Origin of the sequence: Marinobacter lipolyticus SM19 (assembly GCF_000397065.2) — a bacterium.
Classification (GTDB): domain Bacteria; phylum Pseudomonadota; class Gammaproteobacteria; order Pseudomonadales; family Oleiphilaceae; genus Marinobacter; species Marinobacter lipolyticus.
The window spans coordinates 1-54,667 of the sequence record NZ_KE007331.1; the positions used below are offsets into that span (position 1 = coordinate 1).

The 54,667-nt window shown below is 54.8% G+C and carries 63 protein-coding genes (1 of these 63 cut by a window edge); 48 read left to right on the plus strand and 15 right to left on the minus strand.

What is annotated here, in order from left to right:
• Positions 1–232 precede the first annotated feature (232 nt).
• From rpsJ to rplQ, 28 genes are all read left to right on the plus strand, one after another.
• Complete coding sequence (rpsJ, locus tag MARLIPOL_RS17875; RefSeq protein WP_004580743.1) at positions 233–544, plus strand: 30S ribosomal protein S10; 312 nt, start codon at positions 233–235, stop codon at positions 542–544.
• 74 nt (positions 545–618) lie between these two features.
• Positions 619–1,257, plus strand: a complete 639-nt coding sequence (gene rplC / locus MARLIPOL_RS17880; protein ID WP_012139765.1) for a 50S ribosomal protein L3 — start codon at positions 619–621, stop codon at positions 1,255–1,257.
• A gap of 11 nt (positions 1,258–1,268) precedes the next feature.
• The gene (rplD, locus tag MARLIPOL_RS17885; RefSeq protein WP_012139766.1) at positions 1,269–1,874 is read left to right on the plus strand and encodes a 50S ribosomal protein L4; all 606 of its coding nucleotides are present in this window, start codon (positions 1,269–1,271) and stop codon (positions 1,872–1,874) included.
• The gene (gene rplW, locus MARLIPOL_RS17890; RefSeq protein ID WP_012139767.1) at positions 1,871–2,164 is read left to right on the plus strand and encodes a 50S ribosomal protein L23; all 294 of its coding nucleotides are present in this window, start codon (positions 1,871–1,873) and stop codon (positions 2,162–2,164) included. The genes rplD and rplW overlap by 4 nt, the downstream gene beginning before the upstream one ends.
• A gap of 17 nt (positions 2,165–2,181) precedes the next feature.
• A complete protein-coding gene (rplB, locus tag MARLIPOL_RS17895; RefSeq protein WP_012139769.1) occupies positions 2,182–3,009 on the plus strand; it encodes a 50S ribosomal protein L2 in 828 nt (275 codons plus the stop codon).
• Between the two features lie 23 nt (positions 3,010–3,032).
• Positions 3,033–3,308, plus strand: coding sequence for a 30S ribosomal protein S19 (gene rpsS, locus MARLIPOL_RS17900; RefSeq protein ID WP_012139770.1), 276 nt, complete (start codon positions 3,033–3,035; stop codon positions 3,306–3,308).
• Between the two features lie 16 nt (positions 3,309–3,324).
• Positions 3,325–3,657 carry a 50S ribosomal protein L22 gene (gene rplV, locus MARLIPOL_RS17905; protein ID WP_012139771.1) on the plus strand — a complete coding sequence of 111 codons (333 nt, stop codon included), beginning with the start codon at positions 3,325–3,327 and terminating at the stop codon, positions 3,655–3,657.
• Positions 3,658–3,668: 11 nt separating this feature from the next.
• A complete protein-coding gene (gene rpsC / locus MARLIPOL_RS17910; protein ID WP_012139772.1) occupies positions 3,669–4,352 on the plus strand; it encodes a 30S ribosomal protein S3 in 684 nt (227 codons plus the stop codon).
• Positions 4,353–4,364: 12 nt separating this feature from the next.
• Positions 4,365–4,778, plus strand: a complete 414-nt coding sequence (gene rplP / locus MARLIPOL_RS17915) for a 50S ribosomal protein L16 (protein WP_008174875.1) — start codon at positions 4,365–4,367, stop codon at positions 4,776–4,778.
• A complete protein-coding gene (gene rpmC / locus MARLIPOL_RS17920; protein WP_012139773.1) occupies positions 4,778–4,969 on the plus strand; it encodes a 50S ribosomal protein L29 in 192 nt (63 codons plus the stop codon). Before rplP ends, rpmC begins: the two co-directional genes overlap by 1 nt.
• A gap of 1 nt (position 4,970) precedes the next feature.
• Positions 4,971–5,237, plus strand: a complete 267-nt coding sequence (rpsQ, locus tag MARLIPOL_RS17925; RefSeq protein WP_012139774.1) for a 30S ribosomal protein S17 — start codon at positions 4,971–4,973, stop codon at positions 5,235–5,237.
• Between the two features lie 18 nt (positions 5,238–5,255).
• Complete coding sequence (gene rplN / locus MARLIPOL_RS17930) at positions 5,256–5,624, plus strand: 50S ribosomal protein L14 (RefSeq protein ID WP_012139776.1); 369 nt, start codon at positions 5,256–5,258, stop codon at positions 5,622–5,624.
• Between the two features lie 16 nt (positions 5,625–5,640).
• A complete protein-coding gene (gene rplX / locus MARLIPOL_RS17935; protein WP_012139777.1) occupies positions 5,641–5,961 on the plus strand; it encodes a 50S ribosomal protein L24 in 321 nt (106 codons plus the stop codon).
• 15 nt (positions 5,962–5,976) lie between these two features.
• The gene (gene rplE / locus MARLIPOL_RS17940; RefSeq protein WP_012139778.1) at positions 5,977–6,516 is read left to right on the plus strand and encodes a 50S ribosomal protein L5; all 540 of its coding nucleotides are present in this window, start codon (positions 5,977–5,979) and stop codon (positions 6,514–6,516) included.
• Between the two features lie 12 nt (positions 6,517–6,528).
• Positions 6,529–6,834 carry a 30S ribosomal protein S14 gene (rpsN, locus tag MARLIPOL_RS17945; protein ID WP_012139779.1) on the plus strand — a complete coding sequence of 102 codons (306 nt, stop codon included), beginning with the start codon at positions 6,529–6,531 and terminating at the stop codon, positions 6,832–6,834.
• A 90-nt stretch (positions 6,835–6,924) separates the two neighbouring features.
• On the plus strand, positions 6,925–7,317 hold the full coding sequence (gene rpsH / locus MARLIPOL_RS17950; RefSeq protein WP_012139780.1) for a 30S ribosomal protein S8: 393 nt from the start codon (positions 6,925–6,927) through the stop codon (positions 7,315–7,317).
• Positions 7,318–7,326: 9 nt separating this feature from the next.
• Positions 7,327–7,860 carry a 50S ribosomal protein L6 gene (gene rplF, locus MARLIPOL_RS17955; RefSeq protein ID WP_012139781.1) on the plus strand — a complete coding sequence of 178 codons (534 nt, stop codon included), beginning with the start codon at positions 7,327–7,329 and terminating at the stop codon, positions 7,858–7,860.
• A gap of 9 nt (positions 7,861–7,869) precedes the next feature.
• Entirely contained in the window at positions 7,870–8,217 is a 348-nt protein-coding gene (rplR, locus tag MARLIPOL_RS17960) for a 50S ribosomal protein L18 (RefSeq protein ID WP_012139782.1), read from the plus strand.
• A 12-nt stretch (positions 8,218–8,229) separates the two neighbouring features.
• Positions 8,230–8,730 carry a 30S ribosomal protein S5 gene (gene rpsE / locus MARLIPOL_RS17965; RefSeq protein WP_012139784.1) on the plus strand — a complete coding sequence of 167 codons (501 nt, stop codon included), beginning with the start codon at positions 8,230–8,232 and terminating at the stop codon, positions 8,728–8,730.
• A gap of 4 nt (positions 8,731–8,734) precedes the next feature.
• Positions 8,735–8,923, plus strand: a complete 189-nt coding sequence (rpmD, locus tag MARLIPOL_RS17970; protein WP_012139786.1) for a 50S ribosomal protein L30 — start codon at positions 8,735–8,737, stop codon at positions 8,921–8,923.
• A 1-nt stretch (position 8,924) separates the two neighbouring features.
• Positions 8,925–9,359, plus strand: coding sequence for a 50S ribosomal protein L15 (gene rplO, locus MARLIPOL_RS17975; RefSeq protein ID WP_012139787.1), 435 nt, complete (start codon positions 8,925–8,927; stop codon positions 9,357–9,359).
• A 17-nt stretch (positions 9,360–9,376) separates the two neighbouring features.
• A complete protein-coding gene (gene secY / locus MARLIPOL_RS17980; protein ID WP_012139788.1) occupies positions 9,377–10,699 on the plus strand; it encodes a preprotein translocase subunit SecY in 1,323 nt (440 codons plus the stop codon).
• A 30-nt stretch (positions 10,700–10,729) separates the two neighbouring features.
• The gene (gene rpmJ, locus MARLIPOL_RS18485; RefSeq protein WP_008174902.1) at positions 10,730–10,843 is read left to right on the plus strand and encodes a 50S ribosomal protein L36; all 114 of its coding nucleotides are present in this window, start codon (positions 10,730–10,732) and stop codon (positions 10,841–10,843) included.
• Positions 10,844–10,983: 140 nt separating this feature from the next.
• Positions 10,984–11,340: a 30S ribosomal protein S13 gene (gene rpsM, locus MARLIPOL_RS17985; protein WP_012139789.1), complete on the plus strand. Its 357-nt coding sequence runs from the start codon at positions 10,984–10,986 to the stop codon at positions 11,338–11,340.
• Between the two features lie 13 nt (positions 11,341–11,353).
• The gene (gene rpsK / locus MARLIPOL_RS17990; RefSeq protein WP_007153992.1) at positions 11,354–11,743 is read left to right on the plus strand and encodes a 30S ribosomal protein S11; all 390 of its coding nucleotides are present in this window, start codon (positions 11,354–11,356) and stop codon (positions 11,741–11,743) included.
• Positions 11,744–11,761: 18 nt separating this feature from the next.
• Positions 11,762–12,382 (plus strand): 30S ribosomal protein S4, encoded by a 621-nt coding sequence (rpsD, locus tag MARLIPOL_RS17995; RefSeq protein WP_012139791.1) that lies wholly within the window; start codon positions 11,762–11,764, stop codon positions 12,380–12,382.
• Positions 12,383–12,417: 35 nt separating this feature from the next.
• Positions 12,418–13,422, plus strand: a complete 1,005-nt coding sequence (locus MARLIPOL_RS18000) for a DNA-directed RNA polymerase subunit alpha (RefSeq protein ID WP_012139792.1) — start codon at positions 12,418–12,420, stop codon at positions 13,420–13,422.
• A 33-nt stretch (positions 13,423–13,455) separates the two neighbouring features.
• Positions 13,456–13,854, plus strand: coding sequence for a 50S ribosomal protein L17 (gene rplQ, locus MARLIPOL_RS18005; protein ID WP_012139793.1), 399 nt, complete (start codon positions 13,456–13,458; stop codon positions 13,852–13,854).
• A gap of 231 nt (positions 13,855–14,085) precedes the next feature.
• Here the strand turns inward: rplQ and uvrA are convergent, their stop codons facing one another.
• A complete protein-coding gene (uvrA, locus tag MARLIPOL_RS18010) occupies positions 14,086–16,908 on the minus strand; it encodes an excinuclease ABC subunit UvrA (RefSeq protein ID WP_012139794.1) in 2,823 nt (940 codons plus the stop codon).
• Between the two features lie 179 nt (positions 16,909–17,087).
• Here uvrA and MARLIPOL_RS18015 point away from each other — a divergent pair, with 179 nt between their 5' ends.
• Complete coding sequence (locus MARLIPOL_RS18015) at positions 17,088–18,458, plus strand: MFS transporter (RefSeq protein ID WP_036192485.1); 1,371 nt, start codon at positions 17,088–17,090, stop codon at positions 18,456–18,458.
• 58 nt (positions 18,459–18,516) lie between these two features.
• The gene (ssb, locus tag MARLIPOL_RS18020) at positions 18,517–19,047 is read left to right on the plus strand and encodes a single-stranded DNA-binding protein (RefSeq protein ID WP_012139796.1); all 531 of its coding nucleotides are present in this window, start codon (positions 18,517–18,519) and stop codon (positions 19,045–19,047) included.
• A 78-nt stretch (positions 19,048–19,125) separates the two neighbouring features.
• Here ssb and ntrC read toward each other — a convergent pair whose 3' ends face one another.
• The 4 genes from ntrC to glnA all read right to left on the minus strand — a co-directional run bounded on the left by ntrC (position 19,126) and on the right by glnA (position 24,019).
• Positions 19,126–20,553, minus strand: a complete 1,428-nt coding sequence (ntrC, locus tag MARLIPOL_RS18025) for a nitrogen regulation protein NR(I) (RefSeq protein WP_012139798.1) — start codon at positions 20,551–20,553, stop codon at positions 19,126–19,128.
• Positions 20,550–21,644, minus strand: a complete 1,095-nt coding sequence (gene glnL / locus MARLIPOL_RS18030; RefSeq protein WP_036192486.1) for a nitrogen regulation protein NR(II) — start codon at positions 21,642–21,644, stop codon at positions 20,550–20,552. The genes ntrC and glnL overlap by 4 nt, the downstream gene beginning before the upstream one ends.
• Positions 21,645–21,905: 261 nt before the next feature.
• Positions 21,906–22,430, minus strand: a complete 525-nt coding sequence (locus MARLIPOL_RS18035) for a DUF4124 domain-containing protein (RefSeq protein WP_012139801.1) — start codon at positions 22,428–22,430, stop codon at positions 21,906–21,908.
• Between the two features lie 185 nt (positions 22,431–22,615).
• A complete protein-coding gene (gene glnA / locus MARLIPOL_RS18040) occupies positions 22,616–24,019 on the minus strand; it encodes a glutamate--ammonia ligase (protein WP_012139802.1) in 1,404 nt (467 codons plus the stop codon).
• Positions 24,020–24,574: 555 nt separating this feature from the next.
• Between glnA and typA the strand changes: the two genes are divergently transcribed.
• The 5 genes from typA to MARLIPOL_RS18065 all read left to right on the plus strand — a co-directional run bounded on the left by typA (position 24,575) and on the right by MARLIPOL_RS18065 (position 30,431).
• Complete coding sequence (gene typA / locus MARLIPOL_RS18045; RefSeq protein WP_012139803.1) at positions 24,575–26,386, plus strand: translational GTPase TypA; 1,812 nt, start codon at positions 24,575–24,577, stop codon at positions 26,384–26,386.
• A gap of 101 nt (positions 26,387–26,487) precedes the next feature.
• On the plus strand, positions 26,488–27,450 hold the full coding sequence (gene pip, locus MARLIPOL_RS18050; RefSeq protein ID WP_012139804.1) for a prolyl aminopeptidase: 963 nt from the start codon (positions 26,488–26,490) through the stop codon (positions 27,448–27,450).
• A 79-nt stretch (positions 27,451–27,529) separates the two neighbouring features.
• Positions 27,530–27,985 (plus strand): D-aminoacyl-tRNA deacylase, encoded by a 456-nt coding sequence (gene dtd / locus MARLIPOL_RS18055; protein ID WP_012139805.1) that lies wholly within the window; start codon positions 27,530–27,532, stop codon positions 27,983–27,985.
• Positions 27,986–28,491: 506 nt separating this feature from the next.
• Complete coding sequence (locus MARLIPOL_RS18060) at positions 28,492–29,475, plus strand: porin (RefSeq protein ID WP_012139806.1); 984 nt, start codon at positions 28,492–28,494, stop codon at positions 29,473–29,475.
• A gap of 95 nt (positions 29,476–29,570) precedes the next feature.
• Entirely contained in the window at positions 29,571–30,431 is an 861-nt protein-coding gene (locus MARLIPOL_RS18065; protein WP_012139807.1) for a CYTH domain-containing protein, read from the plus strand.
• Here MARLIPOL_RS18065 and MARLIPOL_RS18070 read toward each other — a convergent pair.
• On the minus strand, positions 30,428–31,579 hold the full coding sequence (locus MARLIPOL_RS18070; protein ID WP_012139808.1) for a potassium channel family protein: 1,152 nt from the start codon (positions 31,577–31,579) through the stop codon (positions 30,428–30,430). The genes MARLIPOL_RS18065 and MARLIPOL_RS18070 overlap by 4 nt on opposite strands.
• 79 nt (positions 31,580–31,658) lie before the next feature.
• On the opposite strand from MARLIPOL_RS18070, the gene glnE reads away from it, so the two are divergent.
• The 3 genes from glnE (at position 31,659) to MARLIPOL_RS18085 (ending at position 36,059) form a co-directional block, all read left to right on the plus strand.
• Positions 31,659–34,559: a bifunctional [glutamate--ammonia ligase]-adenylyl-L-tyrosine phosphorylase/[glutamate--ammonia-ligase] adenylyltransferase gene (gene glnE / locus MARLIPOL_RS18075; protein WP_036192476.1), complete on the plus strand. Its 2,901-nt coding sequence runs from the start codon at positions 31,659–31,661 to the stop codon at positions 34,557–34,559.
• A 79-nt stretch (positions 34,560–34,638) separates the two neighbouring features.
• Positions 34,639–35,565 (plus strand): branched-chain amino acid transaminase, encoded by a 927-nt coding sequence (locus tag MARLIPOL_RS18080; RefSeq protein WP_012139810.1) that lies wholly within the window; start codon positions 34,639–34,641, stop codon positions 35,563–35,565.
• An 86-nt stretch (positions 35,566–35,651) separates the two neighbouring features.
• The gene (locus tag MARLIPOL_RS18085) at positions 35,652–36,059 is read left to right on the plus strand and encodes a DUF6165 family protein (protein WP_012139811.1); all 408 of its coding nucleotides are present in this window, start codon (positions 35,652–35,654) and stop codon (positions 36,057–36,059) included.
• Positions 36,060–36,177: 118 nt separating this feature from the next.
• Here the strand turns inward: MARLIPOL_RS18085 and MARLIPOL_RS18090 are convergent, their stop codons facing one another.
• Positions 36,178–37,242, minus strand: coding sequence for a glycosyltransferase family 9 protein (locus MARLIPOL_RS18090; RefSeq protein ID WP_036192488.1), 1,065 nt, complete (start codon positions 37,240–37,242; stop codon positions 36,178–36,180).
• Between the two features lie 173 nt (positions 37,243–37,415).
• Here MARLIPOL_RS18090 and MARLIPOL_RS18095 point away from each other — a divergent pair, with 173 nt between their 5' ends.
• The 9 genes from MARLIPOL_RS18095 (at position 37,416) to MARLIPOL_RS18135 (ending at position 46,429) form a co-directional block, all read left to right on the plus strand.
• Positions 37,416–38,132 carry a 3-deoxy-D-manno-octulosonic acid kinase gene (locus MARLIPOL_RS18095; RefSeq protein ID WP_228677642.1) on the plus strand — a complete coding sequence of 239 codons (717 nt, stop codon included), beginning with the start codon at positions 37,416–37,418 and terminating at the stop codon, positions 38,130–38,132.
• Complete coding sequence (locus MARLIPOL_RS18100) at positions 38,114–39,457, plus strand: O-antigen ligase family protein (RefSeq protein ID WP_012139814.1); 1,344 nt, start codon at positions 38,114–38,116, stop codon at positions 39,455–39,457. Before MARLIPOL_RS18095 ends, MARLIPOL_RS18100 begins: the two co-directional genes overlap by 19 nt.
• 46 nt (positions 39,458–39,503) lie before the next feature.
• Complete coding sequence (locus MARLIPOL_RS18105; protein WP_186008507.1) at positions 39,504–40,190, plus strand: acylneuraminate cytidylyltransferase family protein; 687 nt, start codon at positions 39,504–39,506, stop codon at positions 40,188–40,190.
• A complete protein-coding gene (locus MARLIPOL_RS18110) occupies positions 40,187–41,833 on the plus strand; it encodes an aldolase catalytic domain-containing protein (protein WP_012139816.1) in 1,647 nt (548 codons plus the stop codon). Before MARLIPOL_RS18105 ends, MARLIPOL_RS18110 begins: the two co-directional genes overlap by 4 nt.
• A gap of 15 nt (positions 41,834–41,848) precedes the next feature.
• The gene (locus MARLIPOL_RS18115) at positions 41,849–43,126 is read left to right on the plus strand and encodes a hypothetical protein (protein WP_012139817.1); all 1,278 of its coding nucleotides are present in this window, start codon (positions 41,849–41,851) and stop codon (positions 43,124–43,126) included.
• Between the two features lie 9 nt (positions 43,127–43,135).
• Positions 43,136–43,858: a BUD32 family EKC/KEOPS complex subunit gene (locus tag MARLIPOL_RS18120; protein ID WP_036192478.1), complete on the plus strand. Its 723-nt coding sequence runs from the start codon at positions 43,136–43,138 to the stop codon at positions 43,856–43,858.
• Positions 43,859–43,909: 51 nt separating this feature from the next.
• Positions 43,910–44,992 carry a glycosyltransferase gene (locus tag MARLIPOL_RS18125; protein ID WP_012139819.1) on the plus strand — a complete coding sequence of 361 codons (1,083 nt, stop codon included), beginning with the start codon at positions 43,910–43,912 and terminating at the stop codon, positions 44,990–44,992.
• 359 nt (positions 44,993–45,351) lie between these two features.
• On the plus strand, positions 45,352–45,687 hold the full coding sequence (locus tag MARLIPOL_RS19060) for a hypothetical protein (protein ID WP_012139820.1): 336 nt from the start codon (positions 45,352–45,354) through the stop codon (positions 45,685–45,687).
• Between the two features lie 88 nt (positions 45,688–45,775).
• The gene (locus tag MARLIPOL_RS18135) at positions 45,776–46,429 is read left to right on the plus strand and encodes an HAD family hydrolase (RefSeq protein WP_012139821.1); all 654 of its coding nucleotides are present in this window, start codon (positions 45,776–45,778) and stop codon (positions 46,427–46,429) included.
• Here the strand turns inward: MARLIPOL_RS18135 and MARLIPOL_RS18140 are convergent.
• The 4 genes from MARLIPOL_RS18140 to MARLIPOL_RS18155 form a co-directional block, all read right to left on the minus strand.
• Positions 46,426–47,604, minus strand: a complete 1,179-nt coding sequence (locus tag MARLIPOL_RS18140) for a glycosyltransferase (protein WP_012139823.1) — start codon at positions 47,602–47,604, stop codon at positions 46,426–46,428. The genes MARLIPOL_RS18135 and MARLIPOL_RS18140 overlap by 4 nt on opposite strands.
• Positions 47,601–48,431: a glycosyltransferase family 2 protein gene (locus tag MARLIPOL_RS18145; RefSeq protein WP_012139825.1), complete on the minus strand. Its 831-nt coding sequence runs from the start codon at positions 48,429–48,431 to the stop codon at positions 47,601–47,603. Before MARLIPOL_RS18145 ends, MARLIPOL_RS18140 begins: the two co-directional genes overlap by 4 nt.
• Before the next feature lie 100 nt (positions 48,432–48,531).
• Positions 48,532–49,455 carry a lysophospholipid acyltransferase family protein gene (locus MARLIPOL_RS18150; RefSeq protein WP_012139826.1) on the minus strand — a complete coding sequence of 308 codons (924 nt, stop codon included), beginning with the start codon at positions 49,453–49,455 and terminating at the stop codon, positions 48,532–48,534.
• Between the two features lie 66 nt (positions 49,456–49,521).
• Positions 49,522–50,199 carry a YrbL family protein gene (locus tag MARLIPOL_RS18155; RefSeq protein WP_012139827.1) on the minus strand — a complete coding sequence of 226 codons (678 nt, stop codon included), beginning with the start codon at positions 50,197–50,199 and terminating at the stop codon, positions 49,522–49,524.
• 31 nt (positions 50,200–50,230) lie between these two features.
• Here MARLIPOL_RS18155 and MARLIPOL_RS18160 point away from each other — a divergent pair, with 31 nt between their 5' ends.
• On the plus strand, positions 50,231–50,935 hold the full coding sequence (locus tag MARLIPOL_RS18160) for an SGNH/GDSL hydrolase family protein (protein WP_036192482.1): 705 nt from the start codon (positions 50,231–50,233) through the stop codon (positions 50,933–50,935).
• Here the strand turns inward: MARLIPOL_RS18160 and MARLIPOL_RS18165 are convergent.
• The 4 genes in view from MARLIPOL_RS18165 to lpxL are tightly spaced (at most 3 nt apart) and all read right to left on the minus strand, a layout consistent with a single transcriptional unit that may run on beyond the window.
• A complete protein-coding gene (locus MARLIPOL_RS18165) occupies positions 50,862–51,917 on the minus strand; it encodes a glycosyltransferase (protein ID WP_012139829.1) in 1,056 nt (351 codons plus the stop codon). The genes MARLIPOL_RS18160 and MARLIPOL_RS18165 overlap by 74 nt on opposite strands.
• A 3-nt stretch (positions 51,918–51,920) precedes the next feature.
• Entirely contained in the window at positions 51,921–53,030 is a 1,110-nt protein-coding gene (locus MARLIPOL_RS18170) for a glycosyltransferase family 4 protein (RefSeq protein ID WP_012139830.1), read from the minus strand.
• Positions 53,027–53,962 carry a mitochondrial fission ELM1 family protein gene (locus tag MARLIPOL_RS18175; protein ID WP_012139831.1) on the minus strand — a complete coding sequence of 312 codons (936 nt, stop codon included), beginning with the start codon at positions 53,960–53,962 and terminating at the stop codon, positions 53,027–53,029. The genes MARLIPOL_RS18170 and MARLIPOL_RS18175 overlap by 4 nt, the downstream gene beginning before the upstream one ends.
• On the minus strand, positions 53,963–54,667 hold the 3' portion of the coding sequence (gene lpxL / locus MARLIPOL_RS18180) for an LpxL/LpxP family Kdo(2)-lipid IV(A) lauroyl/palmitoleoyl acyltransferase (protein WP_082446227.1). Its footprint extends 246 nt past the window's final position; only the last 705 of its 951 coding nucleotides appear in the window; its start codon lies beyond the right edge, outside the window; it ends in the stop codon at positions 53,963–53,965. It lies immediately after the preceding gene.

The following is a 54,667-nucleotide window of genomic DNA, read 5'->3' on the forward strand; positions in this document are numbered from 1 at the left end:
GCCGTACCGTTGGTGCCGGCGTAGTCGCCAAGATCATCGAGTAATTCGCTCGATTGATCCAGGAAAAAGGGGCTGAAACTTCAGCCCCTTTTTCTGTTTCAGCCGCTAATTGATGCCTGATCGTGTCAGTCTGCATTGCAGTTGACACGGTTGGGTATTATGCATACAATGCGGCTCCTTTTTTTGAAGGTCGGCTAAACAAGTAGCTGCTACGAGTGGAGTTTGGTGCATCATGCAAAGCCAAAAAATTCGAATCCGGTTGAAGGCGTTTGATTATCGCCTGATCGACCAGTCCACGCAGGAGATTGTCGATACCGCTAAGCGGACCGGCGCTCAGGTGCGTGGGCCAATCCCTCTGCCGACGCGGAAGGAAAAGTACACAGTGCTGATTTCTCCGCACGTCAACAAAGACGCGCGCGATCAGTATGAAATTCGTACTCATAAGCGTTTGCTCGACATTGTTGAGCCGACGGAAAAGACAGTAGATGCTTTGATGAAGTTGGACCTGGCAGCAGGTGTAGACGTTCAGATCAGCCTCGGCTAAACCCTACGGGTTAGTCTGTGTAACTGTCATAAGGCCATAGAGGGTGAGAGCCCCGTACACTTAAGAGGTGAAACATGGCAATTGGTATTGTCGGTCGTAAGGCCGGTATGACCCGTATTTTTACGGAAGATGGGCAGGCTCTGCCCGTGACGGTAATTGAGGTTGAACCCAACCGCATTACCCAGCTCAAAACTCTTGAAAGCGATGGTTATCGCGCGGTTCAGGTTACCGTCGGTACTCGTCGTTCCTCTCGTGTGACCAAGAGCGAAGCAGGCCATTATGCCAAAGCCGGTGTTGAAGCTGGTCGCGGTATGTGGGAGTTCCGTCTGGCCGATGGCGAAGGTGAAGACCTTGTGGCCGGCGGCGAGATCACTGCTTCTGTCTTCGAAGACGGTCAGGTTGTTGATGCCACTGGTCAGTCCAAGGGTAAAGGTTTTCAGGGCGGTGTTAAGCGCTGGAACTTCTCCATGCAGGACGCGACTCACGGTAACTCACTGTCTCATCGTGCTCCGGGTTCCATTGGTCAGAACCAGACTCCGGGCAAGGTATTCAAGGGCAAAAAGATGGCGGGCCAGATGGGGAATGCGCAGGTCACTGTGCAGAACCTGAAGATCGTCCGTGTCGACGCCGAGCGCAACCTGCTGCTGGTAAGTGGTGCCGTTCCCGGTGCGACCGGCGGCAACGTTGTCATCAAGCCTGCAGTTAAAGCCTGAGGAGCGGTTCGATGGAATTGACTATTACAGGTAGCGGCAAGGGAATCTCTGTTTCCGACGTCGCATTCGCCAAAGATTTTAACGAGTCGCTGGTTCACCAGGTGGTTACTGCTTATATGGCAGCCGGCCGTCAGGGCACCAAGGCTCAGAAGACGCGTTCAGAAGTCAGTGGTGGTGGTAAGAAGCCCTGGCGTCAGAAGGGCACTGGTCGTGCCCGCGCAGGTACAATCCGCAGCCCGATCTGGCGCTCCGGTGGTGTGACCTTTGCTGCCAAGCCTCGTGACTTTGAGCAGAAGGTTAACCGTAAAATGTACCGCGCAGCGATGCGCTCCATTTTTTCCGAGCTGGTTCGCCAGGAACGCCTGGTTGTGGTTGACGACATGAATGTCGACACCCCGAAGACCAAGGCTTTCAATGCCAAGCTGAAGGATCTCGGTGTGAATAACGCCCTGATTTTGTCCGACAATGTTGAGCAGAATCTGCACCTGGCCGCCCGTAACATTCCGCACGTTGATGTGCGTGACGTTGCCGGCCTGGACCCGGTTAGCCTGGTTGCCTTCGAGAAAGTCGTTGTGACTGTTCCCGCTCTTAAGAAGATCGAGGAGATGCTGGGATGAATCAGGAACGTATTTACAAGGTTCTTCTGGGACCGCACGTATCAGAGAAAGCGTCTCTGGCAGCAGAGCGTGGTCAGGTTGTGTTCCGTGTAGCACCTGATGCCACCAAGCCCGAGATCAAAAAAGCCGTTGAGCAACTGTTCAACGTCACCGTCGAAGGTGTTCAGGTTCTGAACCGTAAGGGTAAGCTCAAGCGTACCATCCGCGGTTTCGGCAAGCGTAATGATCTGCGTAAGGCTTATGTAAAGCTTGCGGAAGGTCAGGACATCGATTTTCTGGATGTGGAATAAGGTAAAGGGGTCGTAATATGCCGATCGTCAAAACCAAGCCAACATCTGCCGGCCGCCGTCACGTTGTAAAGCTCTACAACCCTGATCTGCACAAAGGGCGCCCTTACGAGCCGTTGGTAGAAACTAAGAGTAAATCGGGTGGTCGTAACCATTTTGGTCGCATCACTACCCGTCACGTTGGTGGTGGCCACAAGCAGCACTACCGCGTCATTGACTTCAAGCGGACCAAAGATGGTATTCCGGCGACTATTGAGCGCCTCGAGTATGATCCGAACCGCTCAGCGCACATCGCGCTCCTGAAGTACGCCGATGGCGAGCGTCGTTACATCATCGCTCCCAAAGGCATGCAGATTGGAGACCCTGTGCGTTCCGGTATCGACGCGCCGATCAAGGTGGGCAGTACGCTTCCGCTCCGGAACATTCCGGTCGGTTCCGTAATCCACTGCGTCGAACTCAAGCCTGGCAAAGGTGCTCAGCTGGCTCGCTCCGCGGGCGCATCCGTACAGCTGGTAGCGCGTGAAGGTGCATATGCCACCATCCGCCTGCGCTCAGGTGAAATGCGAAAGGTGCTTGTTGACTGTCGCGCAACGTTGGGTGAAGTGTCCAACAGCGAGCACAGCCTCAAGCAGCTTGGTAAAGCGGGTGCATCACGTTGGCGCGGCAAACGGCCAACAGTACGTGGTGTTGCTATGAACCCAGTTGACCACCCACATGGTGGTGGTGAAGGGCGTACCTCTGGCGGGCGTCACCCGGTTACTCCGTGGGGTGTTCCGACCAAAGGGCATAAGACTCGTAAGAACAAGCGTACTGACAAGATGATAGTACGTCGTCGTTCGGCCAAGTAAACGACTACATAGAGGTAATTGCTGTGCCACGTTCTTTAAAGAAAGGTCCTTTTATAGACCTGCATCTGTTGAAGAAGGTCGAGGCAGCTCTGGAAGCGAACGACAAGCGACCGATCAAGACCTGGTCCCGTCGTTCTACGATCTTCCCAGAGTTCGTAGGCTTGACCATTGCAGTCCACAACGGCAAGCAACACGTGCCGGTTTATGTCACCGAAGATATGGTCGGTCATAAGCTGGGTGAGTTCGCGGCAACGCGTACTTATCGTGGTCATGCGGCCGACAAGAAAGCTAAACGCTGATTGTGAGGGAATAGAAATGGAAGTAGCAGCCAAGTACAAGGGCGCTAACCTCTCAGCTCAGAAAGCACGTCTTGTCGCTGACCAGGTACGCGGCAAAGCTGTTGAGGATGCCCTGAACATTCTGACTTTCAGCCCGAAAAAGGCAGCGGTTGTGATCAAGAAAGCTCTTGAATCCGCCATTGCCAATGCTGAGCACAACGAAGGTCTGGACGTAGATGATCTGCGGGTTTCCACCGTTATGGTGGATGAGGGTCCGACGCTCAAGCGAATCAAAGCTCGAGCCAAGGGGCGCGCTGACCGGATTTTCAAGCGCACCTGCCATATCACCGTCAAGGTCGCCGACAAGTAGGAGATGCTCAGATGGGTCATAAAGTAAATCCAACCGGCATTCGCCTGGGTGTGATCAAAGAGCACAACTCAGTGTGGTATGCCGAAAAGCAGGAATATGCGAACAACCTGTTGAACGATATCCAGGTTCGTGAATTCCTTGACAAGCGTCTGGTTAAGGCGTCTGTCAGCAAGATTGTGATCGAGCGCCCTGCTCAGAACGCCCGTATCACGATCCATACTGCCCGTCCCGGTATTGTTATCGGTAAGAAGGGTGAAGATGTTGATCGTCTGCGTCGCGAAGTCAGCGGCATGATGGGTGTGCCTGTGCACATCAACATCGAAGAAGTCCGCAAGCCGGACCTGGATGCCCGCCTGGTAGCGCAAAACGTTGCCGGCCAGCTGGAGCGTCGTGTGATGTTCCGTCGCGCTATGAAGCGTGCGGTACAGAACGCCATGCGTCAGGGAGCCAAGGGTATCAAGATTCAGGTAGGCGGTCGTCTCGGGGGTGCTGAAATTGCGCGTTCCGAGTGGTATCGCGAAGGTCGTGTACCTCTGCACACTCTGCGTGCAGATATTGATTACGCAACCTACGAAGCGCATACCACTTACGGCGTAATCGGCGTCAAGGTATGGATCTTCAAAGGTGAGATTCTTGGTGGTATGGAGCAGGTCCGTGCTGACAAGAAAGCCTCTGGGAAGAAAGGTTCTAAGTAAAGGGGCACTCTAATGCTGCAACCAAAACGCACCAAATTTCGCAAGGTAATGAAAGGCCGTAACACCGGTCTCGCGCACCGCGCTAACAAGGTGAGCTTCGGTGAATACGGATTGAAGGCGACCAGCCGTGGGCGTATAACTGCGCGCCAGATTGAGGCGGCGCGTCGTACCATGACTCGTCGTATCAAGCGGGGCGGTAAGATCTGGATCCGGGTATTCCCGGACAAGCCGATCACTGGTAAGCCGCTTGAAGTTCGAATGGGTAAAGGTAAGGGTTCTGTCGAGTATTGGGTGGCTGAGATTCAGCCGGGCCGGATGCTGTATGAGATGGAAGGTGTTTCCGAGGAAATCGCTCGTGACGCATTCACTCTTGCTGCGGCCAAATTGCCGGTACAGACCACCTTTGTAACGAGGACGGTGATGTGATGAAAGCAACAGAGCTGCGTGATAAGTCAGTCGAGGAGCTGAACAACGAGCTGATCGACCTCCTGAAGGAGCAGTTCAACCTGCGCATGCGTAAGGCGACAGGTCAGCTGAATCAGTCTCACCTTCTCGGCAATGTGAAGCGCGACATTGCTCGCGTGAAAACAGTATTGAATGAAAAGGCAGGACAGTGACATGACCGAAGCTACCCAAACTGCCAGAACTCTGAGCGGCAAGGTCGTGAGCAACAAGATGGAAAAGTCCATCGTGGTCTTGGTGGAGCGCCAGGTGAAACACCCGCTGTACGGTAAGTACATGAAGCGCTCAACCAAGATTCACGCTCATGATGAGAGCAATCAGTGCAATGTCGGTGACACTGTGACCATTCAGGAAACCCGTCCGGTCTCCAAGACCAAGAGCTGGGCCCTGGTGGAAGTCACCGAACGTGCATCCAAGGTGTAACTCGCCCGGAGAACAACCATGATTCAGACTCAAACAATGCTTGAAGTCGCGGATAACAGCGGTGCGCGTCAGGTGATGTGCATCAAGGTCCTGGGCGGTTCACACAGGCGTTATGCCAGCGTAGGGGATGTCATCAAGGTGACCGTCAAGGAAGCCATCCCCCGCGGTAAAGTGAAGAAAGGCCAGGTCCTGAAAGCTGTCGTTGTACGTACCCGCAAGGGTGTACGTCGTCCCGACGGGTCGCTTATCCGTTTCGACGGAAACGCGGCAGTACTTCTGAACAATCAGGACGCACCGATTGGTACCCGTATCTTCGGACCGGTTACCCGTGAACTGCGTAATGAAAAGTTCATGAAAATTATCTCACTGGCACCCGAAGTACTTTAAGGACCAGAGGCCGGTTATGAAAAAGATCAAACGAGATGACGAAGTAATCGTCACCACGGGGAAAGATAAAGGCAAACGTGGTAAAGTCCTGAAGGTTCAGGACGATGGCCGAGTAATTGTTTCTGGCATCAACATGATGAAGAAGCACACTAAGCCGAACCCGATGCTGGGCACCCCAGGTGGCATCGTCGAAAAAGAAGCACCTATCCAGGCTTCCAACGTGGCTATTTTTAATCCGCAGACCGGCAAAGCCGATCGCGTAGGCTTCCAGATCAAGGAAGACGGCGCTAAAGTGCGGATCTTCAAGTCCACGAACGAAGCTGTCGATAACCAGTAAGCGGTGGTGGTTACGATGCTTAACATGAAAGAGCAGTACAGTAAGGAAGTGGTACCCGCCCTGCAGAAAGAGTTCGGCTACAAGAACATTATGCAGGTGCCGCGTATCGAGAAGATCACCCTGAACATGGGTGTCGGCGAAGCGGTTGGTGACAAGAAGCTGATTGAGAATGCCGTGGCGGATCTTGAGCGCCTGGCAGGTCAGAAAGTGGTTGTCACCAAGGCACGTAAATCCGTCGCGGGCTTCAAAATCCGTGAAGGTTGGCCTATCGGTTGTAAGGTTACCCTGCGTGGCGAGCGTATGTGGGACTTCTTTGATCGCCTGGTTCACATCGCGGTTCCCCGCGTTCGTGACTTCCGTGGTCTGAATCCCAAGTCGTTCGACGGTCGCGGTAACTACAGCATGGGTGTGCGTGAGCAGATCATTTTCCCTGAGATCGAGTACGACAAAGTCGACAAGATCCGTGGTCTGGACATCACCATTACCACCACTGCCGGTACCGACGACGAAGGTCGCGAACTGTTGAAAGCCTTTGGCTTTCCGTTCAAGAAATAAGGAACGAGTGTAATGGCTAAGGTTTCCATGAAGAACCGTGAGCTCAAGCGCGAAAAAACCGTTGCGAAGTTTGCAGCGAAGCGTGCCGAGCTCAAGGCGATTATCAAGAACCCGAATACCAGCGATGAAGAGCGTTGGGACGCACAGATGAAGCTGCAACAGCTTCCTCGTGATGCCAGCCCGTCACGTCTTCGTAATCGTTGCCAGGTGACTGGTCGCCCCCACGGCGTTCTGCGCAAGTTCGAGCTTTCACGGATCAAACTCCGTGAATACGGCATGCGCGGTGACGTTCCGGGTCTGACCAAGGCAAGCTGGTAAGACAGGCACCCTGGCCGTTTGGTCAGGTGCCCGTTGGTAAGCGGTGCGGCAAGCCGCTGCACAACTAAAAAGATCAGGAGCCTCATACCAATGAGTATGCAAGATACGCTTGCGGATATGTTTACACGTATTCGTAATGCACAGATGGCACAGAAGGCCGATGTGGCCATGCCGTCTTCAAAGATGAAGATCTCCGTGGCCCAGGTCCTGAAGGACGAGGGTTACGTTGACGATTTTTCCGTTTCAGCCGACGCGAAGCCCGAGCTGACGATTACTCTGAAGTATTTCGGCGGCAAGCCGGTTATTGAAGAGATCAAACGGGTCAGCCGTCCGAGTCTGCGCCAGTACAAAGGCGCTGGGGAACTGCCGAAAGTATCCGGTGGTCTGGGAGTCGCGATTGTCTCAACGTCCAAGGGCGTTATGACAGACCGCGCCGCACGTGCTGCTGGCGTGGGTGGCGAAGTCATCTGCACCGTATTCTAGGAGAACCACATGTCCAGGGTTGCCAATAATCCTGTCGTGCTGCCTTCCGGTGTTGAGGTTAAGCTGAACGGACAGGAAATCAATGTGAAGGGTTCCAAGGGAGCGCTTCAGTTCACCATTCACCAGGCGGTAGAAGTAAAGCAGGAAGAAGGTGTTCTTCGCTTTGCGGCCCGCGATGGTGCAAAACAGTCCCGCGCTCTTGCTGGTACTACCCGTGCACTGGTCAACAATATGGTGACCGGTGTATCCACAGGCTGGGAGCGTAAGCTCGCGCTGACGGGTGTAGGTTACCGTGCCCAGGCGCAAGGTAAGAAGCTCAACCTGACGCTGGGGTTTTCTCACCCGGTTGAGTATGAGCTGCCCGAGGGGATTACCGCTGAAACTCCGTCTAATACGGAAGTTGTGATTCGCGGAATCGACAAGCAACAGGTTGGCCAGGTCGCTGCAGAAGTCCGCGCATTCCGTCCGCCAGAGCCTTACAAAGGCAAGGGTGTGCGTTATGCGGATGAGCAGGTCAGACGCAAAGAAGCCAAGAAGAAATAAGGCGGGACTATGAGCGCGAATAACGAAAGATTGCGTCGCGCACGCAAAGTGCGCATGAAGATCCGTAAGCTGGGTACTGACCGCCTGTGTGTTCACCGCACGCCGCGTCACATGTATGCCCAGGTTACAACTGCAGATGGCAGCAAAGTTATTGCCACTGCCTCCACGTTGGATAAGGAACTGCGCCAGGGTGCAACCGGTAACGTGGAAGCTGCCAAAAAGGTCGGTCAGTTGATTGCTGAGCGCGCCAAGGCAGCAGGTGTAGAGAGCGTCGCTTTTGACCGCTCCGGTTACCGTTATCACGGCCGCGTTCAGGCTCTGGCCGACGCAGCCCGTGAAGCTGGCTTGCAATTCTAAGAGGTGGAGAAGATGAGCGTTAACGAACAGAAGGCGCCTGAGCTCCAGGAGAAGCTGGTCCAGGTTAATCGTGTCGCCAAGGTTGTTAAAGGTGGCCGTATATTCGCCTTCACCGCACTGACTGTAGTGGGTGATGGTAAAGGTCGCGTTGGTTTTGGTCGTGGCAAGGCGCGTGAAGTGCCGGTCGCTATTCAAAAGGCCATGGAAGCTGCACGTAAAAACATGGTAGAGGTTCCGCTGGACGGCACCACTCTGCAATATGCGGTCAAGGCTCAGCATGGGGGCTCCAAGGTCTACATGCAGCCTGCGTCTGAAGGTACTGGAATCATCGCCGGTGGTGCGATGCGTGCGGTACTGGAAGTTGCCGGTGTTCAGAACGTACTGTCCAAGTGTTACGGGTCTACCAACCCGGTGAACGTGGTACGTTCCACCATCAAGGGTCTCCAGGCGACACAGGCGCCTGAGGATATTGCAGCCAAGCGCGGTAAAACCGTGGAAGAGATTCTGGGTTGAAGTCATGGCGAACGCAAAAACGATCAAAGTTACACTGACCCGCAGCCCAATCGGCTGCCAGCCCAAGCACAAGCTGTGCGTCAAGGGCCTGGGTCTTCGTAAAATCGGTCACACCGTGGAAGTGGAAGATACACCTTCCATTCGCGGCATGATCAACCGGGTTGATTACCTGGTTCGGGTTGAGGAGAACTAAGATGCGTCTGAACGAGCTTAGTCCGGATCCCGGTTCACGTCCTGCAGCCAAGCGCGTAGGTCGCGGTATCGGTAGCGGTCTCGGTAAAACCGGTGGCCGTGGTCACAAGGGTTTGAAATCCCGTTCCGGTGGTAGCGTTGCTCCTGGTTTCGAGGGTGGTCAGCAGCCGTTGGCCCGCCGTCTGCCGAAGTTTGGTTTTACTTCTCGTCAGCAGCGTTATGTGGCTGAGATTCGCCTGAACGAACTGGCGAAGGTAGAGGGTGACGTAGTTGACCTCGAAGCACTCAAGAAAGCAGACATTGTTCGTGAAGAAATTCGCGAAGCCAAGGTTATCCTCTCCGGCGAACTGAGCCGGGCGGTAACTGTCAAAGGTCTGCGAGTGACCAAGGGCGCGCGCGAGGCGATTACTGCCGCGGGTGGAAAAGTCGAAGACTAAGGCGAGTCGAGGACTAAATGGCCAAGACAGCATCATTGCCTGCGGGCGCGGGAAAAGGACTGGCGGAGCTGCGATCGCGGCTCTGGTTTGTCTTCCTGGCATTGTTGGTGTACCGGATCGGTGCCCATATCCCGGTGCCGGGTATTAACCCTGATCGCCTGGCAGCATTGTTCGATCAGAATCAGGGCACAATCCTGAGCCTGTTCAACATGTTTTCCGGTGGTGCGCTTGAGCGCATGAGTATCTTCGCACTCGGTATCATGCCGTACATCTCTGCCTCGATCATCATGCAGCTCATGACTGCGGTCAGTCCGCAGCTTGAGCAGCTGAAGAAAGAGGGTGAGGCTGGTCGTCGTAAGATCAGTCAGTACACGCGGTATGGTACGGTTATCCTGGCCCTGGTTCAGGGCTTTGGTATTTCTGTCGGTCTGGCATCTCAGGGCGTCACCTTTAACGACAGTTTCAGCTTCCACTTTGTGGCGGTTGTTTCCTTCGTCAGTGGTGCTGTCTTCATGATGTGGCTGGGTGAGCAGATCACCGAGCGTGGTGTCGGTAACGGTATATCCCTGCTTATTTTCGCGGGTATCGTTGCTGGCTTGCCCGGTGCTATCGGTCAGACTCTGTCGCAGGCCCGGAATGGTGAGATGAGTCTTCTCGTTGTTCTGGGTATTGGTGTGTTGGCTATTGCCGTGGTTGGCTTCGTGGTGTTCATGGAGCGTGGTCAGCGTCGTCTGACCATTAACTACGCCAAGCGCCAGCAGGGCCGCCGGGTTTTCGCCCAGCAGTCCAGCCATCTGCCGCTGAAGGTCAATATGGCCGGTGTTATTCCGCCCATCTTTGCCTCCTCCATCCTGTTGTTCCCGGCGTCCCTGGGGCAGTGGTTTGGTCAAGGCGAGGGCATGGAGTGGTTGAGTGATGTCTCCCAGGCGCTGGCGCCAAGCCAGCCGCTGTACATCATCCTGTTTGCGGCAGCAGTGGTTTTCTTCTGCTTCTTCTACACAGCGTTGATGTATAACCCGAAAGAAGTTGCGGATAACCTCAAGCGCTCTGGAGCGTTTATTCCGGGCATTCGTCCCGGTGATCAGACGGCCAAGTATATTGATGGCGTTCTGACCCGGCTGACTCTGTTCGGTGCAATGTACATTGCAGCAGTTTCCCTGTTCCCTCAGTTTCTGATGGTGGCCGGGAATGTACCGTTCTATCTGGGTGGTACGTCACTGCTGATTGTTGTAGTCGTGGTGATGGATTTCATGGCGCAGGTTCAGTCGCACCTGATGTCTCATCAGTATGAATCGCTGATGAAGAAGTCCAATCTCAAGGGCTATGGTCGGAACGGTTAAAACCGTTCCCCTTGAAAACTGGAGTCGACAATGAAAGTACGCGCTTCGGTAAAGAAAATTTGCCGTAACTGCAAAGTAATTCGTCGCAATGGCTCGGTACGAGTCATTTGCTCGGAGCCTCGTCACAAGCAGCGCCAGGGCTGATTCCTTCGGGAAGCCTTCCTGACATTGCAGGGTTTCGGAATGATAGCGCTTGACTCTGAACAGGGTCAGGCGCTATCATTTCGCGCCCTTTTTGTGGCGGAAAATTCACACAGCAAAGCTTTGAACGCGGAGTAATTTGGATGGCACGTATAGCCGGTGTCAATATACCCGATAACAAACATGCTGTTATCTCGCTGACCTACATCTTCGGTGTTGGCAAGACAACAGCCCAAAAGCTTTGCGATGCAACCGGCGTTAAGCCGGACGTCAAGGTCAAAGACCTGTCCGACGAGCAACTTGAATCGCTTCGTACCGAAGTGGGCAAGGTGTCTGTCGAAGGCGATCTGCGTCGTGAAGTACAGATGAACATCAAGCGTTTGAAGGATCTCGGATGTCACCGTGGTCTGCGTCATCGTCATGGCCTTCCGGTCCGTGGCCAGCGCACCAAGACCAACGCCCGCACCCGTAAAGGTCCTCGCAAACCTATTCGTAAGTAACAGGTAGGCAAACATGGCAAAGCCAGGTACACGTACCCGTAAAAAGGTGAAAAAGACGGTTGTTGATGGCGTCGCGCACATTCACGCGTCCTTCAACAACACTATCGTGACCATTTCTGACCGTCAGGGCAACGTCCTGTCCTGGGCTACCTCTGGTGGTTCCGGTTTCCGTGGGTCACGCAAGAGTACACCTTTTGCTGCGCAGGTAGCAGCTGAAAGAGCCGGTAATGCGGCTGCTGAATACGGCCTTAAAAACCTGGACGTAGAGGTTAAGGGTCCTGGGCCCGGACGTGAATCCGCAGTTCGCGCGCTTAATGCGTGTGGCTACAAGATCACTAACATCACTGATGTGACGCCGATTCCCCATAACGGTTGTCGTCCGCCCAAAAAGCGCCGCGTCTAACACAGGAGACAGTGAAAAATGGCTCGTTATATAGGCCCTAAGTGCAAGCTGTCTCGTCGTGAAGGGACAGATCTTTTTCTGAAGAGCGGTGTTCGCGCGCTCGATTCCAAGTGCAACATCGAGACTCCGCCGGGTATGCACGGCGCGCGTCGCGGTCGTCTGTCCGAGTACGGCGTACAGCTTCGTGAAAAACAGAAAGTCCGTCGTATTTACGGTGTGCTCGAGAAGCAGTTCCGTAACTACTACAAAGAGGCGGCCCGCATCAAAGGTGCAACGGGTGAAAACCTGCTGCAACTGCTGGAAGGGCGTCTCGACAACGTTGTATATCGCATGGGTTTTGGTTCTACCCGTGCTGAATCCCGTCAGCTCGTTTCTCACAAAGCGATCCTGGTCAACGACAAGGTAGTGAACATTCCTTCCTACCAGGTCAAGCCGGGTGATGTTGTGAGCGTGCGTGAAAAGGCAAAAAACCAGCTCCGCGTTAAAGGCGCGCTGGATCTTTCTGCAAGCCGCGCACCGGTGAGCTGGGTAGAGGTCGACGCCAGCAAGATGTCCGGCGTTTACAAGTCAGTACCAGAGCGTACTGAACTGCCGGCCGACATCAACGAGAACCTCATCGTCGAGCTTTACTCGAAGTAAAGCCCAGTTAGCAACGAGAGCAGATAGGGGCGTCTATGCAGCGTTCAGTACATGAGTTATTGACACCTCGTACCATTGACGTGAAGGAATCAAGCGCCACGCGTGCCAAGGTGACACTGGAGCCTCTGGAAAGAGGTTTCGGCCATACCCTGGGCAGCGCACTGCGTCGTATACTCTTGTCCTCAATGCCGGGCTGTGCGATCACTGAAGCACAGATTGACGGCGTTCTGCATGAGTACAGCGCAATCGAGGGTGTCCAGGAAGACGTCATCGAGATTCTTCTGAATCTCAAGGGCGTAGCTGTCAAGATGGGCAGTCGGGATGAAGCTGAGGTTACACTCAGCAAGAAAGGCCCGGGTGCTGTCACAGCCGGAGATATCAAGCTGGATCATGATGTCGAGATCACTAACCCGGATCATGTGATCTGTCACCTCAGTGAAAAGGGTGAAGTGAACATGCGTCTGAAGGTTGCTCGTGGTCGCGGCTATGAGCCTGCCGATCAGCGGGGTCTGGACGAGGACGAAACTCGCGCTATCGGACGCCTGCAGCTGGATGCGACTTTCAGTCCGGTTCGTCGTGTTGCTTATGCCGTGGAAAGTGCACGGGTAGAGCAGCGTACTGACCTGGACAAGCTGGTTATTGATCTGGAAACCAATGGTACTATCGATCCGGAAGAAGCGATTCGCCGGGCGGCAACCATTCTCCAGCAGCAACTGGCGGTGTTTGTCGATTTCGATCATGAGAAAGAGCCTGAGCGCGTTGAGGAAGAGGAAGAAATTGATCCGATTCTGCTGCGTCCGGTGGATGATCTGGAATTGACTGTGCGTTCAGCGAACTGCTTGAAGGCTGAGAACATCTACTACATCGGCGATCTGATCCAGCGCACAGAAGTTGAGCTGCTGAAGACGCCTAACCTTGGTAAAAAGTCGCTCACCGAGATCAAGGACGTACTCGCGTCCCGCGGTCTGTCACTGGGTATGCGTCTTGATAACTGGCCGCCGGCGAGCCTCCGTGGCGACGACCGGGTACTGGGCGGTTAATCGCCGATTAGTTTAAGGTAAGGAATAAGAGCAATGCGTCATCGTAAGAGTGGTCGTAAGTTCAGCAGGACCAGTGCGCATCGCAAGGCCATGTTCCGTAACATGACTGCGTCACTGGTTGAACACGAGCTGATCAAGACAACGCTGCCGAAAGCCAAAGAGCTTCGTCGTGTAGCTGAGCCTTTGATCACGCTCTCCAAGAATGATTCGGTCGCGAATCGTCGTCTGGCGTTTTCTCGCCTGCGCAACGATGCTGCGGTTGCCAAGCTCTTTGATGAGCTGGGTCCCCGCTATAGCGAGCGTCCGGGTGGTTACCTTCGTATCCTGAAGTGCGGCTTCCGTGCCGGCGACAATGCCCCGATGGCATTCGTCGAGCTGGTTGGCCGTCCGCTGGATATCGAAGCGGAAGAGGTGGACGACAACGAAGAGTAATTTCTTCGGAGTTGTCCAGAAAAAAGCCGGGGGGATACCTCCGGCTTTTTTTTGGTCTGAAGAAATGTCTTGGACCGTAGTGCGTGTGAGTGGCCTGCTTATTGGCGGGCTGGGCCTGGGGCGGGATGTCTTTTCTTATGGAAAAAGAACTCGCTGCGCTCAGACACCTTTGTTCCGTCAGAAAAGACATCCCGCCCCAGCCCCGTCGGGGCTATACAGATATGGCCTCTTTTATTTCTCTAGCATAGGTTTCATATAGTGTCCCGTGTGGGATCTTGCGTTCTGGGCGACCTGTTCGGGAGTACCTTCAGCGATGATCTGGCCGCCGCCAGAGCCACCTTCTGGGCCAAGATCGACAATCCAGTCTGCTGTCTTGATGACGTCCAGGTTGTGTTCGATCACTACGATGGTGTTGCCGTGGTCGCGCAGGCGTTGCAGCACGTTCAGCAGCTGTTGGATGTCGTAGAAATGGAGACCTGTGGTGGGCTCGTCGAGGATGTAGAGCGTTTTGCCGGTGTCCCGCTTGGACAGTTCTTTCGCCAGTTTGACCCGCTGGGCTTCGCCGCCGGACAGGGTGACTGCGCTCTGGCCCAGGCGGATGTAGGAAAGCCCAACATCGATCAGGGTCTGTAGCTTGCGGGCAATGAAGGGGACCGGGTCAAAGAATTCCCGGCCTTCCTCGACGGTCATTTCCAGCACTTCGTGGACGTTCTTGCCCTTGTAGCGAACTTCCAGTGTTTCCCGGTTGTAGCGCTTGCCCTTACAGACGTCGCAGGGTACGTACACGTCCGGGAGGAAATGCATCTCGACTTTAATCACCCCGTCGCCCTGGCAGGCCTCGCAGCGGCCGCCCTTGACGTTAAAGCTGAAGCGGCCGGGTTTATAGCCGCGGGAGCGTGCTTCCTGGGTGCCGGCAAAGAGTTCCCGGATTGGCGTGAACAGTCCGGTATAGGTGGCCGGGTTTGAGCGTGGTGTGCGACCGATCGGGCTCTGGTCGATATCGATGACTTTGTCCAGGTTATCCAGCCCCTTGAGCTTCTCATAGGGGGCGTGAGTCAGGCTGGTCGCCTTGTTCAGCTTGGCGGCGGCCACCGGGTAAAGTGTCCCGTTGATCAGGGTGGACTTACCGGAACCGGACACGCCGGTTATGCACGTCATGATGCCGAGTGGAATGCTAAGCGTGACGTTCTGCAGGTTGTTACCGCTGGCGCCCGAGAGGATAAGCTGCTTGCCGCTTCCGGTATTTCTGGTTGGGGGGATGGCAATCTCGCGGGTGCCATTCAGGTATTGCCCGGTGAGGGAATTCTTGTTGGCAATGATGTCCTCGGGGGTTCCCTGGGCAATGATTTCGCCGCCGTGAACGCCGGCGCCGGGTCCAATGTCGATCACATGGTCGGCTGCACGAATGGCGTCTTCGTCATGCTCCACGACGATCACAGTATTGCCGAGGTCCCGGAGGTGGGTGAGTGTGGCCAGCAGGCGATCGTTGTCTCGTTGATGTAGGCCAATAGATGGCTCATCGAGGATGTACATCACACCGACCAGGCCCGCGCCAATCTGGCTGGCCAGGCGTATACGTTGGGCTTCGCCGCCGGACAGGGTATCGGCGCTGCGTTCCAGCGTGAGGTATTCCAGGCCGACGTTAACCAGGAACTGTAGCCGCTGACGGACTTCCTTGAGGATCTTTTCGGCGATTTCGCCCTTTCGACCAGGCAGGGCCAGGGTTTCGAAGTAGTCGTGAGCCTCGCCCACAGGAAGGTGAGTCACGTCGGAAATATTGTGGTTTTCGACGAACACATGGCGCGCACCACGCCGCAGTCGTGAGCCGTGACAGTCCTTGCAGGGTTGCGTGCTCAGGTTGCGGGCGAGCTCCTCCCGCATGCTCTGGGATTCGGTTTCCCGGTAGCGGCGCTCAAGGTTGGGCAGGATGCCTTCAAACGGATGGGCCTTTTCCATGATGTGGCCGCGGGAATTTACGTAGCGGAAGGGGATATCCTCGGTACCTGATCCGTATAGCAGCGTCTGGCGGAAATCCTCGGGTAAATCCACCCACGGCGTTTCCATGTCGACGTCATAGTGTTCGGCGACGCTGGTGAGCATCTGGAAATAATAGACCGCGCGTCGATCCCAGCCCTTGATGGCGCCCGCCGCCAGATTGGCCTCAGGATGTTGGACGATTTTCTCGGGGTCGAAAAATTGTTTCACGCCCAGGCCGTCACAGGTCGGACAGGCGCCGGCCGGATTGTTGAAGGAAAAAAGTCGGGGCTCCAGTTCGCTGAGGGAATAGCCGCACAGGGTGCAGGCATAGCGTGCAGAGAACGTATGCTCTTCGCCTTCGCCGCTCATGGGTGCAACCAGTGCAATGCCATCGGCCAGAGCCAGTGCGGTTTCGAAGCTTTCCGCCAGACGTTGTTCCAGGCCGGGCTTTACCTTGAAGCGGTCAACGACCACGTCGATCTGGTGTTTGCGTTTTTTGTCCAGTGTCGGCAGGTCATCGATGTCATACACGGTGCCGTCGATGCGCAGTCTGATGAAGCCCTGGCTGCGCATGGTCTCCACGACATGGAGGTGTTCGCCCTTGCGATCGCGGATAACCGGGGCAAGGATCATCAGCTTGCTGTCCTCGGGCATTGCCAGAACCTGGTCGACCATCTGGCTGACGGTCTGGGCCTCCAGGGGCTGGCCGTGGTCGGGACAGCGGGGTTCGCCCGCGCGGGCGAACAGTAATCGCAGATAATCGTAAATCTCGGTGATGGTGCCCACGGTGGAACGGGGGTTGTGGGAGGTGGATTTCTGCTCAATGGAAATTGCCGGCGACAGACCCTCAATGTGGTCCACATCTGGCTTTTCCATCATTGAGAGGAACTGGCGTGCGTAGGTGGAGAGGGACTCCACATAGCGGCGTTGTCCCTCCGCATAAAGCGTGTCGAAGGCAAGGGACGATTTACCGGAGCCGGACAGGCCGGTAATTACGATCAGCTTGTCCCTCGGCATATCCAGGTCGATGTTCTTCAGGTTGTGGGTCCGCGCCCCTTTGATCTGGATATGATCCATAACACCTCGCTCGAAGAAAAAACGGGATTATACCGTGTTATACCCCGCCCGGCGAAAGCCGTGATGGTAAGTGACTATGCGGTTTGTCCCTGTGCCGTGACGAACCGTGTTCTGGTACAATGCGCGGTTTCCGGAAAGGCGGCTGTCCGCCAGAAACCGAATTAATGAAAGGCTCCTCCATGAATGCACTTGAAAGGCGAGCAGTAGCGGCGTTGGCATCGGTTTATGCCATGCGGATGCTGGGCCTGTTCATGGTAATGCCGGTGTTTGTCCTGTTGGGCGATGACCTGCAGGGCGCGACGCCGGCTCTGATTGGGCTGGCTATCGGTGCCTACGGTCTGAGCCAGGCCCTGTTGCAGATTCCCTTTGGTCTGCTGTCGGATCGCGTAGGTCGCAAGCGCATGATCTACATCGGGCTGATCCTTTTTGCCGCAGGCAGCCTGGTGGCCGCATCAACAGATTCCATATACGTTGTTATTGTCGGACGGATCCTTCAGGGCGCGGGTGCCATTGCCAGTGTGTTGATGGCGTTGCTCAGTGACCTGACGCGAGAAGAGGAGCGGACCAAGGCGATGGCAACGGTGGGGATTTCCATTGGATTGTCGTTTTCCGTCTCCCTGGTGCTTGGTCCCCTGATCGGATCCGCCTTCGGTCTGTCAGGCTTGTTTTACCTGACGGCTGTGCTGGCGCTTGTGGCGATGCTGATTGTTTGGCGTCTGGTGCCCACTCCGCATCAGCACAAAATCAGTGCGGATACCCGGCCCGCGAAGGCTATGCTCACCAGGGTACTGTCAGATCGCCGCCTGCTGCGTCTCGACTTCGGTATTTTTGCTCTCCATCTGGCACTGACAGCCATTTTCCTGGTGTTTCCGACCCTGTTGCAGGATCAGTTGGGTCTGCCATCCTCGTCCCACTGGTGGTTCTATTTGACGGTCATGGTGACGTCATTCTTTGCCATGGTGCCGTTTATTATCATCGGCGAGAAGAGACGCAAGATGAAGCCGGTGCTGTGCGGCGCTATTGGGCTGTTAACTATGGCGACGGCGGGGCTGGCGCAGGGAAGTGTCAGTCTGTTTGCCGCCTGGGCGGTGCTGTTTTTCTTCTTCATGGCGTTCAACCTGCTTGAGGCCTCCCTGCCTTCGCTGATCAGCAAGGAATCACCGGCGGCAAGCAAGGGGACGGCCATGGGAGTGTATTCCACTTCCCAGTTTCTCGGTGCGTTTGTTGGTGGTGCCATTGGTGGCATGTTGCTGGAGCTGGTAGGCGTCAGCGGGGTGTTGTGGCTGATGGCTGCCGTGCTGGTGTTGTGGCTGTTGGTCGCGTTGACGATGCCTTCCCCGGGTTACACCTCCAGTTTCGTGGTACAGTTACGGCAAGTGGCGCACAGCCAGTTTGATAGTATTGACGATGCCTTTCGTCAGCTTCCTGGTGTGCAGGATGTGGTGATCCTTGAAGAGGCGGACACCGCTTACCTGAAGGTGGATCGCCAACTATTTGATGAGGGGTTACTTGCGGACTTTCCGTTTGTCCGGCAGGGTAGCAGTTCTTGAAATCCGGAGGCCCGCAAGGAGGTTGGGTCATCCCTGAAAACTGAGTCAGGAGCAGATCATGGCACGAGGCGTAAACAAGGTCATTCTTATCGGCAATCTGGGGCAGGACCCGGAGACCCGTTACACACCCAACGGCAATGCGGTGGTAAACCTGAACCTTGCCACGGATGAAAGTTATAAGGACAGGCAAACCGGTCAGATGGTGCCGAAGACCGAATGGCACCGCATTGTTATGTTCGGCAAGATCGCCGAAGTGGCCGGTCAGTACCTGCGCAAGGGCTCCAAGGTCTATATTGAGGGCAAGCTACAAACTCGCAAATGGCAGGGACAGGATGGCCAGGACCGTTACACCACGGAAGTGGTGGTGGATATCAACGGCCAGATGCAGATGCTCGATAGCCGCGGTGGTGAAGGCGGTATGAGCCAGGGCGCGCCCGCAGGACGGCCCCAACAACAGCAGTCAAATTATAATGCACCGCCCGCCAATCAGGGTAACCAGCCGCAACAGCAGTCTGGCGGTTACAGTCAGCCGTCCCCGGGCGGCATGCCTGAGCCGGTGGATGATTTTGACGACGATATTCCGTTCTGAAGAATTACTCCGGGCATGACGACTAAGGTCGTCGGAGCGGGGCCAGGATAAAACTCCTGGTCCCGGTCAGCTTAATTTCTAATCTTCATCACCTTCTGGGTGATCCATTCCCAGCTCGTTGATCTTCCTGGTCAGTGTGTTCCTTCCCCAGCCTAATAGAATGGACGCATCCCGCCGTCTTCCACCGGTGTGTTTGAGTGCTGTTTCGATCATGATTTTTTCGAATTCGGGTACTGCGGTATCCAGGATGCCTTTGCGCCCGCGTTTCAGCTCCTGTTCCGCCCAATTGCGCAGGCCTTCCTGCCAGGTCTGACCTGTGGTCGGGGTTTCCGCCTGATGGAGCAGTTCGGGCGGCAGGTCATCGATATGGATTTCGCGACCACTGGCCATGACGGTCAGCCAGCGACAGGTGTTCTCCAATTGACGAACGTTGCCAGGCCAGGGCAGGGTAGTGAGGTACTCCTCCGCTTCGGACCTGAGAATCTTGGGCTCCACTGTCAGTTCTTTTGCCGCCCGTTTCAGGAAGTGCTGCATCAATTTGGGAATATCTTCCCGGCGCTCGGCCAGTTTGGGCAGATGCACCCGGATGACGTTCAGGCGGTGAAACAGGTCTTCCCGGAAGGAGCCGCCCTGGACCAGTTTTTCCAGATCCTGGTGTGTTGCTGCGATGATGCGCACATCAACCTTGATCGGGGTGGTGCCACCGACCCGATAAAACTCACCGTCTGCCAGTACACGCAAAAGTCGGGTCTGGGTGTCGGCTGGCATGTCGCCGATCTCATCAAGGAACAGAGTGCCACCGTTGGCCTGTTCAAAGCGCCCCTGTCTTGCTGCGCCGGCGCCGGTGAATGCACCCTTTTCGTGACCGAACAGTTCGGATTCAATCAGGTCCTTGGGAATAGCCGCCATATTGAGTGCGATAAAAGGGTGGCTGGCCCTGGGGCTGTGGTTGTGTAGTGCCTGGGCGACCAGCTCTTTACCGGTACCGCTTTCACCATTGATCAGTACCGTGATGTTGGAGTGGGACAGGCGGCCGATGGCCCTGAATACTTCCTGCATCGCTGGCGCTTCGCCGATAATCTCGGTGTTGCGCTGGGTGCTTTCCGCCTGGGGTTCCGAGGTGGCCCGGCGTTCGTGGCTGTGCGCTACTGCGCGCTTCACCAGAGCGACCGCATCGTCCACGTCGAAAGGTTTGGGCAGGTACTCAAAGGCGCCGGTCTGGTAGCTGGTGACGGCACTTTCCAGATCGGAGTGGGCGGTCATAATGATAACCGGGAGGTCAGGGTGCACCTCGACGATCTGGGAAAGCAGAGTGATGCCATCCAGACCGGGCATTCGAATATCGCTGATGATGGCGTCGGGCTGTTCGTGTTCCAGCCGCATCATGATGCTTTCACCGTTTTCGAAGACCCGGGGTTGCATACCGGCCTGGTTCAGAGCGCGTTCCAGCACCCAGCGAATACTACGGTCGTCGTCTATGATCCAGACGTTTGCCGGTTGGCTCATTGATTGTCCTCCAGAGGCAGGAAGATGATGAAATCGGTTTTCCCGGGCTCGCTTTCGCACTCAACCAGCCCGTGATGTTGTCCAATGATGCTTTGTGTGATGGACAAGCCCAGGCCGGTGCCGCTGGCACGGCCGCTGATCATTGGATAGAAAATGTTCTGTAGCAGGTCCGGCGGGATCCCGGGGCCGTTATCTATCACGTCAACCCGACACACCAGGCGGTGACGTTTATGGCCGATGGTGAACTGGCGAAGAGCCCGGGTACGGAAGGTAATAGTTGGTGGTTCTCCGTCGGCATGCTCGCTCTGGTTCTCGAAAGCTGCTTCCATTGCGTTGCGGGCAATGTTCAGAAAGGCCTGGATCAGTTGCTCTTTATCACCTGCGAACTCCGGAAGACTGGGGTCATAATCGCGACGGAAGGTCAGTCGACCGCGGCTCTCGGCTTCCAGCAGGGTCTTGACCCGCTCCAGTACTTCGTGAACATTGGTAGGGGCAAGCTTCAGAGCCTTGTTGGGTCCCAGCATCCGATCGACGAGAGATCGCAGGCGATCGGCCTCGGCGATGATGACCTGGGTATACTCCCGCTGATCTCCATCGCTCAGCTCCCTGTCCAGTAGCTGTGCCGCGCCGCGGATCCCACCCAACGGGTTCTTGATTTCGTGGGCCATGCCGCGAACCAGTATACGGGTGGTTTCCTGTTGGGAAATGATGTCTTCTTCCCGGCTGATGCGCAGCAAGCGGTCCCGGGGCTGGATCTCGATTAGCAGTTCAATCGGGCTGAGGTTGATCGGGGACACAGAATAGTCGACCGTGAGCCGTGAACCACTGGTCAGTACAAACTCTGCCTCGCGGCGAGTGTACGAATGCCCGTTGTCGGCCGCTGCGTGCAGCGTTGTCAGCGCGTCTTCGGAGTCTGCCAGAATGTCCCGGATAGGCAGGCCCTGGCTCCTGGTAATGCTGGTTTCAAACAGACTCTCAGCCGCTGGATTCAGATACTCGATACGCAGGCCATCTCCCAGTACCAGAATGGCCGTGGTCAGGCTGTCCAGTATGTTTTTGTAGCCGTTGGCTTTGATTTGTGGGGCTGCCATTGAGAGTGCCATGCTGCTGTCTCGGTTGATGGGCAAAAACAGGTATCCATGGTGTTGCAAAAAGTGAACCAGTTTGAGAGTTTGGCCCAGGTTGCGTGCCCGTTTAGCGGGCACGGCGCTGTATAGGTAGCGTGCGCGCTAAGGCTTAGTGCACTTGTAGGAGAAGTTACCTGGTGTTTCGGCCAAAACGCCCCGTTGCTGACCAGAGTATGGCGTTTTTGTGGTGCGAGCGCACCAAAATAGAGCGTATTGGCGTGAGGGTCAGTTGTTGACGGAAGGGCGATGAATGGTGAAGCGGACCGAGTCGCCGGTTTTTACCTGGACACCTTTTTCATCAATAATGTGGACTCCGGCATTGTGGGTGCCACGAAACACGTTGCGTACTGTGAGGGTATCCGACGTGGTCTGTCCCACGGGCTGGCCATCCAGAGTGATCTCATAGCGGTGGCCTGTTCTCAAGCCCGGAGCGCTGGTGACACGGAATGCTACGTCACCACTTCCGCTGTGAAAGGCTTCATCGTTCTTGGGGGCCAGGATTCGGACACTGTCGTAAACCGATCCTTCTTTTTCAACTTCCTTACGAAGTTTGTCCGGCTCTCGAACGTCCGCCGGCTTGGGGAGGGTGATCGTTGTTACTGGCTTGACCTTGACTTCCTCTGCGCCATCCGAGGGTTCATCAGAGTAGGTGACATTGCCTTGAGCGTCTACATTCCTGTAGACCTCTGCCATGGTCGGGACGGCGATGAAAACGAGAATGCCAGAGATTAATCCAAGCCGTAAGTTCATTCCGGTAGCCTATAGTGATTGCCTGATTTGATTATCAATGGCGGGGTAGGTGTTTTCAATGGTGTTGAGGGTTCAAACAGTTACATATCGTTAAGGGCAACGGGGACTGTGGTGGATGTCACAAAAAAGCCCCGCCAGGGCGGGGCTTTTTCACGCTGTGATCCGGAGATCAGTTGCGTCTGCGTTTAGCAGGAGTAGTACAGGTCGAACTCAACCGGGTGAGTGGTCATGTTCAGACGCTCAACTTCACCGCGCTTCAGGTCGATGTAGCCTGCAATCATGTCTTCGGTGAAGACGCCGCCGCGAGTCAGGAACTCGTGGTCAGCTTCCAGGCAGTCCAGGGCTTCCGCGAGGGTTTCTGCAACCTTCGGGATGTTCAGTGCTTCTTCCTTCGGCAGATCGTACAGATCCTTGTCCATGGCATCGCCAGGGTGGATCTTGTTCTGGATGCCGTCGAGACCGGCCATCATCAGGGCTGCGAACGCCAGGTATGGGTTGGCGGACGCGTCCGGGAAGCGCACCTCAATGCGACGTGCCTTCGGGCTGTTTACGTACGGGATACGGATGGAAGCGGAGCGGTTGCGAGCGGAGTAGGCCAGCATGACCGGAGCTTCAAACCCGGGAACCAGACGCTTGTAGCTGTTGGTGGAGGCGTTGGTGAAGGCGTTGATAGCCTTGGCGTGCTTGATGATGCCACCGATGTAGTACAAGGCAGATTCGCTCAGACCTGCGTAGCTGTCACCAGCGAAGACGTTTTTGCCGTCCTTGCTCAGGGACATGTGCACGTGCATGCCGGAGCCGTTGTCACCCACGACCGGCTTGGGCATGAATGTAGCGGTCTTGCCATAAGCGTGGGCTACGTTGTGAACGCAGTACTTGAGGATCTGTACTTCGTTGGCCTTGTTGACCAGAGTGTTGGCGCCAACGCCGATTTCGCACTGGCCGGCGGTGCCGACTTCGTGGTGGTGAACCTCAATATCCAGGCCCATGGATTCCATGGCCGCACACATGGCGCCACGCAAGTCGTGCAGGCTGTCGACTGGCGGAACCGGGAAATAGCCGCCTTTTACGCCCGGACGGTGACCGATGTTGTTGCGATCGAAGTCTTCGCCGGATACCCAGGCAGCTTCTTCGGAGTGGATGGAGTAGCTGGCGCCTTTCATGTCGACTTCCCACTTCACGGAATCGAACACGAAGAATTCCGGCTCGGGGCCGAACAGGGCGCTATCGGCGATGCCGGTGGACTTCAGGTATTCTTCCGCGCGGCTGGCGACGGAGCGAGGATCACGCTCATAACCCTGCATGGTAGAAGGCTCTACAATGTTGCAGGTAATGTTAACGGTGGTTTCTTCGGTGAACGGGTCCAGAACCGAAGTTGAGTCATCTGGCATCAGGATCATGTCGGATTCGTTGATGCCCTTCCAGCCGGCAATTGATGAGCCATCGAACATCTTGCCATCGGTGAAAAAGTCGTCGTCTACTTCGGTGGCAGGCAGTGTAACGTGCTGCTCTTTACCGCGGCTGTCCGTGAAACGCAGGTCAACCCATTTGACTTCGTGTTCTTTGATCAAATCAACTGTCTTGGACATTGTGCATGCTCCATGGTGTTTCCCGCCGGGCGGGTGATTTCATGTTCGTTGTGCCGGATCGTTCAGCAGCGCTGACTTCCGATCTGTTTTGAGGCTGAGGCAGCTTATCAAAAGCTGCGGCCTCTTACCTGCAAAATCGGCTGACAGGGCTAAAGCAATTGCCTTGCCAATTCACATGGTGTGCGCCAGAAAAGCGCAACCACAAGGGCGACGGACTTTTTTGGCGCGTTGAGCAAGCGGTGCCCTGTTAATCAGCACTGCTTTGGTGCGTCATAATGGTGCATTATGAAGTATTGCGACCTAAATTGGTGCGATGGGGTATTATAAGGAATAGGCGTTTTTCTTCATATAAACGACACGGACTTTTCGATATACTGCGCGCCACCTCATTTTTACCCTGCGACTTTTGGATGAAAAATTCCGAACGGTATGCAGGGCGCCGGGCCAGCCGGTTCTGGTGAATGAATTCATTTTACGGATTTGAGACGGCATGTCAGGGATTACCCTGCGAATGACCCTCTCAGGTCATTGAGTGCATGCCGCAGGATTATTTTTGTGATTGAAAAACTTCGTAATATCGCCATCATCGCCCACGTTGACCATGGTAAAACCACCCTGGTAGACCAGTTGCTGCGTCAGTCCGGTACGCTTGAGCGCAAAGAGCTCGAAAGCGAGCGCGTTATGGATTCCAACGATCAGGAAAAAGAACGTGGTATCACCATTCTGGCCAAGAACACGGCGCTGAAGTGGAACGACTACGATATCAACATTGTCGACACACCGGGCCACGCTGACTTCGGTGGTGAAGTAGAGCGGGTGATGAGTATGGTTGATTGTGTGCTGTTGGTGGTTGATTCCATCGACGGCCCGATGCCGCAAACCCGCTTCGTGACACAAAAAGCTTTCGATGCCGGCCTGCATCCGATTGTGGTGGTGAACAAGATTGACCGTCCTGGCGCCCGTCCGGACTGGGTGGTGGATCAGGTATTTGATCTGTTCGACAACCTGGGCGCCACCGATGAGCAGCTGGATTTCCCGATCGTTTACGCCAGTGCCCTCAACGGCATCGCCGGGATGGATCATGAAAATCTCGATGACAACATGGATGCCGTTTTTCAGGCGATTGTTGATCATGTGCCGGCTCCGTCCGTTGATCTCGATGGGCCGTTCCAGATGCAGATTTCCCAGCTGGACTACAGCAGCTTCCTGGGGGTGATTGGTATCGGTCGCATCATGCGCGGCAAGATCAAGGCCAATTCGCCTGTGGCCGCGATCGGCGCGGATGGCAAAAAGCGCCAGGGCCGCATTCTGAAGATCATGGGACACTCCGGTTTGCAGCGTGTTGAAGTCGAAGAAGCGCAGGCTGGCGATATTGTCTGTGTGAGCGGTCTGGATTCGCTGTTCATTTCAGATACTCTTTGTGATCCTGCCAATGTTGAGGCTTTGCCGCCGCTGACAGTGGATGAGCCAACCGTTTCCATGACCTTCCAGGTCAACGACTCGCCGTTCTGTGGCAAAGAAGGCAAGTTTGTCACGAGCCGAAACATCAAGGAGCGTCTGGAGAAAGAACTGCTTCACAACGTCGCGCTGCGTGTCGAAGAGGGAGATTCAGCGGACAAGTTCAAGGTATCCGGTCGTGGTGAGCTGCATCTGTCGGTACTGATCGAAAATATGCGCCGTGAGAATTTCGAGCTCGCTGTCGGTCGTCCGGAAGTGGTTATCCGGGAAATCGATGGTGAGAAGCAGGAGCCATACGAGAACGTCATTATCGACATCGAGGAGCAGCACCAGGGCGCTCTGATGGACCAGATGGGTTTGCGTAAGGGCGACCTGACCAACATGGTCCCGGATGGCAAGGGGCGTATGCGTCTTGAGTACACTATTCCGGCGCGCGGACTGATCGGTTTCCGCAACTCGTTCCTGACCCTGACGTCCGGTTCCGGCATTCTGACCTCTACCTTCAGTCATTATGGCCCGATCAAGGGCGGCGACGTGACCAGTCGCCAGAACGGCGTGATTGTGTCTATGGCGACCGGTACGGCGCTGACCTACTCTCTGGAAACCCTGCAGAGTCGTGGCAAGCTGTTCCTGGATCCCGGTCAGGAAATCTATGAAGGCCAGCTGTGCGGTATTCATAGCCGCGATAACGATCTGGTTGTCAACCCGACCAAGGGTAAGAAGCTTGATAACATGCGCGCTTCCGGAAAAGACGAGGTTATCGGTCTGGTCCCGCCGATCAAGTTCACGCTTGAGCAGGCGCTGGAGTTCATCGATGATGATGAGCTGGTGGAAGTGACGCCCAAGTCAATCCGTCTGCGCAAGAAGCTCCTTACTGAAAATGAGCGAAAGCGCGCTGGCAAGAAGTAAGCTGCGGTACGTAAAACAGAGGGGCGGCTCCGTGGGGAGTCGCCCCTTTTTTGTTCACTTCAGCTAAACTCCGGATACACCCTTTTTGTCGGAGCGCCTCCATGCTCACTCTCTACCCCGAAATAAAACCGAATACCCAGCACCGTATTGCCGTTGATCCTCCCCACGAGTTGTATGTGGAAGAGAGCGGGAACCCCAGGGGTATGCCGGTTCTGGTTGTTCATGGTGGGCCGGGTGGCGGGTGTGAGGATTACCATCGCCGTTTTTTCGATGCCGAGCGATACCGGATCATTTTGATGGACCAGCGTGGTGCGGGCCGCTCAACCCCGCTTGCGGAGCTGGAGGGAAACAGCACGGATAAGCTGGTGGAGGATATGGAGATCGTGCGCACGTTTCTGGGAATTGATCAGTGGCTGCTGTTTGGGGGGAGTTGGGGGTCAACACTGAGCCTCGTATACGCCCAGGCCTATCCGGAGCGAGTGCTCGGGTTGGTCCTCCGGGGTATTTTTCTCTGTCGTCCCAGAGATATTCACTGGTTCTACCAGGAAGGTGCAAGCAGGGTCTTTCCGGATTACTGGCAGGACTTCCTGGAACCGATCCCCGAGAGTGAAAGGGGGGGGCTGGTGAAGGCCTATTACCAAAGACTTACAAGTTGTAACGAATTGGAACAGATTCAGGCTGCCAAGGCTTGGTCCATCTGGGAGGGGCGATGTGCGACTCTCCACCCCAACCCCAGAGTGGTTGAGCACTTTGGTCATCCCCATGTTGCGATTGCATTGGCGAGGATCGAGTGCCACTACTTTATGAATAATGCTTTTCTCGATGTGGACCAGATCGTTCGCGATGCGCCCAGACTTGCTGATATTCCTGGTGTCATTGTTCACGGGCGTTATGACATGGTATGCCCGCTGGATAACGCTATGGCGCTGGCCACCGCCTGGCCACAAGCCGACCTGAGGATTATCCGCGATGCGGGCCACTCCGCATCGGAGCCTGCCATTGTTGACGCATTGATGCGTGGCGTGGATGAAGTGGCAGCAAAAGTGCGCGGCGCTTCAGAATGAGCTGAGTGGGGGGTTGCGGTCCTCCGGTGCCATGGATACACTCTTGCAAATTCTTAATGGTCCTTCCACAGGGAGTTTGATGAAAGGGCTCATCCAGCGCGTTTCAAGTGCCAGTGTTACTGTTGATAATCAACAAGTTGCTGAAATCCAGAAAGGCCTGTTGCTTCTCTTGGGGGTTGAGCGTGGCGACGGGATCAAGGAAGTTCAGGGCCTGGCGAAAAAGGTGCTGAACTATCGCATTTTCCCCGATGATCAGGGACGGATGAATCGAAGCCTGAAGGATACGGGCGGCTCTCTCCTTGTGGTTCCCCAGTTTACTTTGGCAGCGGATACCGGCTCCGGTACGCGACCGGGGTTTTCATCGGCCGCAGCGCCTGAAGTGGCGGAACGACTATTCCTTGATTTTTTGAGTGCTGCGCAGGCCATGCTTGAATGCGGTTGTGTTGAAAGGGGCGAGTTCGGCGCGGACATGAAAGTGTCATTGGTCAATGATGGGCCGGTTACCTTCATGCTACAAGTGGGAGGCAATTCCTGAAAAACTACGATCACGCCCTATAATGGCGCTCGATTGTAATGTGCGACCCTAATTAGTGCGAAGTGAAGGTGGTTTAAGTAAGGGTGTTCTCTGCCTGGCTTGCTTTTTTCCGCATAACATATTGAATATTAGTAATATTTATTATTTTGGCCCTTAAATTGATTCGTTTAAAGAAGCGAGGGTGCCAGGCCGATCTGGTCTGTGGTTTGCATTGGTTGGCTTCAGAAGAACTAAAACGCCAACATTAATCATTTGCAAAAAAGAGTTTGTTGTATTAAAAAGCATGCATCATGCAGCGCTTTAACTTATATCTGTAACTTATTGAGCTGCAACGGTCTGAGATAGCTCGGATCATTGATAAAATGAAAAATGTTATCCGTGTGTCATTAAAGTGACATCATGGCGACACAAAATAAGGCTTTATCCAGCCTGACTGGAAAAGGCCAAAGAACGGGAACTGAACCCGTCGCTAAAACCTGAGTTAACTCAATAAAGGAAGACGCAACATGAAAAAAACGCTCATCGCATCTGCTGTTGCAGCCGCAACTTTCTCCGGCGCAGCGCTGGCACAGGACACGAACCTGCCGACTGTGTACGGTAACATTCAGTACGCTATTGCCCATGACAACTTCGATGGTGGTCCTTCCGAGATCAACCATTTCGATAACGGTTCTACCCTGGGCGTCAAGCACGACCACGAAATTGCGCCGGGCATCACCGGTTTTTTCAAGGTCGAGCTGGAAGGCATCAACGCCGACGATAAGTCCGGAAGTTCCGGTATCGATGCTCTGGACGAAGCGTACATTGGTGTTAAAGGCGATGACTTCGGTCAGGTGTGGGTAGGCTCCGATGACTCCACATACGAGCGCGCTGTTGACGAGATTGCGCAGTTCTACGAAGTGGCCACTCTGAATATCGGTCCGGACTACACTACTGGTGAAGGCGACCTGATCCAGTACATGTCTCCGTCCTTCGGCGGCCTGACTCTGCTGGGTGCTGTCCAGTTCAACGGCGACAGCGATACCAAGGGCGGTGCCGACAAGTCTTACCCGTACCAGCTGGCCGCACTGTACGAAGTTGACGCTCTGGAATTGGCGGTAGCCATGGATTCCAACGACACCAGCGATGGCAATAACGAGAACACTTACGGTCTGCGCGCCAGCTACAACCTGGATAACCTCCGCCTGACTGGTGAGTATCATAACCGTAAGGATGTTGGCGACCTGTACGGCCTGATGGGTATCTACACCATGGGTGCGAACCAGTTCGCACTGTCTTATGAGCTGGGTATAGCTGACGATGCCGACGACACTGAGCGCGATACTATTACTCTGCAAGCGCTGCACAATGTGTCCGATCACATGTACGTTTACTTCGAAGGCTACCTGGGTGGTGGTGATGAAGTATACGAGTATGAAGATGAGCTCGGTAACACTGCTTTCACGGATGAGCGTTCCATTGCCTCTGTTGGTGCAGTCTACTACTTCTGATCAGCTAACAAGCTAATCAAGTAGTTACAAAAACCGGTGACCTTCGGGTCGCCGGTTTTTTTATGTATGCTGAAACCAATCAATGGAGGCGTGCTATGGCCGAAGAACTGGAAATCAAGCTGAGTCTGTCTGCCGTAAATCAGGTGGCTGCCCTGAAATGGTTGTTGTCGCAGGACAGTGCTATCGAAGGGAAGCGAAAAAAACTGGTGAACCGGTATTTCGATACGCCGGATGCCGACCTTAATCGACAACGCATTGCCTTGCGGGTTCGACAGTCGGGAGATCAATTCATTCAGACACTCAAAACCCAGGGCGAATTTGTGGATGGCGCCCACAGGCGTCAGGAATGGGAGTGGCCGTTGATGGGTACAGAGCTGAATATTGGTCTGTTGGCTGATACGCCGGTGGGGGAAAACATCAGCCTTGCAGACCTGAAACCGGTTTTTGAAACCAACTTTGAGCGTCAGATCGTGATGATCGAAGAAGGTGAAACTGTGATTGAGGTGGCTGTAGATGCCGGTTATATAGAAGCCGGAGGGCAAAGGCGGCCATTGCATGAGGTGGAGTTTGAACTGAAAGCCGGCGATGCGTCGCATCTGGTCCGGTGGGCCCGCGCCTTGGCCGATGAGGTTCCGGTGTTTTTGAACCTGGTCAGTAAGGCGGAGCAGGGCTATTTCCTGGCAGGCCTGCACGATCCTTCAGTTCTTCCGGCAGATGACGAGCAGGTGCCGTCTCTTTCAGGATTCCTTCATGGGTTGAGCGTGGCCTGGCTCAAAGGTGAGGCATTATCCGTGGATGCAGACGACCTGGTGGAAGTCGGTCGGCTGGCGAATAATCGTGGTACGCAGCCGCAGTTTGATGACGTGCGCGCCAGCCTTGAGTCTGGAGAGGCGGTAGAGCGCATTGCCGAGCGCAGGGCGCTCGGCCAGTTGCAGTTGAGCATCGCGGCGGGTTAATGAGTGGGGGCTGCCTGTTCCTTTTGGGCATCATGCCACTTCTCAAGGAACATCCGGAAACGGTCAAGGGCCTCCTCCACCACCTGGACGCTAGGGGTGTCATGTGATTTTACAAGCACGATCAATCCCTTACCTTCAATGATTTCATCCGTGGGCGGGTGGCAGTTCACCTCGTCGTCATTGTCGATGTAAGCCAGTGCGGTGCCTATACCGTGGCGGACCAGGGCGCTGACAATATCGGCCCAGTTCAGGTTATCAAGCTTCAGGTCGTACCGGTGAGGATGGTCGTTCTGGTAATTGAACATGTCTTCCAGCACTTTCTCCGAACCGGGAGCCACGATCGCACGAACCATGATTTCCGGATAGGTGCGGACTGGCCGGATAATGGTCCTGACACCCACCGTTTTAAACCTCTGTCGGTTTCGGTCACTCACACATTCCACTGTTGTTCGGTTGCCCAGATTGGCCTCAGTCAGGCGATGGGCGATATCAAACGTCAGGCTGTCGGAAGCCGGGTCTGCCTCATCGGCGGCCAACACGACAATGTGGCGGGCACTTCCGGCATGGGCGGCCTTCAGCGCCTCGGGGTCGCTGCCAGAACCATGAAAATGGACCAGGCCGACGTCCGCAAGTTCGGGTGGCAATCCGCTTGGGAATTGGCGTGTCAAGATGAGGATGGGCACCGTTTCGTATTCGGGAATCGCACGTATCTGAGAGGCGAACCGCATAAAGTATTGTTCGCCGCCGTTTCGTGGAGTGTTGATGATTACGATGTGGTCTTTCATTTTGTATACCCAGCGTCCGGTTACGATGCGTTCCCGGCGATAAAACCGGTACTCGATGAAGTCACTGACGATCAGCGTCATTATGGTGATGGCGCTGATAAACATGACGATAACGGTGCTGATCCGCCCAATGACCGTTTCCGGGGAAAGGTCCCCATAGCCCACGGTAACTAGGGTGGTCATGGTCAGCCAGAAGGACTCGAACAGGGTGAGGTTTTCCACGGTCCAGATGACCATGACCTGAAACACCAGAAGAGCGCCAAGAATGGCAAACAGCCGCTTGATGCGAGAACGGATGATGCCGGAAATCGGGAGGTGCGCAAATTGATGTTCCGGGTTGAGCGGGCGGCGGTTTCTGAGCATTAAGGGCCTGGACGGTTCAGTCGGGTGACAGTTCGTTATACAGTAGTGGGAATATAACAGAGATACAGGGGTTTGCATTATGTCCGAGCCATGGAGCACGCTTCCGAAAATGCTTGCCGGTGATGTCGCTGCATGTTGGTCGTCGGCGATTGGCGATGGGCATGCTCCCTGGATGACGGCGTCGGAAGGTCTTTCAGAAGACGATGTAGCAAACGCCATAGCACGCAGTGTGTTTCTGAAGCAGACCCTGGAGCGGCACCCGGAGCAGGTTGAGGCGCTGGTTTTGTCCCGTTCGCTCCGCGAGCCAACAACCCCGGACTACCTGAAGCAACGCTGGCAAGAATATCTTACAGACGTGTCTGACGAGCTTTCCTTGCATGCTGCGCTGCGTCGATTCCGCCGTGAAAGCCAGTTTCGCATTATCTGGCGTGACCTGATGCGCTGGGCCGATCTCCATGAAACCATGGCAGCAACCAGCGGGTTTGCCGAGACCTGTATTCAGGGGGCGCTGGACTGGCTCTATGAAGATACTTGTGAACAGTCGGGCACACCCTGGGGGGCGGACCCGGTGACAGGAGAGGAGGCTCCCCAGTCCATGGTGGTGTTAGGCATGGGCAAGTTGGGTGGTCGCGAGCTGAATGTCTCCTCCGATATCGACCTGATCTTTGCCTTCCCCGGCAAGGGGGAAACCCGGGGTGGTCCTCGTTCCATCGATAACCAGCAATTTTTTATCCGCCTTGGGCAGCGACTGATTCAGGCACTGGATCAGATCACGGCGGATGGCTTTGTCTTCCGCGTTGACATGCGCCTGCGACCTTATGGACAGAGTGGTGCTCTGGCGTTGAGTTTCGCTGCACTGGAAACCTACTATCAGGACCAGGGGCGTGATTGGGAGCGCTACGCCATGGTCAAAGCACGGGTTGTGGCGGGTGATGAGCGTGCGGGGCAGGTGCTGATGGAAAGCCTGCGGCCGTTTGTGTATCGCAAGTACGTGGATTTCAGTGCCTTCGAGTCCCTGCGCAGCATGAAAGCCATGATTGGCCGCGAAGTTCGCCGTAAGGGGCTTGAGAACAACATTAAGCTGGGCAGTGGTGGTATTCGTGAAATCGAGTTTGTGGTGCAGGCATTCCAACTGATCCGGGGTGGTCGTGACCGGGAGCTTCAGCAGCGTGAATTGCTGGTGATCCTCAAGGAACTGGAAGCGCTGGAGTTGCTGCCTTCTCATGTGGTCCGGGAGTTGCGTGACGCTTACGTGTTCCTTCGTGACCTGGAGCACGCCCTGCAGGGCGTTGAAGACAAGCAGACTCAATTGCTGCCGGATGATGAGCTGACACAGGCACGTGTTGCCCTGATTATGGGTTTTGAAAACTGGGAGGCGTGTGTTCAGGAGCTTGAGGCCCATCGGGAGCGCGTTGCCCGGCATTTCGCCGATATCATTGCCACCGAGGAAGAAGAGCAGGAAGCCGGCGCCCTTGAGGAAGGTTGGCACGAAGTCTGGTTGGCTGAAATGGATGGGGAAGCCTCCAGGCAATGGCTGGAGGAACATGGCTTTGAAGACCCGGTGGACAGTTATGAACTGCTGTGCAATTTGCGTGACAGCCGTACCATCCAGGTGATGCAGACCCAGGGCCGGAAACGCCTGAACCAGTTCATGCCGGTGCTGCTGGAGGCCTTGACCCAGGTGGATGAACCGTCGCAAACGCTGGCCCGGGTATTGCAACTCGTCGAAGCCATTCTGCGGCGTACTGCTTACATGGTTCTGTTGTTGGAGAACCCGGGCGCACGAACCCAGCTGGTCAAGCTGTGCAGTGAAAGCCCCTGGATCGCCCGGCAGCTGGCGGAAACACCTCTGTTGCTTGACGAGTTGCTGAATGCCGAGAGCCTGTATCATCCACCCGCCAAGGAAGAGCTTCAGGACGACCTTCGCCAGCAAATGCTGCGGATTCCGTTTGAGGATCTGGAAGAGCAGATGGAATCCCTGCGACATTTCAAGAAAGCGCATATCCTGCGGGTTGCCGCGTCAGAGTTGAAGGGTACACTGCCGCTGATGAAGGTGAGTGACTACCTGACCTGGATAGCCGAGGTGGTATTGGATCATGTGGTTGATGTGGCCTTCGCCAACCTTGTCAGCCGTCACGGCTATCCCCGCCGGGCCGACGGATCCGCCTGTGATACCGATTTCGCCATCATCGGCTACGGCAAGCTCGGTGGCATTGAGCTGGGCTATACCTCGGATCTGGATCTGGTGTTCGTGCACAATGCGGATCCGGAACTGGCCAGTGACGGGGACAGGCCTATTGATAACGCCATTTTCTACACCAGGCTTGGTCAGCGGATTGTGCACATTCTCAGCACCCAGACGCCATCTGGTCAGCTGTACGAAGTCGATATGCGCCTGCGTCCATCCGGTAACTCCGGGCTTCTGGTCAGCACCCTGCCAGCTTTTGAAAAGTATCAGCGCAACGACGCCTGGACGTGGGAACACCAGGCCCTCGCCAGGGCGCGCGGTGTTGCCGGGTGCAGGACCACGCTGGCGGACTTCGAAACCCTGCGGCACGATCTGTTGTGTCAGCGTCGGGATCGGGGCAGTTTGCGCACGGAAGTGGTGGATATGCGTGAAAAAATGCGTGCCAGTCTGGGAACACCAGAAGGTCAGCGTAATGAGACCTTCCATATCAAACACGACAACGGCGGCATCGTGGACATCGAGTTCATGGTCCAGTATCTCATGTTGGCTTACTGCTCTGACCACCCGGAGCTGACCCAATGGTCTGATAACATCCGGCAATTGGAAGAACTCGGTCGCGTCGGGGTAATCGATATGGAGGATGCTGGGAAGCTTCGCGAGTCCTATATCACCCTGCGCTCGACGATTCATCGCAGGGCATTACAGAATCTGAACAGCCAGGTTGAGGGTGACGCATTTCCGGAGGAGCGCGCGTATATAAGCGGCATGTGGCAGGCGGTGATGATAGATTAGTCTACGACGCTTCGGTTCCACGGAATTTTCCTGCTAGAATGCCGTTTTCCCGAAAACCGCTTGTTATGGAGCAGATACAATGTCGATGGCTGATCGCGATGGCCTGATCTGGCTGGATGGTGAAATGGTTCCCTGGCGGGAAGCCAAAACTCACGTGCTGACCCACACCCTGCATTATGGTCTGGGGTGTTTCGAAGGTGTGCGTGCTTATAACACCGCCAACGGCCCGGCGATTTTCCGTCTGAAGGAACACACCGACCGGCTGTTCCGTTCTGCCCATATCCTGAACATGAAAATGCCGTTCACCAAGGAACAGCTGAACGAAGCCCAGTGCGCGGCCGTTCGCGACAACAACCTGGACGAAGCCTACCTGCGCCCGATGGTATTCCTGGGGTCAGAAGGTATGGGGCTGCGCGCTGATAATCTTCAGGTGCATGTGATGGTTGCCGCCTGGAGTTGGCCGTCTTACATGTCTCCGGAAGCCAAGGAGATGGGGATCAAGGTGCGCACGTCCTCCTATACTCGCCATCACGTCAATATCACCATGTGCAAGGCGAAAGCCAACGGCAACTACATCAACTCTATGCTGGCGCTGAACGAAGCCATCGCAAGCGGTTGCGAGGAAGCGCTGTTGCTGGACAATGAAGGCTATGTGGCGGAAGGTTCGGGCGAAAATATTTTCATCATGCGTGACGGCGTACTACACACCCCGGAACTGACGTCCTGCCTGGAAGGCATTACCCGTGCGACCATTCTGGAGTTCGCTCGCGAGCTGAGCATTCCGGTGAAAGAGCGCCGCATCACCCGTGACGAGGTGTACATCGCTGATGAAGCCTTCTTTACTGGTACGGCCGCTGAAGTGCTGCCGATCCGTGAACTGGATGGCCGTGTCATTGGCGCTGGCAAGCGCGGTCCGGTCACCGAAAAGCTGCAGGCGATGTATTTCGATGCGGTTAAGGGTAAGTCGCCCGGGCACAGCGGTTGGCTGACTCACGTAAAGGGCTGATCCCGAAACGTTCGTAAGCCGCCGTTGACTGTTACAGCCCGGCGGCTTTGTTATTTCCAAATCATAATGACCTGCAGGACGAGCAAATGGCAGACGTAATCAAGGTACCGGTATCGTTTGGCGAGGTACTGGACAAGATCACCATTCTCGAAATCAAATCCGAGCGCATCAAGGACGAAGCAAAAGTTAAAAACGTTCGCCTGGAGCTGGATGAGCTGAGTGCTACCTGGGACGAAGCGGTGAAAGACAGGGCTGCTGAAATCGCCGATCTTCGCAAGCAGCTGAAGGCGGTCAACGAAGAGTTATGGGTGATCGAAGATGACATCCGCGATCAGGAAGCGGCTCAGGACTTTGGTCCGAAGTTCATCGAGCTGGCCCGCGCGGTCTATGTCACCAACGACAAACGCGCTTCCATTAAGAAAGAGGTCAACCTGGCGCTGGGCTCCCGTTTCGTGGAAGAAAAATCCTACCAGGATTACACCGCCCGTAAGTAATCGCCTGACTGGGTGGGAGACCTGTAGGTCGGATTAGCAAAGCGTAATCCGACAACCAGCATCAATTCCAATGTCGGGTTACGCTTCGCTAACCCGACCTACGAAAGCCGGCGTCAGATCACCCCAGATCCGACGCCGCTTTCGTTTCCTCTACTCGTAGAGTCTCAACCCACTTATCCAGCATGGCAGTAACATCCGCCACTGTTACAAGCTCCATGGCCCCCTCAAACTCAGCCTTCGCCCCCCAGCGAGCGTTATCCACGCTTTTACCCGTAAATTGCATCAGTGCTTCCGGATAGCGGTTTACGCACCAGTCAAGTGAGTTGTAAGGACCTGAGCGATAAGGATTGCTGGCGGCAAAAATGCCCAGTATATCGGTGCCCACCGCGCTCGCAATATGAGCGGGGCCGGTGTCGGGTGCGACGGCAAGATCGGCCTGGGTGAGCAACGCGGTCAGTTGCTTGAGGGTGTCCTTGCCGCAGATGTTGTGGGCTTTCTCCTTCATTGCGCTTTCAATGGCGGCACAATAATCCGCCTCAAACGGTGCCGGGCTGCCAACCAGAATCACCTTCATACCGTGTTTGCGAACAGCATGATCTGCAAGCTGAGCATAGCGTTCGGCTGGCCAGTTTCTCAGGGTGTGGCTGGCACAGGGGCTGATCACCAGATTCAGGCGGTCGTCGGCTAACTGTTCCCGGGCAAACTGATGATCGTCTTCGGTCAGCGGAATGGTCCACCGGGGGGGAGCTGAATTCAGTCCCAACGGCTCCAGAAAGCTGGCCAGGCAGTCCCGTACGTGTTGTTTTGGAGCAGGAGCAATACGCTTGTTGATAAACAGACTGTGAAGATCTTTGCTGCGCGCCTTGTCGTAGCCGACTTTCACTTTCGCGGGAATCACGGCAGCGGCGAGATTGGCCCGAAAAGCCACCTGCATGTGCAGGAGCGCATCGAAATGCCGCCCCCGCAGCTTTTGACGAAGCTCTGTATAGCCTTTGAGGCCGGACTTCTTGTCAAAGATCACAAACTCCACACCCGGAAGATCGCCTATCAGTTTGGCCTCGATCTTGCCGATCACCCAGGTAATTTTAATGCCGGGACACTGCTCCTGGAGGCTCAGAATAACCGGGATTACGTGGGTCACATCGCCGATGGCTGAGAGGCGCAGAATGCATATTGAATTGATGGGCTGATGAAGGGGCTGACTGTCCAAGTTACGGTCCGTTTCGATTCTTTAACCGGCTGTTGTAGTGCCGGGAGGGTGTCGTTGGTAAACTGTGCGCCATTCTAACGTACTCCCCGGCCAACGTCTTCCAGGCTTTGGCAGGGCTATACTCGGTATCCACGGTTATGGTGTCAATGCTCTGCGCGATCGGCTACGAAGACGTCGATGAGCGCTGGTTTTCTCCAGCATACTGGGGTGATAAGGCGGTGCCGGTGTCCGCCGGTGGTCGTGGTAGCGCTTGGTTTATACGTTCCGCCAGAGGGCAACTTGTTCTGAGGTATTACCGAAGGGGCGGGCTGGTAGCGCGACTGTCAGAGCGTCGATACCTGTTCACGGGATACGAAAGAACACGCTCATTCCTGGAATTTCGGCTGTTGAATGAGTTGACCAATAAAGGGTTGCCAGTGCCGCAGCCGGTCGCGGCACTGGTCGTGCGGCAAAGTAAAGTCTCTTATGAGGCGGCAATTATCATCGAAAGGATTGAAGGGGCGCAGCCTTTGCCGGAGCATTCAGCGATGAACGATGAAGCCCTCTGGCGCCGGGTCGGGCAGACCATCGCTTGGTTTCACCGCGAGGGACTGGATCATGTAGATCTTAATTGTGACAACATCCTGGTGTCAGGTGATCGGGTATTCCTTATCGACTTTGATCGCTGCCGGTTGCGCCGCGAGACATTGGGGTCAGCTAACTGGAAAGAAAGTAACCTGAAGCGCTTGCGGCGGTCCGTGGACAAGCGTTTCGGCCAGCTTGAACCCTGTAGAATAGACTTTCTTTGGCAGGTGCTTTTAGCCGGCTATCAAGGTGTAACAGCTTGTGGGAATACATCAAGTAAATGCGATATGAAGTCTTGATTGAATCAAATGGTACCAAATTGACCCAGAATACTGACGCTAACCCGGGTTGGATGAGACCCAGGGGGGCTTGGGATAAGGTTTTATCCTGGCTGGCCTTTTTTGCTCTGTCTTCATACCTGCTTTTCTATGTTTTGGTGCCTGAGGCGTATGCATTCGGTCCATCATTAGTGCTGTTATTGGCTCTGCTGGTTTTTCGATGGAAAAAGCTGCTTGATGGTGTGGACAGAGAAAGCTTGGCACTGGGGGGCGTGCTTTGGTTGCTTTTTCTGGGACAGGCGGTGACTTTGGCGCTGCATGGCGAGGATGTGTCCGAGTTTGACCTGTCAACTCGTTATGTGGCGGCATCGCTCGTGATGTTGTTTGTGCTGAAGTATTCCATCAGTGCCCGCTGTTTTTTTCTATTCGGGGCGATTGGTGCGCTGATGGCTGGCGCCTATGGTTTATACCAGTTCGAGTTTCAGGGTGTCAGCCGCGTGGCTGCATTTGACAACCCTATTCACTATGGAAATGGTGCAATGGCCTTGGCAATGATAGCGTTGTCGGGCGTTGTTTGGGCGGCACAACAAGCACATCGGCGTTTTTGGCTGGCAATTCTTTGCCTCGGCTTTGTCGGCGGAATGTATGCCTCCCTAGTCTCCGGCACCAGGAGTGGTTGGGTTGCCATTCCGGTTGTCACATTCATTGGATTGTATGTTTTCCGGCAGCTGCTTATTCAACGAAAGGCTCTGCTGGTCCTCATGACGATGTTGATCGTAACGGGGTTTGTTATAGCGTCTCAATTTGATCTGGTTGAACAGAGAGCGACAGTTGCGGTTAATGAATTCATTGATTATTACGAAGATGGCCGGAATGGCACCTCGGTTGGTCTTCGGTTGGATATGTGGAAAGCGGGTGTAGAGGCGTTTAAAAAGAACCCACTGATAGGGGCTGGTCCTAGTGGAACAGATGCGGTTGTCGGTGATCTCATCCGTTCTGGTCAGATACATCCCGCTGTCGAGGATTTTCGCCACCTACATAACCAATATATTGAAATGATGGCAAGATATGGGGTGATAGGGCTCGTGTCCTACCTTTTGCTGCTGGTTGTCACCTTCAGGTTATTTATGAGAAAAACGCATTCGAATATCCCGGAGGTTAAAGCGCTGGCGCTGGGAGGGGCGTTTTTTGTCACACTTCATGCGATTGTAAACTTAACCCAGAGTATGCTTGAGAGGAACATTGGCGTTACCATGTTTGTGTTCATGGTCGTATTCATCTGGGCTGTTTTGAAGCGAGAAGAAACGAGACAAAATAAGTCCATCGATGTTGTCCAGAGTGCGTAGCCTGCATGCCGACAATCAATCCGGATGAATGCTTGGGAGAGACGACTTGACTGTTACCTGTTTTTTGCCCTGCCGAAAGGGCAGTGAAAGGGTGCCGAGGAAAAATATCCGACCGATTGGCGATAAGCCTTACGGATTGCTGCAAATAAAGCTCGAGCAGCTCTTCGCGACCAAGCTCATTGACCGGGTAATACTCTCGACAAATGATGAGGAGATCATTGAGTACGCCAAAAAGCTTGAGGCGTCAAAGCTCGATATCCGTTTGCGAGATGATGCCCTGGCATCCAGCAGCACGAGTACCGATGAGCTGATTCAATATGCCGGTTCACAGATTGAGGCGGGACATATTCTTTGGACACACGTCACATCCCCCTTTCTGACGGCGACTCTTTATGACGCAATGATTGAGAAATACCTCGCGCAGCTCGAGTGTGGATATGATTCTCTGATGTCTGTAAACGAGTTGCGTGGTTTTATTTGGGATGAATCAAGGCCGGTTAATTACGACCGGAGTGTTGAGAAGTGGCCACGAACACAGACGCTCTCTCCCTTGTATGAGATTAATAGTGGTGTTTTTCTGGCTCCGGCGGAGGTGTATCAATTGAGCGGCGACAGAATTGGTGACCGGCCCTATAAATATGTTCTGGATAAAATTCAGGGATTCGATATTGACTGGGAAGAAGACTTCCTGATGGCGGATGCAATGCTCTCTGCTGGGATCTGTGAAACTTGATTCTGCGCTTCAAGATGGCCAACTCTATGAATACTCAGAAAATAACGTTCCTGGACTGCACCTTGCGGGATGGCGGTTATTACAACGACTGGGATTTCGATACCGACTTGATCGCACGATACCTTGAAGCTATGTCTGCAGCTGGCGTCGATGTCGTGGAGATGGGATTGAGGACCTTGAATGTCCATGGTTTCAAAGGAGCCTGTGCATACACCACCGACGAGTTTCTTGGCAGTTTGCGCATCCCTGAATCCCTGTCGGTCGGGGTTATGGTGAACGCTTCTGAGTTGGTTGGCGATCACTCGTTGGAAGATCGATTGGAACGGTTATTTCCCCGTTGTGCTGATGATTCACCAGTCAGCGTGGTGCGTATCGCCTGCCATATTCACGAGTTCGATGAGGCTGTGGCGGGAAGCGGGTGGTTGAAGGATCGGGGCTATCGTGTCGGGTTCAATCTGATGCAGGTTGCCGACAGGGCTCAGGACGAAATTGAAAGAATTGCAGAAAAAGCATCGCAATACCCGATTGATGTCCTCTATTTTGCGGACAGTATGGGAAGCATGGACCCTGAGCAGACAGCCAGAATTACCTCTTGGTTGCGTCGTCATTGGCAAGGTGAGCTGGGTATACATACCCACGATAACCTTAGGATGGCATTACAGAATACTTTAGCGTCCGTTGAGGAGGGTGTTACCTGGGTTGACTCCACCGTGACTGGAATGGGGAGAGGTCCGGGCAATGCCAGAACGGAAGAGCTGGCTATCGAGATCGCGCAATTACGCCAGCAGCAAATTTCACTTGTCCCGCTAATGCGGGTCTTGCGTCGTGACTTCCGGCCCATGCAGGAACGGTATGGTTGGGGGACCAACCCTTTTTACTATCTTGCTGGTAAATACGGGATTCACCCGACCTACATTCAGGAAATGCTTGGTGACTCCCGGTATGATGAAGAGGACATCCTCGCCGCAATAGAACATTTACGTGTCGAGGGCGGGAAAAAGTTCAGTATCCATACCCTTGATGCTGCGAAGCATTTTTATGGTGATGTGCAGAGTGGCAGCTGGAATCCGGGGTCGTTACTTAGTAACACGGAAGTGCTTTTGCTTGGTACCGGCCCCGGCGTAGGACGGCACAAGTGGGCACTGGAAAACTACATCCGCAAGTTCAAACCGGTGGTCATTGCGCTTAATACGCAAGCCGCTATTCCGTCAGAGCTGATCAGTCTCAGGGTTGCCTGTCATCCCGTTCGTCTGTTGGCCGATTGCCATGCTCATACAATGCTTCCCCAGCCGTTGATCACTCCCTGGTCGATGCTGCCTGATGATGTGAAGCGCTCGTTGGACGGCAAGGAGGTATTGGACTTCGGACTTTCGGTTGAACCAGATGTGTTTAGATTCTCGGAGACTTCCTGCACACTGCCAACCTCTCTGGTTGTGGCTTACGCGCTGGCGATTGCCGCGAGTGGGCAGGCTTCCAGGGTTCTGATGGCTGGCTTTGATGGCTACGGCGCAGACGACCCGAGAAATCGCGAGATGAAAGAATTGTTGGACCTTTATCAACAAACTCCGGGAGCCAGAGAGCTTGTATCGGTGACACCCACCAGGTACGAACTCATGTCTCAATCAATTTATGGAATGAGTTAAGAACTCCCTGGGAACATGTTCGAAGATCTCCTATTTGCCAAAAAACGCCTGGACCGATGGTGGCGCTTTAATGCCTTAAAGGACGCTTTTATTACGTCTCAACAGGCCACGATGAACTCGAAAAGGGAAGTGCGTGTACTGGATCGCGCGTTCCGGCGTATAGGCTATGGCCCGGCTCCCGAAAGCGTAAGGCCGTTTTGGTGTGAACTGGTCAGTCATGGGGCAGCCAGGAAGAGTGTTCTCCAAGCTGGTGATGAGAAAAAGATTGAATTGCTTGCTGATAACCTGGACTCCGAGACGTTACCCGCCAAATGCTGGTTTGACCTTTATCGGCTGTGTATCGGGGTTGGTTTTTTTCAGGTCGGTAGAATTCTCAGAGACCGTGGATTGGGTCGAATGGTCTCAGATGCTGGGCAAGGCGGTGCGGTCAGTTCTGAGACTTTGGCGTTGGGCATCTATGCCGAGCTAGAGAAAGGGAACTTCACCTCTGCGGAGTCATTACTGAATAAATTGGGTGGCCTCCGAGGCAATGAGCAAAGGGCTTTGCAAGCCCATTGGTTCCTTCAATTATTGGAGGGCAGCTCGGAGCGGGATACTTATGGTTTTTCTGGTTCCGCGACATCGGTTGATCTTGAGTTTGGAAACTTTATCAAGGGGAAACGAGTCGCCCTGGTGGGACCAGTACCCAGTGACAAGGCGCAGGGGCATGAAATTGATGGCCACGATGTGGTCGTAAAGTTTGGCTACAGAGGCGGGCAAAAGGGCCGCGATCCTGAAACCCAAGGCGAGCGCCTGGATATCAGTTACTACAACAATACCCAGGCCCAACAACTGGCGCAGTCTGATTATGAAGCGGTTTTCTCCTCTATTCGCTGGGCAGTATGTCACAATCGTAAAGGGCGCTCCCTGTTTCCGGCGGATTATCCGGGTGTGAGGCAGCTCACTTCTTTTCAGTGGCTGTTGGCGGATACCCACTTTAATGCGGGGCCAAACGCCATTATAGATTTGCTCCGTTTCCTTCCTGCCGGGATCTGTGTCTTCAATACTGACTTGATGTTGTCCTCTGGCAGGTTTGCAGGCTATACGCCGGCTGGGGCCAAGCCCGTCGACTATACTCGCTCCTTCATCAAAACCCATGACCCTATACTGCAGTACCAGGTCATGCATCAACTCTGGAAGGTGGGATATCTTTCCGGCGACGTTCGCTTCAATGCAGTGATGGGCATGGGGCTTCGACGTTACCTTGATGAACTCCAGAAGGCACATGGAGCTAGGGAACAGGCGCTCATTTAAGGGTTAACGATGTCTCGTTCATTCGATTACCGTCAGTGTCGTATAGTTTCAAACCTGGACGAACTGACAAGTCGCAGGCTTGTGGATGGCGTATTTGAGAGCGCATTACCTCGAGAGAAGGTTTTTCGGGATAATTGGCGAACGCTGAGTGCACGGGTTCGTTTTTGTGATGAATCATTGTTGCTGAAGGTGCCCCGAGCTCGAAATGGTCGTCGATGGGAGCGTTTCCTGACGCGATTCAGAGAGAGTGACGCTTTGCGAACCTTTCGGCACATAGAGCAACTGTCTGGCATGGGGTTTGGGGCACCGGAACCGGTTCTGGCTTGTGAGCAGAGACACAAAGGTGTCGTAGTCGACTCCTTCGTCTGTTATCGGTTTGTTGAAGGTCGTCCTGCTGGTTCGAAAGATGCGGGAAAAGTTCTCTCGGCACTCCGCGCGCTGCATAAACGTGACTATCTACGCAGTGACGCACAATTGGCCAATTTCTTGATTGTAGAGGATTCCGTCACTTTTATTGATTTTCGCCTCAAGAAGCCGCGATTTTTCCCGCAGCTACAGAAAGCGAGGGAGGTCGATCGTTTCCTGAGAAGCTGTCCGGAGGCTAGCGAATTACTCTCTGGTGAAGAGGCATCCTCGATCTGGTTGTGGTTGGCTACCCGCCTTGAGGCGGCCAGTTTTGGTATTCGGAGCCTTAAACGGCGTATTCGAGAATGGAAGAAAGCGGAACGCTGATCGAGTTCGCAACTGGCAAGCACTCCCTGATGATTCAAGGATAACTGACGCATGAAAAAAGCGGTTCTTTTCTGTCCGTCCCGTGTTTGGGGGGGCATTGAAAAAAACGTACACCTCAGGGCCCGATTTCTTGGGGAGTCTGGTGTTCAAGTTTATGTGATCCTGCTGCAGGGGTATTTCGCGGATCGCTTTGTTGGTCTGGAGAATGTCACGGTCATAGAGGTTAAATCCCGAGGTGGTGACTTCAATTTTTTCGTAGTCGCAAACTATGTGAAAAAGCTCAGGGAAATCCGACCCGATGTCGTTTTCGCTGCCCTGAAAAAAGATTGGTGGCTGGTGACTTTGGCCTCAAGCCTTGCTGGCGTAGACCGCATTGTGCTTTACCTCGGGATTTCGCGACGAGTGAAGAGCCCGATCAAGTATTTTGCGATTTTCCGCCTGATGAAAGCAGTTCTGATGGTTAACAGCGACACGCTGAAGAATGAAATGTTGAAGTACCCGCGGTTTTTTGACGACAGCAATGTCTTCAAGGTTTACAACGGCTTTGATCTTCCGCCTCCAGAAGAAAAGCCAATGAATTTCAGAGAGCTGCTGAATCTTCCATCGAACAGTGTGATTGTCGGTTGTGCCGGACGCTTCAGCCCACAAAAGGGATTCGATCTATTGCCGGATATTCTCTCCAGACTTCCGGACAATGTGCACATTGTTCATGCTGGGGAGGGAGAGTTTGAGGCTGAGATTAAAGCTTCCATCAATGAGAGGCCTGAAGCTGCGAGAATTCATTTTCTCGGTTACCAGAAAAACATGCATGCGTTCTTCAAGGGAATTGATCTTTTCTTGCTCTGCTCGAGAAACGAGGGGATGGCAAATGTATTGAACGAAGCAATGAGTCACGGTAAGCCCGTGGTTTCAACCCGGGTGCCGGGAAGCGAGGAATTGCTGGCACATGGTAAGTACGGTGTTCTGGTGGATGTGAATGATGTGGAAGCCTTGGCTCGGGGCGTAAAAGCAATCGTTGACGGAGACAATGTTTATTCTCCGGCGGAGCTACGGGATTGGATTGACAATGAATTCGGACTACACCGAATGATTCGTGATACAAACAGGCTTTTTTTTGAGTCTGAACCATGTTGATTGCTATGCGGATCACAAATAAAACATTGGCTAATTTTTCGTATTAAGGGCACTTCTTGGCTATCAAGTATAAGCTCCGGGCATTCTGGAGAGATGCATTCAACACGCTGCGATTTGGCAATGAAGCCCCACGTTATGCGGAAAGGATCTGGGTAAAGCCCTCCCAATGCCATCGCTATATTGAGGCTGCAGATCTAGCAGCTCACTTTGGTTCGCGAGTTCGGCAAATGTCTGGTCGCGTCGTATCTGAGTGGCCGAGCACTCTGGAACAGTCATTTGATAAGCATCCCAAGTTGACCTATTGCTGGTCTCACTGGCGTGACGGGAAGAATTGGGAGGAGTCTGGTGCAATCGGATTCATGCTGGGACGAATTGCGGTTTCGCCGACAGGTGTGACAGATAAGTGTCGCACTCCCGAAGATGTTGCCAAGCGCTTTCAGGTGCTTGACGCTATCTGGGGCGATGTCAGCAATCGTGGCAGCTTGCCATCGCGCAAAGACCTGGAGCCCACCAACTTTCGTGAGGTGGGGGGAGTGCTGATGCACCTTGGACCAGGCGGTGAGCCGATATTTTCCGGGGCTGGGTGCCACCGTTTCGCGATGGCACTAATGATGGATAGACCTTTTCCTGCCCAGCTCGGTGTTGTTCACGTCTCCGCTTTGGCAAATCTTCGCGACTACAGAGCTGTCGATTAGTCTGCCTTTGTTAGGTGCTTAAATCATGCTGTCAGGATCCAGGTATCGCCATGTGCGGATTGTTTACAGCGAATATCGGAGATAAAGGATGTCTGCCTTGAATCATTACAAGACGTGGGTGTTTGACTGTGACGGGGTTCTGCTGAATTCGAACCGGGTAAAGACAGAGGCATTCTTTGAGGCGGCAAAACCGTATGGCGTGGACAAAGCCCAAGCCTTGGTCAATTATCATGTCCAGAATGGTGGGATCTCCCGTTATGTAAAGTTCGAAAACTTTTTAACCGAGATAGTGGGCCGTGAAACGATAGATACGGATGAGCTTGATGATTTGCTGAGCCGCTACGCCAGATCCGTCAAACAGGGTTTGCGGGATTGCGAAGCTGCGTCCGGGTTGGAACAGCTCCGGCAACTAACCCGGGGGGCCCGATGGCTGGTCGTTTCGGGCGGTGATCAGGCAGAGTTAAGAGAAGTGTTCCGTGACAGAGGGCTCGCAGCGTACTTTGATGGCGGTATATTTGGCAGCCCTGACAATAAGGATGAAATCCTGAATCGGGAATTGGTTTCAGGGACCATCGGGTTACCAGCAGTTTTTGTGGGTGACAGTCGGTACGATATTGAAGCTGCGTCCCGCGCCGGGTTGGATTTTGTCTTCCTGAGCCAATGGAGTGAATCCGATTATGACTTTGCGAATGCATCACTCAGGCTGGAATCTATCAAATCCATTGTGGAGCATTTGAGCTAGGTAGTGAGTTCACGTTCAGTCCCGGCTTGATTCCTGTGGCGTGCCAAAAACGCCTCAACCACCGTTTTCGACCTGAAAGCCTCAAGCCACTCCGATTTGACCTCAATAGGCAGTTTACCAATCGTGGATTCAAGGCCTTGTGCCAGTCCTTCTGGTGTACTCGGTGTCAGGTATTGTTCCAGGTCCCCCTGAAATACAAACCGCACTCCACCACGGCTGTCGGTGGACAGGATGGGGGTGCCGCAGGCAAGCGCTTCGGTCAGCACAATGCCCAGGCCTTCATACTCGGACGCGAGCACAAACAGATCGGCCCGGTGCATCCAGGGATACGGGTTGGTGCGCTTGCCGGCGAACATCACTCGTGCCGCGACGCCGAGTGACCGGGCTTTTTCTTCAAGCTCCTGACGTAGCGGGCCTTCCCCGACGATGACCAGTTGCTGGGGAATCCTGGCTTTTGCAAAAGCCTCCAATAGCAGGGCATGGCCCTTCTGGGGGACCAGCCGTGCGACGTTCACAATGTAGGGCACCGAAGGGATGTCAGGGTCATTATCCCGCGCCATGGTCTGAATCTGCTCAACGGGGCAGGGATTGGTGATCACCCTCAGGCTGTGTGGTTCGATATCCCCCTGCTTGAACGCTTCCTGGGCCGACTCCAGCACACCGGACGAAACACAGGCCAGATGCCGATTGTTGAACACCAGCTTCCATTCCAACTTTTTCTGCCACAGCGGCCGATCATAATGGATAACGTTTTCAAGGACGTAGATGTTGCGATCGTCACGAAAGGACCAGAAATATTTGAAGGTTCCGAGCCCGCGAAACACGATGCGATCAAAGCGGCCGTACTCGCGTTCCAGTCGCTGGATACGGCGCTTCAATAGCCAGCCACTTAGCCATCCGACCCACATGAAGTGTGATCTCGGCAGGATCACGCCGAGAAAAAGGCGGGACAGCAGGAACACCGGGATACCGATGACCGACTTGAGCAGAGCCTGTTGTTGGTCAAAGTGGTGGAGTTTTACTGCCGAATGCGCAGGCTGAAGGTCGTTGGGGCGGCTTCTGCAGGATAGCAGGTGGCTTTCATGGCCTTCATCGGCGAAAGCGTCGGCCAGATTGACAGCAACACGCTCCATGCCGCCCATTTTGAGACTGTGAATAACGACCAGGGTTCTCATGCGATGGGTTTCTTCTCGATTCCGTTGACGGCCCAGAACGTGCGGTTATCTTTCACCGCTTTGCGAATAGCACGGTTTTTTGCCCAGATTTCCGGTTTGGAATATCCGCGGGCATGATCCAGATGCAGGCAGACGGTGCTGTAGCGGATCTGTTTCGATTTGTGGCCATAGTTCCACAGGCGTTCGCCCAACTCCCGGTCCAGTCCGCCGTATTGCATGTCCTCGTTGAATCCGTTTACCGCGATCAGATCTTTGGTCCAGGTCGAGCTGTTCATGCCGTTCCAGCTGGCTGCAGCCGGTGTAACGGAGTTCATCAGCTTCTTGACGAGTGGGGACGGTGACAGTTTCCAGAGTTTGTGGGTCTTGGGCTGGCCATTCGCTATGAGCCACTTGGGGTCAAAGATCAACCCGGAGCGAATATCATCGTCGGAAATTGCTTCAGACACCGGCATGGTTAGCTTGATGTAGCCGCCAGACAGGAAATAGCCTGGCTCAGCCAAGTCGCGATGAGTCTCAATAAAGCACGGCTCAGGAATACAGTCGCCATCGGTGAAAATCAGGTAATCGCAGTTGGTTTCACGAATCGCCTTGTTCAGGATCTGGCATTTACGGAAACCCTCGTCCTCATGCCAGACGTGATCAATAGTGAGAATGCCGCGTTCTTTGAAGCTGTCGATCAGTTTTCGGGTTTCGTCCGTGGAGCCGTCATCGGCCACGATGACCCGAAAGTTCTTCCAGGTCTGGTTTTCATACCCGGTCAGTACCTTGCCAAGCCACAAGGGGGAGTTATAGGTGGTGATAACCACACCAATGGATTGCGGTGTCATACTCAGTCGGGCCCGTGACGGTGTCGTATTAAAATCAGAGGCCTAGTATACACGCGCTTGCGGCTCGTTTCCCGTCAGGGATGCTTACGATTGGTAAGGATCAGCGGCACAGCTTTTTGGGGTTGTAGGGATTGGGTGTTCCCGGCGTCAGGTGGCGGAAGCGCTTGTACTCCCATTGATACTGTTCCGGAATCTCGCGCACACAGTTTTCAATCGACAGATTCAGTGCTGTCGTCGCGACGACGGGATCGGCAGCATCCAGCTCGGGTTCGCACTCGCGAATAATCAGACGGAAGCCCTTGCCGTCTTTCAAACGCTCGGAGAAGGTTATTAGCGGCGTGGCGCCAGACTTCTGAAGGAGTTTCGATACCAGTGTCATGGTACGCACGTTGAGCCCGAAAAATGGGGCATGGGCGACGCCTTTTGCCCTTGGGCTCTGGTCAGGAAGAATTCCGGCAATGCCGCCTTCCCGCAGCAGGGTTATCATGCGTGCGAGCCCGCGCCGGTCTCCGCGCACCAGCTCGGAGCCAATACGCCCACGTACCCGGATCATGTAATCTTCGAATTCACGAATGTGTGGAGGGCTGTATAGTGCGGCCATTCTATGGCGGGATGAAAAATACAGGCCGGTCAGCTCCCAGTTACCCAGGTGAGGGGCTAGCAGAACGATACCCTGGCCTTTGGCGAGCGCGTCGTTGAGCAGCTGTTCACCTTCAAATTCCTGAATCAACCCCAGGCATTCCTCCACCGGCCATTCCCACATCAGCGGAATTTCCATCAGGGTCTGACCGGTATGACGCAAGCTCGATCGTGCCAGATCTCTGCGCTGGTTTTCAGGCATGTCCGGAAAGCAGATGCGTAGGTTGGTTTCCGTCACTTTGCGTGACCTGCCCTTGAATACCCAGCCCAGTGTGCCGAGTAGGCGGCCAATCAGTTGCGCGCTTCGCAAGGATAACTTGCCAGCCAGTTTGAGGGCGAGAATCAGAAACGTTGCTTTGGACGCGGCCATGGATCGGGAATTCATCTCTTATCTTCAGACTGTGCGGAAGCTATCACCATCCGTTCGGTCCGGCAAGGCGTGAAGGCGAATCTATAGTTTCTGGGAATGCTCCCAGCTTTGCTGGCGGTCGCTTAATTCCCATTCTATCCGCAGGTAGAAACGTTGGATGCGTCGGGAGATATAGCGTTGCCGCCAGGCGGGAACCGCTGCGAGCTTGTCTGGTATGGAGGGGGCGCCGAGTCCGTCCACCAGATAAAGCTCCGGCTGGTGCTCCCGCTCTACCACCACCAGGTTGTGGGGCAGCAGGTTGCGGGTGAGAATGCCAGTATTCTGGAGCCAGTCGCAGAAGCGCCTGACGGCCTCCTGCATGGGTTGATCAAACCCTTGCCGTTGAAGGTACTGTTCCAGAGTCTCCGCGGGCTGATGGTGTTCATCCTGCAGCAGCTCGCTGACGTTGGCGGCTCCCAGGGAGGTTTGTACCGATCCGTGAAACCGGGGCAGGTGCCGCCATACCGTTTCTGCCTGGCCTTGCGCGATCAGCTGGCGAATGGCGCTCTGGTGGTGTGCTTTCAGCTCCTGGACGTTATCATCAATCCGGCGCTTGCCAAGAAGCTTTTTCACAAAAGACTGGCGATGGAAGCGAGCTTCGATATTTTCAGGGCGCAGGACTTTCAGACACAATAACGGGTTTTCGGGATGCCGAAAGCACTGGCGATTATAGCCTGAGGCAAAGGGTTGACGGTTGCTCAGGTCAATTGTGTATGGCACGGATTCCTCGCTATCTTATGGAAATCGCAACATGAAGAGCTGTATTGCATACGGCGATTGTAATACCGAAGGGGTGCAAGGTTACCACGAACCGGTGTGGCCGGCGTTGGTCGCAGATCGCCTTGGGCTGCGTCTGGAGAACTGCGGGCACACCATGAGCACGACCCGTGAGATGCTCAGGTATGCCAGTGCTTTTCCTCCGGAGCGGTATCAGGTCGCGTTTATCCAGTATGGCTTAGTGGACTCCTGGCTCACCTTTCGCGGCGCGCCCTACGTTCTTTACTACCCGGATAATCCCGTCCGAAAATTCGCACGCAAGCTCGTCAAAAAAATCAAAAAGCTCGGGCGGCGTTTTCGTCTGCTCGATCGGTTAGGTGCCGTTGAGCAGGTTCCGTTGCCGGAGTACTTGGCGAATGTCGAAAGAATCGTAAGATCGGCTCCGGCTACCCAATTCGTTCTGGTCGCAACGCCGCCTAATCTGGATGAGCCGCGCAACCCGCGAATCGAGGCATACAATCGGGGGTTGCGGCAAATTTCCGAGCGTGAGCCCAATGCGGTATTGGCGGATGCGTACGACGCTATTTGGGAGCGCCGAGAGGAATGCCTGATGAGTGATGGCACACACCTCACGTCTGTGGGGCATAAATTGGTGGCTGATCGGGTTATTCGTGCCCTGACGAAGGAGCATCCGTCAGTTTGCGATAGAACTGTTCGGTCTGATCTGTCATCGCGTTGAGTGTCAGGGTTGTTGCGGCACGAGTGAAACTGTTGGTCTGCAATTCCCGCAGCGGCACGGAGGAATTCAGGTGGGTGGTTAGCAGATTGGCAAGGTCGCCAATACGATCGGAGTCGGCCAGGCAGCTTTCAGGAAGAAAATCACCAACGCCGCTCACCGGTGTGGATAAAACCGGGCAATGAGCCAGCAGGGATTCCACCATAATGTAAGGAAACCCCTCCCGGCTTGAGCTGATGACACAAGCCGATGCCGCTTTGAGCCAGGGATGCATGTGCGTTTCGTATCCTGGAAGCAGAATGCGCTCCTCCATAGCCAGCTCCTTGACCAATGCCAATAGAGTGGGCCGCTCACGTCCATCACCCAGAATAACGAGCTTGCCAGGAGGCGATGCGTCCGCCCAGGCCCTGATCAACCGGTCGAACTGTTTGACCGGCTCTATCCTGCCAGCGGCGAGCAATAATGGCCTGTCCTCCGGAATCGGAATGAGGGTGTCGCCGGCACAGTAGTTCTCGCCGGTCGGGGGCCCGCCGAGCCCGTTGTAGATAAGCTGTTTGTTGCGGTGTTCGATCGAATTGAGAATTTCCCGGCTGACACCAATAACACCGTCCAGTTGTTGAAACGCTTTATGGGACGTTTTTGTGCCATGGACGGTTCCAACGGTCGCTCCGCTTGCATTCCGTGCGGCACTCAGGAGGCTGGCGGCCTTGTTACCCTGCGCATGGGCAATGTCGGGCCTGATCGAGTTCAACAAGCGCCTCAACCGAAACTTCAACCATGGATTACGGCGGCCAAACTGAAACGGCAAGGGGTGGAAGGTCACAGTGTCGGAAAACCGGTTCTGGTAGGAGGGGTGGGCAAGAACGTGTATCTGATGTCCTCTATTAGCCAGGGCCGCTGACAATTCCGCTGTGTGTTTTTCCATGCCACCCCAGCCACTTCCGGGGGTGGCCAGTATCAAGGCTATGGTCAGCGGGTGAGTCATGGTTCAGGACCGCCGCTTGGCGATCAAGCGCTCATAGATCGCCAGAGTCGCTTGCGTCTGTGCCTCCAGCCGGAAACGATGTGGAACCTGGATCGGGGGCGCTGGTGCGCCGAGTAATTTGAGCGCTGCTTCCGCAAACTTGTGGGTATCATCCGGCTCAACCAGTCCTTCCGGAAAGCAGGCTCGCAGGGTTTCCGCCGCACCGCCGCGATCAAAGGCCACCACCGGGGTGCCGGAAGCCAGTGCCTCGGTTACGGTGCGTCCGAAGGGTTCCGGTTTGGTGGACATGTGGCAGACGAGATCCGATAACAGGTACAGCTCCGCCATGTCATTTCGCTGTCCCAGAAAGGTAATATGGTCTGTCAGCCCTAGCTCGTTCCGTTTATGCTCCAGTTCTTCCATGAAACGATCTTTTCCGGGTTCCACACCACCGACGATGATGCCGTGGCAATCGGGACTCTTTCGAACAATCTCCGCCATTGCATCCAGAAACATCAGCTGACCTTTCCAGCGGGAGATTCGTCCCGGCATCATAATGATTCGTTTGTCGCCGAGTTGTGGATATTCGGCCAGTATCCCTGATCGCCACTCAGAATCGAGAGTCCGGTTACGGAAACCGTCAACGTCTACCCCGCGCTGAACCACGGTCAGCTTGTCCTCGGGAACCTGGAAGTTTCGAATGATGTAATCACGCACGCAGTCCGAAACTGCAATGATATGGTCCGCCTTGGCCATTATGGCGCTGTAAGGGTTGACCGAGTACATGCCATGGAAGGTGGACACCATCACTGGCCGGTCGTTGGCAGAGAGGCCACGCCATGCCAGTCTGGTGATCCAGGCAGGCATACGGGATCGGACGTGGACCACATCCGGCCGGATGTCCTCCAGGAGGCGTCGCATAGGCAGTATCTGCCCGAAAGAGGCCGGGGATTTGCGATGAACCGGCATGGTGATATGAGTCGAGCCACCGGTTTCCAGCTGGCGGACCAGAGGGCCTCCGTTAGACACGACGAACGACTCGTGGCCGCGCTTGACCAGTTCGGCGGCAAATTCCACGGTGCCGCGTTCAACGCCACCACTGTGCAGTGCGGGCAAGACCTGAAGAACTCTCATCGCGAACCTCGGCTGAGGAGCAGGCGGATAAGCCACTGGGCGGCCCGGTCCACTTCCCACAACCGGGGCTTGTCTCCCCGGGAGCGGTCCATGACGTGTGTATGATCGCTCCAATTGGCAACCTGACCTCGCTCTATCAGTCGATCGATGCCCAGAGCGACGCGGCTGCCCGCCTTCGGGGGCAGTTGGAAGAGCCCGGTCGGAACGCCGGATGTGGCCGCTTCACACACCATGGACATGCTGTCGGGAGTCACCCAGACGGCGCCTGAGGCGGACAGTTGATGGGAAAGCCAGTCTTCGTGAGTCCGCTTGGGGTCCACAACGCTCACCCGGAGGCTGGCCAGTTCTTCCATGCGTTCCGTGAGTCCTGATGGCGTACGTCGGGAGCCGCTGATGGTCCATCGCCAGGTCGGATAATCCGAAATCAACTGGGTGATCTGGTTGAATACCACGTCGTCATCCCACTCAAAGTGGGGGGAGGGGCCGCCGATCAGGATCAGAGCTTCAGGTTTTTCTGTGGTGCGGGCCAGGGGCGTGATGCTGTTGATAACGCCCTGGGTTGTGAGAATCCGTTTGCCAGGCCTCACTCGATCATGCTCCGGAAGGATTACGGCATCTGCCCAGGCCATGGGGAACGCAGGTTTCATCAGCACTACGGTTTTGGCGCGGGGGATGCGGCGCAATGCCAGCAACAAACGATGCGTTGAGGTGCCGGCACCGATAATGAGAGCGGGGGCAGGTAACGACGGGTCCATTGCCGGAGCAATGCCCAGCAGGGCTCGCCACAAAGGCACTCGCCGCTCGGAGGCATCTATCCAGTGGAGCGCAGCTCCGGCCCGAACACGCAGGCGGTTGCCAATGCCTTTCAGTTGGTTGCGGTGTCCCGGTTTGTTATCGGTCAGCAGCCAGACCACAGGAGCATCTGTTTGCATTCAATGGGGATCCTTGCGATAGAGGTCTGGGTCGTCTTTCGAGGGCCGGGTTTTGAAGCGTCTGTGCATCCAGAGATACTGGTCCGGATGGTGCCGGATTTCCTGCTCGATCGTGTGGTTGACCAGGGTGGCATCCGCCATATCATTACCGGAAGGGAAGTTTTCCAGTGGTGGATGGAAGTAGATGTCATACCCTGGCTGATTTTCACGCCGAAAGTGGCTGAAGGGCACAACCGCACACCCACTGCGCTCTGCAATTCTCGAAGTTGCGGTGATGGATCCGGCCGGCACGCCGAAGAAGGGCGCAAACACGATGCCTTTTCGCCCGTAATCCTGATCGGTGGCATACCAGACGATGCGGTTCTGTTTGAGCTGTTTCAGCAGGCCCCGCAAGTTCTTGCTGTCCAGGGCAACGCCATAGCGCCGCTCCCGGGCGCGAGTCATGATGGCATTCATCAGCGGGTTGTTGTGATCCCGCTGCATAACATCGGCTTTGATAAATTCGGTGACCAGGCTGCCACCCAGGTCGAGGGTGCTGTAATGGCCACCGAGCAGCAGGATGCCATTACCTCTTTCTAACGCAGCATCGACATGTTCCAGGCCATGCACAGTGGTCACCGGCAAATAGACTTTGGGATCGCGAAACCATGCCAGGCCGATTTCCATAATGCCAATACCGTTGGAGTGAAAAGCTTTACGAACCAG

Coding starts and splice junctions, on each gene's coding strand:
- rplN (WP_012139776.1), top strand. CDS start 5,256: ATGATTCAGACTCAAACAATGCTTGAAGTCGCGGATAACAGCGGTGCG.
- MARLIPOL_RS18125 (WP_012139819.1), top strand. CDS start 43,910: ATGAAAAAAGCGGTTCTTTTCTGTCCGTCCCGTGTTTGGGGGGGCATT.
- MARLIPOL_RS18140 (WP_012139823.1), bottom strand. CDS start 47,604: ATGAGAACCCTGGTCGTTATTCACAGTCTCAAAATGGGCGGCATGGAG.
- rplX (WP_012139777.1), top strand. CDS start 5,641: ATGAAAAAGATCAAACGAGATGACGAAGTAATCGTCACCACGGGGAAA.
- rplO (WP_012139787.1), top strand. CDS start 8,925: ATGCGTCTGAACGAGCTTAGTCCGGATCCCGGTTCACGTCCTGCAGCC.
- MARLIPOL_RS18135 (WP_012139821.1), top strand. CDS start 45,776: ATGTCTGCCTTGAATCATTACAAGACGTGGGTGTTTGACTGTGACGGG.
- MARLIPOL_RS18120 (WP_036192478.1), top strand. CDS start 43,136: ATGTCTCGTTCATTCGATTACCGTCAGTGTCGTATAGTTTCAAACCTG.
- pip (WP_012139804.1), top strand. CDS start 26,488: ATGCTCACTCTCTACCCCGAAATAAAACCGAATACCCAGCACCGTATT.
- rpsM (WP_012139789.1), top strand. CDS start 10,984: ATGGCACGTATAGCCGGTGTCAATATACCCGATAACAAACATGCTGTT.
- rplF (WP_012139781.1), top strand. CDS start 7,327: ATGTCCAGGGTTGCCAATAATCCTGTCGTGCTGCCTTCCGGTGTTGAG.
- rplD (WP_012139766.1), top strand. CDS start 1,269: ATGGAATTGACTATTACAGGTAGCGGCAAGGGAATCTCTGTTTCCGAC.
- secY (WP_012139788.1), top strand. CDS start 9,377: ATGGCCAAGACAGCATCATTGCCTGCGGGCGCGGGAAAAGGACTGGCG.
- MARLIPOL_RS18035 (WP_012139801.1), bottom strand. CDS start 22,430: ATGAACTTACGGCTTGGATTAATCTCTGGCATTCTCGTTTTCATCGCC.
- MARLIPOL_RS18060 (WP_012139806.1), top strand. CDS start 28,492: ATGAAAAAAACGCTCATCGCATCTGCTGTTGCAGCCGCAACTTTCTCC.
- rpsE (WP_012139784.1), top strand. CDS start 8,230: ATGAGCGTTAACGAACAGAAGGCGCCTGAGCTCCAGGAGAAGCTGGTC.
- MARLIPOL_RS18160 (WP_036192482.1), top strand. CDS start 50,231: ATGAAGAGCTGTATTGCATACGGCGATTGTAATACCGAAGGGGTGCAA.
- MARLIPOL_RS18070 (WP_012139808.1), bottom strand. CDS start 31,579: ATGCTCAGAAACCGCCGCCCGCTCAACCCGGAACATCAATTTGCGCAC.
- rplC (WP_012139765.1), top strand. CDS start 619: ATGGCAATTGGTATTGTCGGTCGTAAGGCCGGTATGACCCGTATTTTT.
- ntrC (WP_012139798.1), bottom strand. CDS start 20,553: ATGAGCCAACCGGCAAACGTCTGGATCATAGACGACGACCGTAGTATT.
- rpsQ (WP_012139774.1), top strand. CDS start 4,971: ATGACCGAAGCTACCCAAACTGCCAGAACTCTGAGCGGCAAGGTCGTG.
- ssb (WP_012139796.1), top strand. CDS start 18,517: ATGGCACGAGGCGTAAACAAGGTCATTCTTATCGGCAATCTGGGGCAG.
- MARLIPOL_RS18175 (WP_012139831.1), bottom strand. CDS start 53,962: ATGCAAACAGATGCTCCTGTGGTCTGGCTGCTGACCGATAACAAACCG.
- MARLIPOL_RS18145 (WP_012139825.1), bottom strand. CDS start 48,431: ATGACACCGCAATCCATTGGTGTGGTTATCACCACCTATAACTCCCCC.
- rplQ (WP_012139793.1), top strand. CDS start 13,456: ATGCGTCATCGTAAGAGTGGTCGTAAGTTCAGCAGGACCAGTGCGCAT.
- rplR (WP_012139782.1), top strand. CDS start 7,870: ATGAGCGCGAATAACGAAAGATTGCGTCGCGCACGCAAAGTGCGCATG.
- uvrA (WP_012139794.1), bottom strand. CDS start 16,908: ATGGATCATATCCAGATCAAAGGGGCGCGGACCCACAACCTGAAGAAC.
- dtd (WP_012139805.1), top strand. CDS start 27,530: ATGAAAGGGCTCATCCAGCGCGTTTCAAGTGCCAGTGTTACTGTTGAT.
- rpsN (WP_012139779.1), top strand. CDS start 6,529: ATGGCTAAGGTTTCCATGAAGAACCGTGAGCTCAAGCGCGAAAAAACC.
- rpsH (WP_012139780.1), top strand. CDS start 6,925: ATGAGTATGCAAGATACGCTTGCGGATATGTTTACACGTATTCGTAAT.
- rplV (WP_012139771.1), top strand. CDS start 3,325: ATGGAAGTAGCAGCCAAGTACAAGGGCGCTAACCTCTCAGCTCAGAAA.
- rplB (WP_012139769.1), top strand. CDS start 2,182: ATGCCGATCGTCAAAACCAAGCCAACATCTGCCGGCCGCCGTCACGTT.
- MARLIPOL_RS19060 (WP_012139820.1), top strand. CDS start 45,352: ATGCTGGGACGAATTGCGGTTTCGCCGACAGGTGTGACAGATAAGTGT.
- rpmC (WP_012139773.1), top strand. CDS start 4,778: ATGAAAGCAACAGAGCTGCGTGATAAGTCAGTCGAGGAGCTGAACAAC.
- MARLIPOL_RS18065 (WP_012139807.1), top strand. CDS start 29,571: ATGGCCGAAGAACTGGAAATCAAGCTGAGTCTGTCTGCCGTAAATCAG.
- MARLIPOL_RS18085 (WP_012139811.1), top strand. CDS start 35,652: ATGGCAGACGTAATCAAGGTACCGGTATCGTTTGGCGAGGTACTGGAC.
- MARLIPOL_RS18000 (WP_012139792.1), top strand. CDS start 12,418: ATGCAGCGTTCAGTACATGAGTTATTGACACCTCGTACCATTGACGTG.
- MARLIPOL_RS18170 (WP_012139830.1), bottom strand. CDS start 53,030: ATGAGAGTTCTTCAGGTCTTGCCCGCACTGCACAGTGGTGGCGTTGAA.
- MARLIPOL_RS18150 (WP_012139826.1), bottom strand. CDS start 49,455: ATGAATTCCCGATCCATGGCCGCGTCCAAAGCAACGTTTCTGATTCTC.
- rpsJ (WP_004580743.1), top strand. CDS start 233: ATGCAAAGCCAAAAAATTCGAATCCGGTTGAAGGCGTTTGATTATCGC.
- MARLIPOL_RS18165 (WP_012139829.1), bottom strand. CDS start 51,917: ATGACTCACCCGCTGACCATAGCCTTGATACTGGCCACCCCCGGAAGT.
- rpmD (WP_012139786.1), top strand. CDS start 8,735: ATGGCGAACGCAAAAACGATCAAAGTTACACTGACCCGCAGCCCAATC.
- glnE (WP_036192476.1), top strand. CDS start 31,659: ATGTCCGAGCCATGGAGCACGCTTCCGAAAATGCTTGCCGGTGATGTC.
- rplE (WP_012139778.1), top strand. CDS start 5,977: ATGCTTAACATGAAAGAGCAGTACAGTAAGGAAGTGGTACCCGCCCTG.
- MARLIPOL_RS18095 (WP_228677642.1), top strand. CDS start 37,416: ATGCTCTGCGCGATCGGCTACGAAGACGTCGATGAGCGCTGGTTTTCT.
- MARLIPOL_RS18115 (WP_012139817.1), top strand. CDS start 41,849: ATGTTCGAAGATCTCCTATTTGCCAAAAAACGCCTGGACCGATGGTGG.
- rpsC (WP_012139772.1), top strand. CDS start 3,669: ATGGGTCATAAAGTAAATCCAACCGGCATTCGCCTGGGTGTGATCAAA.
- MARLIPOL_RS18080 (WP_012139810.1), top strand. CDS start 34,639: ATGTCGATGGCTGATCGCGATGGCCTGATCTGGCTGGATGGTGAAATG.
- MARLIPOL_RS18015 (WP_036192485.1), top strand. CDS start 17,088: ATGAATGCACTTGAAAGGCGAGCAGTAGCGGCGTTGGCATCGGTTTAT.
- glnL (WP_036192486.1), bottom strand. CDS start 21,644: ATGGCAGCCCCACAAATCAAAGCCAACGGCTACAAAAACATACTGGAC.
- rpmJ (WP_008174902.1), top strand. CDS start 10,730: ATGAAAGTACGCGCTTCGGTAAAGAAAATTTGCCGTAACTGCAAAGTA.
- rpsD (WP_012139791.1), top strand. CDS start 11,762: ATGGCTCGTTATATAGGCCCTAAGTGCAAGCTGTCTCGTCGTGAAGGG.
- MARLIPOL_RS18100 (WP_012139814.1), top strand. CDS start 38,114: ATGCGATATGAAGTCTTGATTGAATCAAATGGTACCAAATTGACCCAG.
- rpsK (WP_007153992.1), top strand. CDS start 11,354: ATGGCAAAGCCAGGTACACGTACCCGTAAAAAGGTGAAAAAGACGGTT.
- glnA (WP_012139802.1), bottom strand. CDS start 24,019: ATGTCCAAGACAGTTGATTTGATCAAAGAACACGAAGTCAAATGGGTT.
- rplP (WP_008174875.1), top strand. CDS start 4,365: ATGCTGCAACCAAAACGCACCAAATTTCGCAAGGTAATGAAAGGCCGT.
- rplW (WP_012139767.1), top strand. CDS start 1,871: ATGAATCAGGAACGTATTTACAAGGTTCTTCTGGGACCGCACGTATCA.